The organism is Neobacillus bataviensis, assembly GCF_019969725.1.
Genome location: NZ_JAHXYW010000021.1, coordinates 1 through 57,671, shown reverse-complemented (window position 1 = coordinate 57,671; position 57,671 = coordinate 1). Strand labels below are relative to the sequence as shown.

The window sequence follows — 57,671 nt, the reverse complement described above, 5'->3', positions numbered from 1 at the left end:
AGCAAATGGTGAAAGTCAGGTTCAAGCTTACTTGGATAAGAAAAAACCTTACAAAAATAATTTTTAAGAGAAATTGAGAACTTAACAGGGGTTAAACCTCCAATTGTTCTTGAAGCTACAGGGCATTATCATACTCCAGTTGTTCAGTATTTTGAGGACAGAGATTATTTATTAATTATTGTAAATCCTCTTGTCTCTTATCGTGCCAAGAGCTCGAGTTTACGGAAAGTAAAGACAGATAAAATCGATGCTTACCATCTATGTGAATTGTACTATAAAGAGGATTTAGAGCCGTATAAAAAACATGGTCAATCCCTGGTATCGGAGAAAAAATCGCAGCAATGATTATTTCTGAAATCGGTGAGATTGATCAGTTTAATCACCCTAAAAAACTTGTAGCATTTGCCGGAATTGACCCGAGTATCTTTGAGTCTGGAAGGTTCAAGGGAACCGTAAACAGAATAACAAAAAGAGGGTCAAGTAGGCTAAGGCGTGCCTTATATTTGGCTGTAAAATGCGCTATTGGTGATTGTCGTAAAAAGAAGACAACCAATGAAATCATCCCGCGTAACAAGAGGTTAAGAGAGTTCTATGATAAGAAACGTGAAGAAGGAAAGCCTTTTAAAGTAGCTGTAATAGCCTGTGCGAACAAGCTTTTACAATGGATCTATGCAATATTAAAAAGCAACTCAACTTGCTTGAGGCATTTCATAAAAAGGCTGACACCTGAGTTTTCGATCTGCCGCTGTGATGGTTCCCATAATAAAGCGCCTTCAGTAATAGCTTTCATTTTTACCCCTCCTAAATTAGCAATCTCTTTTTCTCTTTTTCCTAAAGATAACAGCCACTTTTCAAAAATTGCACTTAATTTTTGAAACATATTTTTTAAAACAGGAAATTTTTATGACAATCTGTAGCTCTAGACTAGCCTAGTCTAGAGCTCATTTTTTTCTTTTCCTAGTATCAAATTCCTATATTTTCTTTACACTTTTATTTTAATAATAGAATGATATAGTGTAAGTTGAATATTTACATAATGAAATTAATGGTTTCTTCCAACGCATCATCTGCATCCGGAGATTTTCCCATCTCGTAAACGATTTCCCCATCAATCATCGTCATTTCAACCCGTAATTGATCAATCCTGTCGATTGTTACATCCAATATTCGGTCGTTTAGAACAACCAAATCGGCTAATTTCCCTACCTCGATGCTTCCTTTTCGGTCTTCCTCGAAGCTTGCGTAGGCTCCGTTCCAGGTGTACAGCCTAATCGCTTCCATGACGGAGATTTTCTGTTCTTCCCCCAAGACCGCTCCGGACGGCGTCAGTCGGTTGACCGCCCCATGAATGCCGATTAGCGGATTGCAGTTCGAGACCGGGCTGTCCGAGGAGCCTGCTACGACAATGCCTGCTTTCAAACAGGCTCCAATTGGGTAAAAATAGTCACTACGAGCACCGAAGTGCTTAATGTATATATCTCCGAATTCGGCGAAAAAGTTTGGGTTAGGAACGGTCACTATGCCCAATTTAGCCATTCGATCGATGAGATCGGGCATCGCCAAACCGGCATGCTCGATTCGATGTCTGTGATTGTGTCGTGGATATTGTCTAAGCGCTTCTTCGAACGTATTCAACAACATCTCGATCGCCCTATCGCCTTGGGCGTGAGCCGTAATTTGATAACCATCTCGATGGGCTGCTATGAGCACGTCGTTCATATTCTCTTGTGTGTAGTACAGAATGCCGCTGTCTTCCGGATTCGTCTCATACGGCTGACGCGTCGCAAGCGTCGGCGCGGTGCTGGCTCCGTCTATAAAGATTTTCGCCGGACCGATCCGAAATCGATCGTCGCCGAACCCAGTCGACAGGCACGTCTCTCTCATTCGGATAAAGTTAGGCTCGTGAACGACCATTGCATACACCCGAACCTTTAAGCGATCAGAACGAACCGCTTGCTGCAGGATGCGAAAATTGACCGGCTCGTACCCACCCGCATCATGAATTGTCGTAATCCCTAACGATACGAAATCGCGCGAAGCGATTTCCGCCGCTCTGGCCAAGACCTCTTCCGTCGGATTCATGACACGTTTTACCGGATCCATGGCTGCTTCCACGAGTAGCCCGTTTAATCTCTCGGACTCGTCCCGACCGAACACTCCACCTTCCGGATCGATTGATTGGTCGTTTACACCTGCTAATTCCAACACTTTACTGTTTGCAATCATGATGTGGCCGCATTGACGCACAATTAGAATCGGGTGTTCCGTCGACACCTCATCCAGCTGATAGCGGGTCAGGTACCGGCCTTCCAACATGAACATTTCGTTGTAACCTACTGCTACGATCCACCCTCCTTCAGGGGTAGATTCTGCCCTTCGTTTCAATTCACCGATAATATCTGCATTGGATTGAATCGATGCGTCTTTGCAATTAATCGCTAGCCTTGTAAGTCCATAACCGAGCAGATGCAAATGAGAATCTATAAATCCGGGCAGCAGAGTCCTACCTTGCAAATCCATCACTTTGGTGCTCTCTCCGATCCAACGTTTGATTTCCTCGTTCGTCCCGACGGCTTCAATTCGGTTACGTTTAACGGCAACTGCTTCTGCGATCCGATTGTCTGAATCGACGGTAATGACTTGTCCATTTACAAATACAACATCAGCAAACATATGATCACCTCTTAAATTTCTGTAAACAAGATCTAATAACTTTGTTTTTGTGGAGTTCTAATTTATCAGCCAATTCGCCTACTAAACGTAATTGATTTCTACTAAGCTTCTACTTGATTCATAGAATCAGCATCAATAATAATGTTTGAGAGATAATTAAAAACCAATGTAATAAACATTTTTCCGATGTACAACATTGACTCTTCATCTACATCAAATTTCGGATGATGATGCGGGTATATCGCATTCATCGTCGGATTCGCACCTCCCACGTAGAAAAACGTTCCTGGCACCTTCTGCAGATAAAAGGAAAAATCTTCCATCCCCGTTAGCGTATATGGCGGGATTTGTATTACTTTTTCCTCTCCCAGAAGATTTTTTGCTAACTTGTCCGCTTTTATTGTTTCCTCCGGATGATTCCACAAAACGGGATATCCTTTCTCGTACTTAAATTTTACAGTGGCTCCTGCCCCTTCGCAGGTGGATGTTGCGATTTGCCCAATGGCCTCTTCTATCAAATCCTGTACGCTTTCCTCGAAGGTTCGTACCGTTCCAATAATTTTGGCCGTGTGGGGTATGATATTAGAAGCCTGTCCGCTTTGAAAAGAACCAACCGAGACAACAGATGTTTTAGATGGATCAACGCGGCGGCTGACGATTTGCTGCAAATTGAGTACCAGTTGACTGCCCACCACAATTGGATCTACCGTCAAATGAGGAGTCGCTCCATGCCCGCCTTTCCCATAAATCTCAATTTCAAATGTATCACCGGCCGCCATTATATATCCCTCTCCAACAGCAACCATACCAAGCGGGAGAATAGAAGATACATGGGCTCCATAAATGACATCGACTCCATCCAAACAGCCCTCTTCAATCATGGGCTTTGCCCCTCCTGGGATCACCTCTTCTGCAAACTGATGGATAAAGACAACATTTCCTTCGAGCCCATCCTTCACTTCGCTTAATACTTTGGCTACTCCAACCAAAGCAGCTGTATGAACGTCATGGCCGCAGGCATGCATCACCCCAGGAATACGGGACTTGTAATCCACGTCTTTCTCGTCTGATATAGGCAATGCATCGAAATCGGCCCGTAACGCTACTGTTTTGCCCGGTTTCCCTCCTCTCAAGAGTCCAACCACTCCTCTTCCGCCAACTTCTGTTCTTACTTCCAACCCCAAGTTTGTTAATATATCAGCGATCTTTTTTGGGGTATTTACCTCATGGAAGGATAGTTCGGGATACATATGAAGATCTCTGCGAAATCTAACCAACTCCGGATATACCTCTTGAAGTCTACTAAATAATTTTTTGAGCATCGTTACCACCCCGTTATTTGTTCTGCATTAATCCATCGGATTGCTGATATTCGTGATCAACATTTCCGTTCCACCTTACTAAATTTGTATTTCCATAGCCAAATACCACTATTTTGCTTTAGCATTCGACTGTATTTGATCGGCCACGTCCCTGTGAGAAACATGATTGTTGTTTCGAAGGGTTAGTCCGAACAGCGCGGAAGACAAACCAGCCGCAATTAAGAACCAGAAAGCGCCGTCATAAGAACCTTTTAATGCTGAGATGAGTACACCCATCATGATTGGTGCAATGAATCCACCAATCATCGATCCCATATTCATAATTCCAATCGCGGAACCAATCACATTCTTGTCAAACAACTTGTGAGGAAGTGCGTATACTGCACTAAACACAAAACCATAAAAGATTGATGCCAGTGCCAAATAGGTAAAGACCATTCCAACATTAGGTGCGAAGAGTGCTAAAAATAAAAATACTGTGTAAAAAAGACCATTCATTACAAAGTACATTTTCTCCCTACCGGAAAATCTGACCAGCAACCAACCACCCATTGCCGTTCCCAGAGTTGCGGCCATTGTGGGGAGGAGTCCCAACATCCCCGCAGAAACCAAATCTAAATGACGTACTGTTACCATATATTTCGGCAACCATGAGACCGTGCCCCACGAAGCAATGCTGATTGAAAACCACGTGAGGACCAATGCCCACGTCTGACGAGTTTTCAATAAAGAGAGCATGGAGGTCTTGTTTACTGATTGTAGTTCTTTGGCTTCTTCCGATTGAATCGGACTCCGAATGTATTTCCAAAAAAGCACTCCAATGACGACACCTGCTGCTCCAAGAGCAAAGAACACGTTTCTCCAGCCCAACAAGATCAGGAGCGTTGGCACAAGAAGACCCGTAATTAGACCGCCAAAGGTATTCGATGACATTAAGATGGACTGTGCTTTCCCTCGTTCTTTCTGAGGGAAAAACTCAGTGATAGCTTTTGCACTGGCAGCAGGATATCCCCCCTCCATAATCCCGAACAAAAAACGAATCACGATCAAAGCGGTAAACGACCAAGCAAAACCGGTAAAAATTGTAAAAAACGACCAGAGAAAAATAGAAAAAATAATCACCTTTCGGTAACCCAACTGATCTGTCAGCCAGCCGATCGGAATTTGTATGATTGCGTAGGCCAAGAAGAAGGCGCTGATTACTGTTCCCGTGGCAGTCGGACTAAGATGCAATTCTTGACCAATCGGCACCACAGCAAGATTCATAACTAACCTGTCCATATAAGAAACCATATAACCCACAAATAGAATAGCCAAGATGAACTTCTTGTTGTACCCCTGAACACCCATACGCTTCACAAATCATACCTCCCTTAAAAATGACTAGCAAAAAATCATTACGACTACGTACCAAAATTCTGTAAAAAGGCAACCTCCTCTTCCCACAATTCTTTAATTTAATTCATTACTAATTTACTAACTCAAGTAATTTATTTTTTTGTTTTCTGATGGATATCATCACCTTCTTTACCTTTTGTACAAATTGTTATAGCAAGTTTTATGCCAAAAAAAAGATCTCTTTACAATGAAAAATGAACATAAATCGGGTAATTTTGTGTGAAATTTCTAAATATTTAAAGTATAATTTTTATGAATCGATTCAAATGAATCGAAATTGAATCAACTCTACTTACAATAATGATTGATCTTTGAATCATTTCCGATTCAAAATAAACGGTGGATCCATCCGTCATTAAAGGAGAAGCAAGTGATGAATCAGAATATGTTAACTATCGAACCAAAATATTTATTCACAATCATGAACTACATGAATAAACCTATTTATATAACCGATAAGAACGGAATGATTCTTTTTGTTAGCGATATAAGCTGTAAATTGGTTGGGAAAAAGAAAGAGGAGCTAATCGGAAAAAACGTTTCTCAATTGGAAAAAGAGGGAATCTTCAAGCCGTCTGTTGCAAAAATAGTTTTAGATAAGAAACAAAATGTCAGCGTCATCCAACAAGTTGGAGAAGGTACAGGAGTGACTACAGGACATCTCATATTAGACGAGAATGATGAACCAAAATATGCAGTCACATTAGGTTATGATATTCCAGATTTCGTCGGTCACAGTTCTCAAATTAGAAATGAAGAATTGGAATCTGCTTTTTGGTTTTATTTGCACGAATTACAAAAACTCAAAGCGAAACTTGTGAGGACCAAAGAAGTCCCTTCTTTTATCGGACAAAGTCGGGTCTATGAAATGCTCAAGGAAACTATTGAAAAAGTTGCCGGTGTGGAAACGACGGTTCTTATTACAGGTGAGACAGGCGTTGGAAAAACGCTTATAGCTGAACGTATTCATCATCTAAGTGGACGGAAGGACCGTCCGTTTATCCATCTTAATTGCGCAGCGATTCCGGAATTGCTCCTGGAATCCGAACTGTTCGGCTATCAAAAAGGGGCGTTTACCGGAGCAAATGCAAACGGAAAAAACGGACTTATCAAACTTGCGGAGAAAGGCACCCTTTTCTTAGACGAGATTGGCGAAATCCCCCTTTATTTACAACCCAAACTCCTTCAATTTCTACAAAATAAAACGTACATGCCGATTGGAGCTTCTCAAACGGTAAAAGCCGATGTGCGTATCATCGCAGCTACCAACTGTAATTTGGAGGATATGGTCAAAGAAGGGAAGTTCCGGGCTGATTTATATTATCGCCTACATATTTTACCGATCCGTATCCCCCCCCTTCGCGAGCGGAAGGAAGACATCTTTTGTCTCCTTCACTATGATTTGGAGAAGTTTAATTTCTTGCATAACCATAAACGAACGTTTTCTACAAAAGTGGTTGAAGTGTTGCAAAATTATTACTGGCCTGGAAATATACGGGAATTGGAAAATATAATTGAGCAGCTTGTTATTATGGCAAAAGAAAATGAAATTTCGATTCAGGATTTGCCAAAACGCTTGCTCGATTCAACCTTCGAACAAGAGGTTCCTATCTCTTTAAATGTAGGAAATTCTTTACATGAAGTTTTGGAAAGCGTCGAAAAAAGAATGATCACACAAGCATTCCATCATCATAAATCAACCCGCGATGCGGCAAAAGCACTGGGTGTTACTCAGTCATTATTCATGCGCAGGTTGGCGAAATATGCGATTACAAAAGAAGAAAAATAAGCGGGAACGGGGTATCGCCAACATTTTAACGAAAATATACGCTAAGGGTGTTGCATTTGAAAAAAGCCGATTTTCCCTACGCTAAGGAAAAATTGGCTTTTTATTTTAAATTTTAGGTAAAATCTCAACTGTTCTCTCTAATCATATCGGTTGTTATTCCCCTATTCTATCACTTTTACCTTGGAATTTTTTACTCTCAATGTATCACTCTTCACCCTCAGTTTTGGCTGTTTTCTTACTACCTTTACGTCGCAATTTCGTATAGTACTCAACATGCAATTTACGCTCTGCAATCTGCACGAAATCGTCCTTCGTCATCTGGTCATCAGGAATAAATTCGAATAAATCGGTAAGACAACAATTAAACTCCTTACAAATTGTATCAATCGTATCAAGGTTGATATTAACGACTTCATTACGATATAACCGGGTAAAGCTGCTACGAGCAATTTTTGTTGCATGATGTGCCTTTGGTATCGTTATGTCATTAGCATCAAAATACTGCTTTATTTTATTTCGTATCATAGGTGATCTCCTTCTCGTGATTGTCAATGTCCACATCTAGTTAAACATATTATTCATAATCAATTTTTTCCATTATAAATTTTGTAGCATCCACTAAACTGATACCATTTCTAAACGCATCTTCCCATATATAACAGATAGCATCGGCTTCATTGTAACTTGCTACTGGAATCGTAACATACGGTTTACCTGCAATCCTTCATCGTTTGTAAATTCACACATTCATCATCAACTTGGATAACGACATAAATCGTTTTAACCAATTGTGGAGTATTTTCAGCCATCAAAGCGTACCGCCCATTTGTTTCAACTGTAGTCAGTGGAACAACAACTGTGCCATAGTCTCCGATTTTAATATGTTGCCTCGCTTTCTCCCCATTCAGAAGTTCGTCAGCTTACCCTTTTCTTGTAGGTTTATTTGCATTCTCACCATATTCATTCAACTCAAGCATCATGGTTTACACCACCCCATCGGGTAGGCTTTCGGCAGCCAAACTGCTACGGTAATTTCTCACGCCTTTTCGCCGAGCTTATAACACTATCATTCTTACTAAATCAAGTGCTATTCGACTAAGAGAGAACCCTTCAGGGCGTTACTCCTTCATTTGATTCTTCGATATAATCCTTCAGTTCCGACAGGAACTGTCTAGCCTTTACCAGAAAAATGTGACCATCCTCCATTTAAGCCAGAAACATTTCGCACAACTAAACTGCTTCGTTAGTTGAAGAAGGCAAGGCAATTGCAACGACAATTTGACCATATATTCCTACTGTAATTACAATTTGACCATATATTCATTCAACTGTAATTACAATTTAAACATTAAAAGTGATAATTGTTATAACTGTAGACGAAATGAAAAAATCGACCATAATGGTCGACTCATTTGACTAGTCTCGGTTTTCATTCACTCAGCTGCTCCTGTCGTTTCTTTGCCCTGATAAGCGTGCTTTTACTTATGCCTGTTATATTTTCCACTTGCATATAAGAGTTGGTTTCGAGGAGTTTCAATGCATGCTCGATTTGGGCTTTTTTAAACTTCTTCGGGCGGCCTTCTCTAAAATCTTCGCGCAGCTTAGCTATTGCTTTACCTTCTTGGGTTCGCTCCACGATCATATCTCTTTCAAACTCTGCGAACCCACTCATGATGGTTAAAATGAGTTTTCCTGTTGGAGTATTCTCGACCAATCCCATATTCAAAACATGTACTTTGACACCCTGTTCAAACAGATTCCTTATGATTTGGATAGCATCCACTGCCGAACGGGCAAATCGATCCAGCTTCGTTACCACAAGTGTATCACCTTCTTTTAAAATAGAAAGCAATTCTTGAAACTGCGGCCGTTCTCTCTTGGTCCCTGTGAATTTTTCAGAAAAGATTTTGTCGCACCGTTCCTGTTCCAATGATTGAATCTGTGCTTCCAGGTCTTGCCCTATTGTGGATACCCTGGCATACCCATACTTCATAAAATCCACCTCTTTCCTGCCTTGATTTTTGAATATAAGTTATGACACCTGTTGATACCCTAATTTTATTACTTCCAATTTTCAGTGTCAATACTTTTAAGTTTTGACACTTTATACATAAAAAAGACCGTCTAGTTGACAGTCACTTTCTTAAACTTTAGCACCCGTTACTTTAAGTGCAATACATCACAATCTTTATTTTAACATAAATACCCAATACGCCTTGATAGTCCATTAGAATCGAAGCAGGAAATATCCTTCAAGTATCTCATAAAAATAAGAGTCATTTTATAAGCCACTCTCATAAAATTAGGATAATCCTTAATTATATGCTACACTTGGTTTACCATTTGATTTACTGTTTTTATGTTCCCTACTCATTTACGAGTGGGGGTTCTTTGTTTCACAGAAAAAAGAAAAGCAGACTCCCATAAAAGAGCCTGCCTTCCCTGTTTTGTAAAATTAAGAAGCTTTACGTACGTTTGAAGCTTGAGGACCACGTTGACCTTGCTCCACATCAAAAGTCACTGCTTGACCTTCTTCTAAAGTTTTGTAACCTTCGCCTTGAATCGCTGAGAAATGAACGAATACATCGTCTCCACCTTCACGTTCAATGAATCCGAAGCCTTTTTCGCCATTAAACCATTTTACATTACCTTTTTCCATTTGTATTGCCTCCTAGTGTGTAAACACACACAATGTAATACTACCCTTGCTCTCAGTGATCATCAAGATCAAAAGTTACAAATCCTTTACACCGAACAAAAATAATTCTTTTTAATCATAACATTTTTTGTAAGAAATGTCAAGATTCAGAAAAATTCATTGAGCTCACTATTTCTTTATGATAATCCTTGCCGAATATTTTGTATTAGGATTCACTCCATATTCTGTGTGCATGATTACAGCAAGAGGAACAGCATTGTAAAAACTGTATGAATTTATCCATTGTTCCACCTTCATAAATGTAAACTTTACTTATTATTCTATTTAAGTTGAACGAATCCCTTCTTCAAGTAACCTGCCAGTTAGTTGAACAAGCACCATTTCAAGTATTGCACATTATCCTCGAAAGACGACATGCTGATGTCCTATTTTATTGTCCTTATTAATGAGGACAGTAACTTAAAATTGTAAACGAAAAATTTGATATTAAATTTAACCTAAAAACAATAAAGACACACTCATTTAAATTCTTAAAGTAATAAAATATAAAAAAACAGACGAAAGTTGGGAACAAAATGTACCAAATTAATACTGGTATCAATGGAGTGGGCTATTATGGTTTTACTCCTTTAACTTGGGGAGGTTGGGCACAGCCAATTCATGGTATATACCCTCACCAATATTATTCATTTGGTGGTAGTCAATTTAACATAAGTCCAATTTCAACAACTCCACATATGTCTGGTCCCCTATCTTCAGGTCCGGCTGTTCCATTCCGAAATATTCATTATTTTTTCAAAATTTAAACTATTACTAATCTTTATATAAGATTAATCAACACTAAAATGGTAAAAAACCTACTTATTGGAAGCGTTCATAGGACGCTTCTTTTTCATCCTTTTTACCTAAAATCTATTCACTCCACAACCACCTCTTATCGTCGTCTTTTATCTCAAATGCGACATTAATAATCATATTACTATTTCAACTGACCTGCTTCGTTAGCACAATAAGAAAAAGGGATCGCCGCAGCCATCCCTCATTTAACTCTTGCACCCATTACTTCAATTCTAACTTTCTTCTAATTTATTAAGGAAACGAATTAGCTCCTAAAGCTCCACCAAAACCATCCCCTTAATTAGGTACAATACAGTTTATTTATTAATCCTTATCGAATTAACCTGCCAAGCTACTTTTAAATAGTCCATAATCGCATGGGAGTCATAACCCCATTTATTCACCTACTAAGCCATCACCATCTCGATCATCCATATATTTATAGAGCCATGAATCGCGCGTAATTGGCATTTTAAAGCCAGCAGCTTTGGCTTCAGCAATCGTAACACTTCCGTTATGATTGGTATCCACTTTACTAACATCTTCATTACTATTTTCCGTTTCGTTTGCAGGTACATTGTCTGTTTTCGGTGGCGTACTGCTCGTACCTGTCGTTTTCCCTAAATTTTTGTTCACTTCATCTGGATTTACATTGTCAAATTCATCTGTAATGGATCTGCCCTGAATTTTGTATGTGAAATTATAATGGTTAGGAATTTGCGTCTGAGTATTTGGATATTGAATCACTGCTACGAAATCAGTACAACCTCCTGCATCTCGAATCACTTTTTCCATATAAGCTTGATCGCCGTGTCTATTAAGAATGCTGTCCTGAGGTGTAATGTTATATGCGTTTGATACTCCCCCAAGCGAGTCAGCAATCACATGCCCTTTATCCAAGGTTGGACTCTCTGTACCAGGAACATTTGCTTCATCAGAATAGTATCTCCCAGACGATAAAACATGTTCAGTATTCGGATTTTGGAGTATTATATTTTTTGCCTCAACACGAATTAGCTGTCCGTATTCATTTGTAAAAGCCCAATATTCCCTATCGCCAAACCCGACATCAACTCTGACATTCGGCTTTCTATAACCTGACATATCTCCGCCATCTAGTACAATTAGTGTATATTTACTGTAGTCAAAGTCACCATTAACACTTGTTATCGTTGGTGTAATAGTGGCAGGAACGCTTGGACTGACTACGCTTTCACTAGTCGTTTTTTCCGCTTCATCGTCAGGTGTACTTTTTTTGCTTTCACCAGTGGCTGCTTTCTTTTTGCTTACTTCTTGAGTTTTATTTTTTTTGGCATTTTCCTCTTTGGTAGTTGTTTCATTTGATGAACAAGCTGCAAGGAAAACTAATAAAAACGCCATAAATAAGTAGGTTAATTTCTTCATAAATTGTCCCCTTTTTGTAAACATTTGTAGAAATACCAATACTATTATACTGCTAAAATACTTCAAAAAACGAATAAATTTATATTCCCCATATGATAATCCTTACTGTTATTAACCTAATTATGGTAAAACTCCTTATTTCATTAACTGCCACTTTAGCTTAATAGGCGCTGCCGTTTCAATTTCGTGAATCAGGTCAATAATTCCTGAAAAAAAAGATTTTTTAGGGAGAGATGAACTTGTTATTGTCTCAAGCATGGGAAAAGTATGAATCTGATAAACGTATTGAAGGCTTTTCGCCGCAAACATTAAAAGCATATAAACTACAGTCCGCCTTACTCATACGCTTTTTTAAAGATGTTCAACTTGATACAATCACTACTGAACAATTAAAAGCTTATTTAGCAAAATCAAGCAAAAGCCTTAAGCCTGCAAGTTTAGCTCATCGAATCCGTTTTATGAAATCATTGTTTCGATGGTCTCATGAAGAAGGGCATATTCCCAAAAACCCAGCAGCTAAAATAAAAGAACCTAAAACCGGGAAAAGAATCCCCAAATTTCTGACCGCAATGGAAATTGAGCATTTACGGGAGGCATGCAACACTCCAATGGAAAAGGCTCTGTTTGAATTCATGTTCTCCACTGGATGCCGAATAGGAGAAATTGTTTCCTTAGATATAGGCAGAATTAATTGGTCGAACCGATCTGCCATTATAAGAGGTAAAGGCAATAAGGAACGGGAAGTCTATTTCAATATCCGCTGCGAAATATGGTTAAAACGATACCTAGATAATCGTAAAGACAGGGACACCGCTATTTTTGTCACGGAACGTGATCCTCACCGAATGAGCATTGCCCAGATGCGATACATTATTAAGCGGATTTCAAACTGCGCCAGCATTAATAAAGACATTCATCCGCACCAACTAAGGCACAGCTATGCAACCCAATTATTGAATAATGGAGCACCTCTAGATATTATCCAAAGCCTATTAGGGCATGAAAAAAGTGAAACCACTCGGATATATGCCCAGCTAAGCGGAAGCATCAGACAGGAATTTTACAGGAAGTATTTTTAACATAAAACAAGCAACGCATCTTTACTGCGTTGCTGCTTTCACTCTTGCACCCTTTAGTTTAAGTACATTTATTCACAATCACTGGACAACCATTAGGTGCTGAACTCCTGCATCTGTTATATAATTAGCAGTTTTTTATGTAGTTGAACTTCAAATAGGTATAAAGGCTAAAGGTAAATAGAGGGATTTACTTCCATCAATCATCTTTTATAATACATAGAAAGAGTTTGGGGAACTTGCTTAATATAGTATTCATCTTCGTTATGCCCTAATCATTATTATTCGCACTAGTCATAAAATGATCGTGTAAACAATATTGCACAAAAAGTGTGGTTCCTCTAAATACAATAAAGAATATGCTTCAATAATTCGGAATGAGTGATATTGGGACAGTTTAAACCACTCTTAAAATGAAAGGGAAATTAGTTTGAAGGAATTTACAATTTGCTATACCTTGGATAATGATATAATCATAGAAAAAATAATAAAAGAATCAGATGTTAAAAAAGAAGATGTTGAAAAAGAAATATATGGGAAGATGGATTGTTACAAATACTTAATTGTGAGAAATGACCAAGATTATTTTATCATTAATTCATTATCGGTTCGTTATGTACAGATAATGAAGGAAAAGATATTAGTCAAATAAAATTTTAATAAATCGTGTACTATTGATTAAATAAGCCAAAAGAATGAATACAATATCATTAGAAACAAACCTGGTCCATTTACCTAAGCCATCCTTACTGATAGGATGGTTTTGTACTTATTTCTCAATACATAAGCTAATGCACTGACAATACACATTAATAAACTAGAATCCCTTAAATGTGTTGCTCCATATAAAGTGCCTTCATATTAATGAAAAGACCGCCAGATTGCGGAAGATTGAAAAACAAGAGTAAGCTTCAAAAATAGTTCCTCAATTATTTTGCAAAAGCTACTCATAGTAAAGTGAAAAATGCTGTAAAGCAATTTAAAATTTTTAGGATAATAAAATTATGTTCAGGACATTTTATTGTTGTGGAGGTGATTTATTATGGCTAACAATCAACAACCAAACAAAACTCAAGCTGGATCTAACGCCCAACAGGTTAGACAACAAAATGCTCAAGCTGGTGCTGGTCAATTCGGAACAGAATTTGCTAGCGAAACAAATGCACAAGAGGTAAGACAACAAAACCAACAATCCCAGCAAAATAACAACCAAAACTCTTAATTTGTGACTTTATAAAACACCTCTTATCGCTCGGTAGGGGGTGTCTTTTTTATGAACTTTTTTGAGGTAAAGCAATTTGAATTACAATAATTAAAGCCTCGCTTTGACTTTACAACCACTTATTAATTTGAGTGGTCTTTTTTTAAATCGAGTTAGTAACCTATACTTATTACCAACAAAATGAATACAATATCATTAGAAATACTAGTCCATTTTCCTAAGCCATCCTTACCGATAGGATGGTTTTGTTTATATTTCTCAATACATAAGCTAATGGACTGCCACTTCGTTTAAATTTGTTTGAACAATCTAAATACAATCATCGGATTCCATAATGCTTTTTCAAGACCTGCAACATTAATAAAAGTCCCAAGAAAAAGGCACAAATAATTCTGCCTTACAACGGTAAGGCTCCCCCTAAATACAATATATAATTTAAACGAAAATTAATTTTCCTTCTTGCACTAACCTGCCCCGTTAGTGCAATAAGAAAAAAGGATCGCTGCAGCCATCCCAATCTTTAACTCTATCGGCTTTTGAATTTAACATTTATATAAGTTTGCTTACGCCTTATTTTGTTACTTTGAGTTTATTTTTCATAGTACAAATAACAGCTAATTTCTAAGCCCAATGGGCTCCCCAGTGTTTCATCTCTTTTAGAATTTTATTAAATGCTTTTCCTTTCTCCGTAAGGGAATACTCAACCGTTACAGGTACAGTTGCAAAAGCTTTCCGAGTAATAACGTCGTTTTCTTCTAAATGACGTAATGTATCAGTCAAAGCTTTTGGACTAATGGAAGGTATTACTTTTTTTAACTCTCCAAATCTTTTTGTCCCACCAAACAATTCTCTTAAAACTAGAAATGACCATTTTCCCCCAATTACATCTAATGCCTTTTCGATAGAACAATCAATATGTACCTCTTTAACCTCTACCATACAAAAAACCTCCTAATAATACAAAAAGTATAGTAGATATAAAATATATACTATATAACATTTTATTTATTATATCAAAAATATTTCAGTACTTGTACTAAATATTCGATAAATTTATACTCTTAAACAAGTAACCTTCTAATGTTATCAATAGAGAGATAGGAGAATGACTATTGGAAAATAAAGTAATAATTATTACAGGTGGAAGTGATGGCCTCGGGAAAGGTACAGCTAAAGTTTTTGTTGAAGCAGGCTGGAATGTCGTTATAGCAGCTCGAGGAAAAGAAAAATTGGAACGTACTGCACAAGAGTTAAAAACATCAAAAGGGAAAGTGCTCCCTATACCTACTGACGTTTCTAATGCTCAACAAGTTCAATCGATGGTTGATCAAACATTAAATGAGTTTGGACGAATTGATGTACTGATAAATAACGCCGCAATTGATTATTCTGCTTCAATTGAAGAGTTAACGGTTGAGCAGTGGGATCAAATCATTGGTGTGAACCTAAGTGGAGTTTTTTATACGTCTAAAGCTGTTTTCCCTTCTATGAAGAGGCAAAATTCAGGGTATATGATTAACATTTCTTCCGTAGCAGGTAAAAAAGGGTGGCCTAATGCCACCGCCTATTGTGCTTCCAAGTTTGCGTTGACCGGATTTACGCAGGCATTAAACGGGGAAGGCAAGCCATATAATATTCGTTGCTCTGTTGTGTACCCTGGAGGTATGGATACCAATTGGCATGCCGAAAGAAATGCCGAACTTTTAGACCCAAAAGACGTGGGAAGATTTTTGTTTCATATGGTGACACAAGATCCTCGGTTTGTAGTGAATGAAGCAGTCATTTCACCAGTGATTGAGAGAGGATACCCATAATGATTTTTTCAAAGCAAAAAAGATCCCCCCTTTTTTGTGAAAATTTTATGCAAATATCAAAATTCATCTAAAATGTGATTTAAGAAAGGAAGAGGAAAATGGAATATCGTACACTTGGTAAATCAGGACTAAAGGTATCAGAAATCGGTTTTGGAGCATGGGCTATTGGCGGTGATGCATGGGGACCTGTAGAAGATCAGCAGTCTATTCAAGCGATGAATTATGCCTTTGAATTGGGTGTTAATTTCTTTGACACAGCCGATGTCTATGGTAATGGTCATAGTGAAAAATTAGTAAAGGAACTTATAAAGGATAAAAGAGACCAAATTATTCTTTCTACAAAAGGGGGTCTTATGGGGCATACAAGAAAACCGGAACCCATATATGATCGTCATGAAAAAGTAGTGAAGGCTTTTGAAGATAGTTTACAGCGACTTGGAACTGACTATATTGATATGTATTTCTGTCACATCTGGTGGCATGTCGAACAGGAAACGGAGGCATTTCTTAAAGCCTTTGATCAATTGAAACAGGCAGGTAAGATAAAAGCTGTAGGGATTTCGACAGATAATTTTGACTACCTTAAAACATTTAACCGCCATCATTCCATTGATGTCTTACAAGTGGAATATAGCATCTTAAATCGTGCTGCAGAGAAAGAGATTCTACCATATTGTCAAGAAGAGAATATTGGCGTTGTTGTACGTGGCCCACTGCAAAAGGGTTTATTAACTGGGAAATTCACAAAAGAAACCGTCTTTACAGGGAATGATGTTCGTCAGTATTGGGATCGAAAGTGGTTTGAGGAGCAAGTCGAAAAGGTCGAAAAGCTAAAGAAATTGGAAAGAGAAGACAGAACACTTGGCCAACTGGCCCTTCAATTTGTTCTTTCCCATCCGGCAGTGTCGACTGCTATTCCTGGGGCGAAAACAACGGATCAAGTGAACCAAAATGTTGGCGCTTCCGTTAGGCCTTTATTAACTAGAGAAGAATTGGCACTTATTAATGAAATATCACCGGCTTAAATAAATGGATAAAAAAATAAAAAAGGAAAAAACCATATGCGAATTCCGTTCCATTCATAAAGAATGTGATGACCAGGTCAACTGGAACGAAATCCAGGACACGCAGCCTCCATACTCGATAGGAAATCCTGGACCGGAAGAATGGGTAGCGTTGGAGAAAATCAAAAACTATCAGCCTGGTTTTTTTGCTAGGATGCTTAAACAGGAAGAAAAGAAAATGGTGTTTATGAGAAAAGAAGTGCTTGAAGCAAGGAAGCGCGATGAAGAATCCTATGCCTCTTGGGAACACATGGTGACGACGGCAAGAAGGATTGTAGATGGAGACATTGATGCCTACTTTGAAGTCATTGCAGATTTTGCTCCGCTTGATGATTTAAGCGAATTTGGAAGCGGGTTTGAGTTTTTCGCGGAGAATGCAGCTTCCATGGAAGTCGAGTTCGATGTCCGATCGAAGAGCGTGGTGCCTGCGGAAATAAAAAGCCTTACATCGACCGGAAAGCTATCCGTAAAAAAAATGCCGGTGTCCCAGTTTTACGACATTCAGCAGGACTATGTTGCGAGTTGTGTGATTCGCATTGCCCGTGATTTGTTTGCCCTTCTTCCGGTCGAATCGGTCCTGATTCATGCAATGGACCAACGGCTCAACACAGTGACAGGGTACGAGGAAGAGATGGTTATATTATCTGTTCGAATATACCGAAACACCTTGAACCTCCTCAATTTCAACGAAATTGATCCGTCTGACGCCTTGGCTAATTTTGAGTACCGCATGAATTTCCGGAAGACTAAAGGATTCGCCCCTGTTGATAAAATAGTGATGATATAAGATTGAAGCCAATAGAAACAATAAAATGCAGGAAATTACTTCCTGCATTTTTGTCCATTAAAAAGGAAATCTTAATATAATTCTTTATTGTTCGCATGCATAATTGTCATGGTCACGGTCCATTTTTGCCTGATATGCAGGGTGGGAAGAAGGAACTCCGTCAGGAAAAACTTTTCTAAGTTCCGTACAGTTTGCAAATGAAGTTTGCGTGGTTTGAACGGGCTTTGCTGCAGTCTCCTGCTGCTGTTTCTTTTGTGCCTCAGCTTGTGCTTGGGCTTTTGCTACCGCCTCTGCTTCTGCCTTAGCCTTAGCAGCAGCTTCTGCCTGTGCTTTAGCTTCAGCCTCTTGCTTCGCTTTTGCCTCAGCCTGTTCCTTTGCTTTAGCTTCTGCTTCTTGTTTAGCTTTTAATTCTGCCTCAGCTTTCTCTTTTGCCTTTTGTTCTGCTTCTTGTTTTGCTTTTAATTCAGCTTCTTCTTTCTTTTTATCCTCAACAACAGCTTTTTGTTCTTTGCCTGATTTGTCTTTTTTATCTTCAACTTTAGTGGTCTCAGCTGATTCTTTTGCGTCTGGACTAATGGTTCCACCTATGATCATTAATACAAAACAACCAGCGGCAAATAACATCCACTTCTTACCTTTTCCCGTTTTCCTAAAAGCACTTACAATAGCCATAATACTAAATACAATAAGACCTAAAAAACCCATAACTCCAAGAAATGCATCCATGCTTTTTTCCCCCTTATTTTTTTAGCTAGTACACAGTCAAATAATACGATTGGAAAAATGGAAAAGTTTCAAAAAATTACAAATAAATAACCCTTCGTCAAGTAACTTGCCCCTTAGTTAAGCAACAAAAAAAAGAGCTGCCGCCGCAACTCCAATCTTTAACTCAAGCACCCGTTACTTGAAGTAGAAATTAAACCCATTCATTCTCTAAAACACTAAATAATAAAGAATCACGCCATCCATCTTTCATCAACAAATCTTCACGAATTCTTCCTTCTTTTTTCATCCTTGCTTTTTCCAAAACTCTAATTGAACCTATATTTCTTGGATCACAGGTTGCATAAATACGATGAAGTTTTAATTGGTGAAATCCAAAACCGATTAAAAGTGTTGCAACATCTGTTGCAATCCCATTTCCCCAATAGTCTGGATTAACTATATAACCTATCTCCCCTTTTTTATTATGAGTATCCCTAATGTTTAATTCTCCAGCTCCAATTAATCTATCTTCTTTATTATTAATAATAGCTAATGCATATCTTGTTCTTGGTTCCTTTGCTGAATCAACTAAAACTTGTTTAACAAATGATTGAGATTCTTTCAACGAATTCGGTCTTCAAGGCTGGTACCGACATACTCTTTCTTGTGATGCATATTTATGTACTTCCTGCCAATCACTTACCTGAAATTCTCGTAAATAAATACTCTCTGTTTTTAGTTCTATGCTTGCCAACCCCATCAAAATCGCCTCCCAGAATTGGATTATCACTTTTCAACTTGTTCAATTAACCTGACCTATGACTTAATAAATAAGAAGGGTGACGCAGCAACCCTTCTTCAACGAAAGCACCCGTTAGTTTAAGTGTACCACTTCACAAAGTTACATCGATTTTAACATATATACATTGAAACTTTTCTTACTCACATTTCATTTATATCATATAGAGCACCTCCCAGAACAAAAGGTACTCTATACACACGAATCATTGAACTCCTTGTTATTTTTTTCCGCTAAACTCTAAAATATTTAAACCCTCGGATGCCTCTGGTGCTTCAAAAAATTTAGTAACATGAATAAACACCGCTTCCGTGTCAAAAGCTGCTCTTTCGAGTTGTTCGTTACGCCTTTGTGCAATTTGACGTAAGCATTGCTCGTTATTTAGATTAAGGAAAATTAGTTGATGGCTTGCATTGACCTCTGACGCCATATCCAAAAACCACTTTCGCAGTTTTTGAGTGTTAGCTGGAAAATCCATCACTACATCTGTACCGACACTTAATATGTTTTGGACATGCTTTTTCACCAACGGCTTGAGCTGCGCTGAGAATTTTAGATAGTCCTCAAATGATGCAATCTGATTGGGATAAAGAGATGAAAGCCATTCATCCTCAGACAACAGTACCGCATGTTTATCTATCGCCAATTGTTTTGATTTAGTTGACTTTCCAGCTCCCATTTTTCCACAGAAAAAGTATAGCGTCCCCAATTGTTTCATATTTTTTAACCCCCCGCGCTTATTTTAGTTTAAACTTTTTACTTCGTTAGTTCCCATAGACATTCACCTCTTATTAATATTTAGACGTTAAGATTTTTATCCAATTTACTTATTCTACCAATTTCATTTATTTTCCTTCTTTAACAAACCTGCTCCGTTAGAGCAAAAAGAAAAAAGGATCGCCACAGCAACCCTTTCAAAACTCAAGTATCCTTTAGTTGAACAAGGAAAATGACATACAGTTCCAATGCTTTGCATCCCTTTTGCTTGTACCTTTCCAGCCCTTTTTCTGTAACTCTTTAGCGATTAACATATTAAAAAAACCGTGTCCAACCAAAGCCACTGATTTATATTCATTAGCATAATCAATTAGCTGTTGCGATGCCTTATTTGCCCTAAATTTTGCTTGATTCAAAGACTCGCACTCGTTTGAATAGCCACTGAACCATAGTATTCTTAATACAATTGCCCAGATACTTGGCTTTAATTTCACATTACATAATTGAGATGCATTAGAAGGTAACTGCGTTTCTCTGAATAAAGGGTCAGTAATGATTTCCGTTAATGGATTTAATAATCTTGCAGACTCAACAGCCCTTTTTAAATCACTTGTAATAACAACATTTGCAGTTGCAATTTTTTCAAGGGTTGTCGAGGGATATGTTAACTCTTCAAACACTCCGTTGTAATCATACTTTTCAACCCAATTCTTAAATTCCAAACAAGTTATTTTATCATTTTCAGTTAGTAGTGATTTTCCATGTCTAATCAATGATATTTCCATAATTCTTCTCCTAGCATTTGCACGTTACTTACTACCATTAACTGTTATTCTATAAAAGAATTAAGAAATCCTTTTTTCCACTAACCCGCCCCTTTAGTTGAATAATAAAAAAAGAGCAGCCGTAGCCACTCAGTTTTTTGCTCTTGCCCCCTTTAACTTAATTAAAATCTTACACAGAGTCGTTCAAAAGGGGCGTTAAATTACTTGCTTGGTCATGGAGACTGTGCTTTTAATAGGTTTCTAGAGTATGCTTGTATTAACTCATAAAACGACATTTTATCGTACTTTTTTCTAAGCCTTTCTTTTTCATTTTGGGAAACTTGTTTAAAGTATTGGAAATTGCTAAATGTATAATCTTCTAAGGTAGGTACTTCGATTCCTTTTGGTCTATACACCTGTATAAAAATTTCTTGAGATTTGACAAATGTTTTTAATAGTTCACGCCAAATTTCCACATCTATGTTTAGTTCAATAGCTTGAATTGCGAACTCTGAAAATAAAAATTCATCTGAGGAGTCTGGCTGCCCTTGTCCAGGATATTTTGTTCCTCTAATTTCACCATTGGAAAATAATTCATAGCATTCATGAAATCGATGGAAATTGGACTGATCATGAAAACCATTAAAAAATTCTTTATAAAGTTGTAATAGCTTATTTGAGAGATATTGAATATCATCTATAGCAGCGTTAGGCAATTCAGTATGTTTAGTAATTCTTCCACCTTCTTTGGAAGCTAACCCCCGTTTCAAAAGACGTGCCAAAAGTATAGTGTAAACATCATTAATAACTTGTATTCGCCTAGTCTTCTCCTCTTTTGATAATTGAATATTGTTATTAATTAGCATTGGATGAAATTGGTTTTCATATTCTTCGAAAAATTCCTGATAATGAACAATGGAGAAATCAAGTTTTTTTATCGATTTCTGTAGTAAAAAACCTCCGATGTCATTCTCATTAGCAAAGGTTAAATAAAATTTTAGATATTGGGCATTTTCAAAGCCAATTTGTACCCAATTATTTATACACTCATTGGGAGTAAATTGTAGAATATTATTTTTGAGTCCATAATGAGGTGAAGATTGATTTGGTAATGTTGGTACACAAAATAATGTATTATACGCATTTCGGGAAAGGTATCCTCCTAAATAATTGTTATCCCAATATGTCAGGAAAAATTTAAAATAAAAATCGTTAGATAATCCTACTTCAATCCATTTATTCATGTATTTTCGGGGAATATGTTGAGGAAAGCCTTGATCGTATATGTTTAATTCATTAATCAAGATGTATCCTGCTCCTTAAATTAAATGTAACTCTTTTATATATTTTGAGTATTTGCATGTCAAACGCAGACCATTAGCTAAAGGCTGGATACGAGCATCAATTTTGCCTATTTTTAATTCCTAACTAAGTTTTATGTCTTGTAAGTAGAATTAATACCCAATTTTCCCATTAATGTAACGTCGTGTTCAAACCAGCATTTTTCAGGTTGAAAACTAAACTTCTACCAAAAGGCGATATGATAATGAATCAATACAACTTTTCCCTTGGTCCACAAAGAATTTACCCTAGTCAAGCAAGTTACTCTGTTGCATCCGTTGTTGACCCTAACAAGTGTTTAAGGCGTTCCACAAGTTCTTCCCCCTGCAAGCGGTTTCCATGGTTACCCACCTGGTGGTTATCTAGCTTCTACTGATGAAACAATAAAACGATACCTATTTCCAACTTCATAACCTTACCGTTAGGTGAACGGTAAATTGAATGAGTTCAGATCATTATGGCTTCGTGAAGACATGTCCCATGAAGCGAGCTGGTCAACCATTTGAAGTGGTACATGCTTATGTATTCTTAGCCTCCGATGATGCATCCTACATTTCAGGACAAATTTTACAAGTGAATGGTGGAGAAATTGTAAAGGATTAAATATTTTCAATACAGCTAGTTTTATTTCATTTTGCTGATAGGGACTTTAAAAAGCAATAACAGTCCTACAATGATCAGTACTGACAGACCATAGGCTAATAATGGCTTTTTATAATGGAGCCGAATAAAAGGCAATTGAACAAGATAAAAAATCACAGACCACCCGAAATTCCAACCATGATGGTAACTCATTAAACCCATTATGTAGTTTATGAACTCGACAACAGACAAAAGGGTCACCCAGAAGATGATCCAGACAACCTGTTTTACCTTTCCAGTTGGATACCGTCCGATATATATAAACACAACGGATGGATAAGAGATAAATGTTACAAGCAGATTGTTAAAAGTATGATTTGGAATAATATCGGTAGGGTCATATGCCCACAACGGATAATTATATGTAAGAAAGTTATATAACAGGTCCAGCATGATTAAAAAGAGAAAGGTGGACTGATAATTCTTCCAGTTCCGCCAATCTCCCCAACGCCATGCCGCAAGAATCCATAACATCATGCGTACAATAATGTACATTTAAACCATCCTATTACAATAAATTTTTGCCATTATATTATGACTAATTGTATTTAAAATATGCGTTTCTTCCTATTGCTAATTTTCAGCCACAGGTACGTTAAATCTTCAACAAACTGTCCCGATTGTAAAAAAAAGCTAATGACGATTTTTCCACTAAACTGCCTGTTTGTGAAACAAGAAAAAGAGCCGCAGCTACGACTCTTTGATTCGCTCAAGCACCACTTTTATTCGTTTCCCAAAGCGTTTTAATTATCCCATATTGAATTAAACTGCATCCGTTAGCACAACAAGTAAAAAAGGCCGCCGCACCGATCCATCTTGAACTCAGGCATCCGTTTGTTGAAGAACAACGGCTTTAATAATGAAGAAAAACTACTATTTCAAGCCATTAATTTTAATTTTATCCCAATAATTTTCCGCTTCAGGGATACAATTCAAGACATCATTAGCAATAACATCTTTTTTATTAAGTAAGCGTGTATTCTTTCATTAAAATGAACATATTTCTCTGCCTTTGATGCTTCTTTATCGGTTACTCCAATTGCAAAGTCTATTCCACACAAGGCTATCACATCCCTTAAAACCTAATAACTGTAATTATTATAAATTTTATCAATCCTTATTCAACAAACCCCTTGAGTGGAACAATAAAAAGGCTGTATCAGCAACCCTTTCTTAAGCGCCCTTTACTTTAAGTACAATACTTCACAATCTTTTTTTACACCTCAATAAACTCAATCCCTTTAATTTGTTGTCCATGCAAAAAGACGCCTTATTAAAGAAAAGCGCCCGATTGTTGAAATTCATTGCTGTATCAATTGATCACGATCAACTGCTTGTGGAGGTTCCTCCATCCAGCCGTGTTTAATCATAATATTGGCTCCATCTTCGACATACAGTGCGACTTCTGGAATTATTGATATATATTTAAGTCCTATATCTCTCCTTGGACTTGCTGCCAATGCCATTCCATAATATCCAATTCCTGTTGCAACCATAGATGTAACATGAAACATCATTAGTTTATCTGAAAAAATACTTGCGGTTGTATCTAAAACAGCCGAACCTGAACTTATAGGGGCAGGCAGATCCTCTTTGGTTAAAAAATTGCTAAATGTATCTACATATTTTTGGGCAAGTTCTTTCCCTCTTAAAAAATACTGTTTTACATCTTCGTTTTGAGCAGTCTGGCCAAAGCCCGTTACTATTTCTTTACCGATAGCATTTATTAGAGTGTTTAAGTATAAATGAGTGATTTCCTGTGAATTAATAGACCTCTTTTTCCCAAAAAAACCAGTTAAATAATGTTGTTTTTCTATAAAATCGACCTTATCAGGAATAGGTATATAAGGAGGTTTTACATAAATCCCTTGATTTAGCATTAAATCACGTGTTCTGTCCCGCAATTCAACCCCTTTATTCAATATACGTTTATAAAAAGTAACAACATCTGGACGTGTCGCAACTGTTAGTCCTGCACTGCTGGCTGTCATTGCAGATACAGCCATTTGACTTAAATACTTTAAGAAAAAAGTATCTGTAAAAAGTCTTGGAGCTTTTGTATTGACATCTTGTTCCGTAAATCCAATGGGTATCGGGAAATTCTCTTTTTGAAACAGTTCCTGCATGATGGAAACATTCTCTTTTGCTGTATCGAGTGTCCATTCAATAATAGGACGTATTTCTTCATCTTCTACTTTTTCTAAGAAATAGCTATTCACACAAACAGTTATTGTATCGCCCATGTATTGAGTCCATAAACCAGACATTTCCGCAGCAGTTAAATTGATATTTGTTTTATCTTCCACTAAACAACCTCCTATTCAATACGTCATAGAATAATATCCCCAGAATAGGAAAAAGTATAAATGAACTACCTATACAATACGTCGAATGAAAAAGAGTCTTAGCTAATTACTAGCTAAGACTCTTTATGTTTATCTTTAATCTTTCACTTATCTATTTTTACATCGCTTTCACTATCCTGCACTTTTGTTTAAGTACATTCTTCACAATCTTCTATGAATTATTCAAGAATATGGCCCGATTGTTGAACACAAGTTAAACATCGATCTTCAACTAAACTGCATCCGTTACTTCAATAAGAAAGCCACCAAAATGTAGCTGGGTCTTCAACTCTTGCACCCGTTAGCTGAAGAAAAGTCCTTCTTTATAAAAGGAATCGAATGAATTTTACTTAACTTTTTCTTTATCATAGATATCTTCCTGCCATAACTGATAAAGATAAAGAATGACAGCTAGTATTGTCATTGTCAAAAGGTTTTTGAGTGGAGTGAAACTACCAGATTCTCTTATCTCTAGCTTGTTTAACATTTTAGTAAGACCCATCCCGTAAAAGAGATCGATTATTAAATTTACAATAATATATATCCAAAATTTTCGAAATGTAAAATAAAATATCCATATTGTACCGACCAAGAATATGCCATATACAGTAAATAGTGGTGCTATTTTGTCCCAGCTAAAAAGAGTCTCTTTAAATTTCCACCAGTTATATGTCCAAGCCATTTGTGCCAATATTGTGTTGAGCACTGTGGCAAATAGAGCAACAGGAAAATATCTGCGAATTGCTGAACGGTCTAAAAAGATCAAAGAAATCCAAGGAATAATAAATATAGACCAAATAACCACCTTAACCATTTTATAAGTCCTTTCAGTATTAACTTTATACATATAACTTGTCCTGTATTGCTAATTAAAATGTATCTTCTTCAACTATCCTGCCCCGTTAGTCGAATAAGAAAAAGGGTTGCCTCAGCAACCCCATCTTTAACATAAGCACCCGATAGTTTATGTGTAATTCTTTACAATCTCTTCTACACCTTAATATAACTCCAATCCCTAATAAGTGTTGTTCCAGAATCCAGTACAATACAAAAAGACGCCTTCTTATTCAAGAAAAGCGCCCTTTAACGGAACAAAGAAAAAAATTATATTAACTGGTATTATGGAATATAAAAGTTTTAATAGGATATGGAAACGATTCGAGAAATGAGGGCCAATATGGAAAATATTCATAGTGATCCCTAGTCTATCATGTAGTGTTCCTGTTGTAGTTTCTAACAATTTCCATTTCTTTATTTAGTGTATGGATAGTGTATCACTCAACAAGCTGATCCTCAATAAAACGCAACCTCTTAATTACCCTTCCTTCCTTACTTTTATCATAAACATTGTATTCTTTTTGTGGTTCAGCATCTGACCAAATGATCGATGCAATGAGATCATGTTTATGATGTTCCATCCGATCCGTATTCATGTAACTTTCATCAGGCTGCCAGTCTCTTGGCAAATCGTCACTTTCTCTATAGAAGGACATATAAAAAATCCTATTTTTTCCTTCTATTACTTCCATTTCACCTTCAACTGGATGATTCTTAGTGTATTTTTCAACTAATTCTTTCAAATCTTTTAAAGCTTTTGGTGGATTCAGGATCATGTAATGCTTTCTAAGAGTTACCACTGCTTCATCCTTTTTACCAACGATTTGTTCTGTATTGGCAATTTCGAAAATCTTTGTTTCCCCGCTTGATTCCTCATTCTTTGTACATCCAATTAAGTATAATGGAATGAAGAATATACCAATAATCAAAACTAGAATTTTTATATTAACTTTAATTGCTCAATTCCCCCTCGAATGGGATATCCATTTCCATTAAAGTAACAAAGGGTTTATATTCCCCATCATAATCTTCATAATGCTGTAAGACAAACCAAGAACGAAATCCTGCTAAGTTGACATACATTTTCTCTACATCTGGCTGATCCAGCCCAAAATGATCATATAAACGAACATGCATGACACCTTCAAAGTGATTGTTCTCTACTGAAAAATCTTTTACGGATATCGTATTCCCCCACGTATCATTTACCGTAATGGTAAGTCCGCCTATTCTATCACTCCAGCTGCTAAACGTCGGGTAAGAAGCATTATCCTGTATATTTCGATAAAACGTATTAGTTGCTTTTGTACTTTTATCAAACCGAAGTGCTCCCAAATTTCCTCCATTTTTCTTTAGCTCATCAACTAAAGCATTTTTGACAAATTCAACATAGTCTTTTGTTGTCTCATGCTCACTCGCTTTTTTAGTTAAAGTCTGATTACTATACGCTGTACCAGTTCCCTCCTCAAAATGATCAATCATATCTAAAACAACATCTTCCATTTCTCCCGTAGAAAATAAGCTTGTGGACATTGTCTCGAACTCATCAAAGAGAATACCAGGGAAATATGATTCTAGTAATTGAAAATTGAACATCCAGCTAATGTCAGTCATTTCATCTCCTGTATAATCATTTGTTGTCATATCATTCGCTACATTTCCATTTTCATCATACCCTTCTGGTCGGTCTGATTGAAAAATGACTAAATTGGATAAATTAGCGTACAACGGTTTTGAATCCTCATTATCAAAAATTCCATCTCCATCACTATCTTTTTGGTCTGGTAAACTGGTTGGAAAGAAACCTTCAAAATGAATCGTAATTCCAAAAATCTCAAACGTGAATGTTCTGAATGGACCCATTTCTTGCCCATCGGTTAATCCATCTTCGTCACTATCTTTCATGTCAGGATTAGTGTAGATTATACCGTATGGTGTTTTCATTCCTTCCGTTTCATAGGTATCGGATAAGCCATCCCCATCTGAATCTATCTCTTCGCCACCTGAACCATCGCTTTTTACCTCAAGCTTTTTTGAAGAGTCAGTTTCCTTACTCCAAATCTCCAGCCATTTTTTCTTATCAACAATCATAAATTCACTAAGCTGAGTAGTTTCCACACTTATTGTATTCTTACTTGTATCTAACACAGCGTTAAGGCTTTCAAACATTTCCTCATCTTCATTATACCAAATGATGCCTAAATCCTGTTCCGATGTGTCTCCAAGCTGTGCTTCATCATAAGTAAACTTAATGCTTGCTTTATCAAATTCTGATTGAGTATTGATCCCTACAGGAAAACCAATCAGACCGTATAAATTAGCTGTTTTAATATTGCCTTTGTTTACTGTAATTCTAGTCGTTTTATTTATATTATCCGTTGCACTAAAACTAACTTCTACACTAGTAATTTCTGATTGATCAGGCTGATTCAATGATTGACTAATAGATTGTTTATGGAGTTCTTGTGAATCCGTGACCTCGTCATTATCACTGTCTGCAGTATTCGGATTTGTCTTTAAAGCAAATTCATCTCCATCACTTAATCCATCGCTATCTGTATCATCCTTATTAGGTAATGAATCAAACTGTTGTACTTCAAATCCGTCAGTTAAGCTATCTTGGTCGGAATCTTTCTTCATCAAATTTGTTTGATAAACCTGCTCGTCTTTATTTTTTAGGCCGTCTCCATCGCTATCTTCATCTGCGTCACTTATGCCATTATCATCTGTATCATATTTTGTTGGGGAAATAGTTGATTTAAACTCATATTCAATATGGTCCTTTAATCCATCCCCATCTGTATCCATTTTAAATGGATTCATTCCCTCTTGGAATTCTATTCCATCTGTTATCGTGTCACCATCCGTGTCAGAGGTAGATTCAAAGAGTTCTGTGTTAAATGTATAGCCTGCTTTTTCAAGTCCAAATAACACTTGTTTATATGCATTTTGATAGGACTTTGATGCAGGGATACCAAGATCTTTTACTAGAAACTCATTACCTTTTTCAGACATTTTTACAGCGTTATCCAAATGAGCTTTTATTTTATTTCCATTTTGATCCGATTGATCAGAGATATCTTTTAAGATCCCGATAGCATTGTTATTGACAATTTTATCCGATAAATAAAAATTAAAGAGTATATCTGCAAGTAATACTTCAGTTGGTTTATTAAAATCGTTATTTGATGCATAGCCCCATAGATATATTGTTAACTTATGTTTGATATTCAAGAGCAGATCACTTTTTAGAACCACCTCTTTTAAATACTCCTCTTGAACTCCTTGTTCATATTGGTCAATCAATTGTTCAAACATTTCAACTTCATTCATATCTGTTTGCTTAAAGTCTCCGGTCTTATCAAATTCCACAATCAGATTATCTAGTGTATTAGAATCTAACTTAGCATTAGAATCTTTTATGACTGTTACGAAACGCTTTAATTCATTTATTGCAGTCTTCTCATAGATTAATCCATCTCTGGTATCCTCATAGAATTCATATTCACTTAACCACTGTTTTACATTTTCCTCACTAGAAATCTTTTGTTGTCCTTGCTTAGCATCGTAAATACCCTTAGCCACCACTGTTTGCCCAATTCCGCCGAAAATAATTGCAAAGCTTAATAAAATACTCATCGTACTTTTTATTTTATTTTTCAAAATGAAAATCTCCTCTATAAAAATATTAATTTAACCTATAAAAATATAACGATATTAAAGAGAAGCTGCATGCATTTACTATGTGGATACTTATAAAACTTATGTGGTTTAATGATCGAAGCATACGATATAGTGGTTCCCATCCAAATAAATATTGTCAAAATCCTTGAGATAATGTCATTAAATCGACTCCTTTACAAGTGTTATTTTTCTAATAGCAACTAGTTGGTAGCTATCAAAAGCATTTAATGGAATATATCCGAAACAAAATGAATACTGAATTTTCTAAAAAAATATTAAATCAGAAAGACACCTAATATTTAAGTGTCTTGTCTTTTTAAATTTACCGAACATAAATAAATCTTTGACACAATATTTTCGGCCGTAAACCAATGAATGAATCCCGTTTCGCTCCCAAACCGTTAATATTTAACGTGTTAGGGGGATGATGCTTTTTGATCCTTAGACTGTGGCGAAAATACAAAAAGCATTGAAGATCATTAAACAGAAACAGCTCTTATAGTTCCTTGAGGGATAAATTCATTTTTTTCTTTTTCTCCCTAAAAAATAATCTTATCAACAAGTTTTAGTTTACAGATTAAAAATATGGATTTTAAGGTAAATATTTCCTATTTTTTATCAGACTTATGAATTAATGATCTTTCTTTAGAGATTTAATATATAGCCAATTTTCTTTAAAACTTTTGTTCAAGAAAATGGCCCGATTGTTGAACACAAGTTAAACACTACTCTTCAACAAAACTGCCCCGTTCTTTAATAAAGAAAAAAGATCGCCGCAGCGATCATTCTTAAGCTTAAGCACCCTTTACTTTAAATACAGGACTTCACAATCTTTTTTTACACCTCATTAAACTCAATCCCTAAATGTGTTGTACATGCAAAAAGACGCCTTCTTATTTAAGAAAAGCGCCCGACTGTTGAACAATGAAATATGCGAAAGATCGCTCTGCAAATACGTTCTATTTATTTGACTAACGCACCCGTTTAGCCATCCATAAAGCAGGAAAATCACCCGCTTCACGCTTCACCGTAGAGAAAGAAAAGGGCTTCACACCGTCAATACTGCTTCTACGGCTGGGCGAGGAAGGTCGCTGAATTATGGTGCTTTAGGACCAATCAACGCCACCCCATGAGGATTGCAACTTACGCAACAGAACAATTTGGCCGAGATGATACGTATCGTGCATCATGATATTGCTGAGTAAACGCTCAATAGAGTACCTGTTAGCTGCATACGGAGCTTTTAACTTTTCATCGTCAAGGTCCGCAATGACCGTTTTTAATTTATTCATGACTTCATTAAGGCGCTGCACTGTCTTGGCCCACCCAATTTCGTCTTCTGGATCCCCCGGATTTCCAAAGGTTTCTTCATTGTCTTCTGCCTTATGCGGATTCTCTGTGCCCTTAATTCGATGGATTACGTCTTCATTCCAAAATATCAAGTGGTTGACAATCTGCCAAATCGAATTGCTGATTCCCGAACTTGTCCATGCTGCCTCAGCTGCGCTCACTCCATGAAGCGCCTGATTTATGGATGCAAACCACTCATTCTCATAGCAATGCATGTCGAGTTGTTCTAAAAACATTTTGGCTATAACTTGCATAAAATCAATCTCCTCACTGTATAGAGTAATCCTTCAAAGTTAAAAGTGATGGCATAAAATTACCTTTATTTTCGACTGTCGGGCATATAACGAAAAAAACTACTCTCAATGAAATACTCCAATCATTTATTTTGAGAATACAAAAAAAACAAGATCACTATGATTTATTCGACTCATCCAGTTTTTATTCATTCATCATGACAAATAAGATACCCCTTGAGGTTATTAGACAAAAGCCTTTCTTCGACCATTCCCTATTTAACTAAACTGCTCGTTAGCTGAACAAGAAAAAGACCGCCGCAGCGATCCTTCTTGAATTCTTGCACCCGTTAGTTTAAGTGTAATACTTCACATATTATATTTATTCAGACATGCTGCTCAGTTTGTTTAAGAAGGTATTAACAAAAAAAGGGTGGTAATCCTTCTAGGATTAAACGTACCCGATGGTTAAAGAAGAAAACAGTCTAACTATTTTGTCAAACCAGAAATTAGTCATTTACGATTTTAATATCTTTTATTGGATAATAAACAACATTTGTTGTCCCTATTACCTTTTTCAATGGTATCGCTCCAATAGCACGGCTGTCTTTGCTTTGCCTTCTGTTATCTTCCATTACAAATAAATTATCTTTAGGGACAGTATCACTACCTACTGCGGTTTCCTTTAAAGTGAAGGAGTCTGTTAATGTTCCTCCATCTTTTAATGATTTTTTGTATTTTTCCAAGTAAGGTTCGTTGTAAGCTTTCCCATTTATATATAAAACATCATTTTTATATTCAATTCTGTCACCTGGGAGTCCAATTACGCGTTTTATGTAATCCTTACCTTCTGGGGCGTGAAACACAACAATTTCAAATCTTTTCGGTTCTCCGATTTTTGTTACAATCATACGGTCCTGGTCCTGAAGAGTAGGCTTCATTGAAGCACCGTCAACAACAATCGGCGTAAAGAAAAAAGAGCGAATAATGACTGCTATTGCAAGTGCACCTATTAAGGCTTTAATCCATTCATACATTTCATTTTTCTTCTTTACCATTTCTCAATCTCCCTAAATATTCATCTGAATTCATATCCTCATTTTACCATATTTGTTTGGATATATGTTATTTTTCTTAAGCTATCCTGCCCAGTTAGTCGAAGAAGAAAAGGAGCTGCAGCAGCAACCCCAATCTATAACTATTGCACCCGTTAGTTAAACAACAACCTCAAGAGAATCTCGTGAAAATGCACCTAAGAATAACGTTATTCCATTACTATCATTTATCTCTACTTCGAAGTGATTATCATCGTAAACTTCTAAAATTGTCCCAATTTGCCCTTTATAAATACCTTCAATTATGAAGCTTGATAATGCCGATTTAATCGCTTTATGTTTTTAATGGTAAAAAATAACAAACCTAAAAAAGGTTACAAAAAAGGAACATTAAGACAAGTATATAATGGTATAAGGAAAAACCTTTTGAATCATAAAGTCAGAAGGCATATTAAAGGCCTCAACCAATCTGGCTGGGGGCCTTTAATCTAACAGGTTTAAATTATCTCGTAAGTATTGACTTCTTTCTTTTATAAACGTAATAATTACTTCCTTTTCTCCATCAAACGTTTCCAATTGACTAGGGTCACTAAATAGATGATGCGGGCGAATGAATTCCATGAGAGATGAAATGATTGGTTCGAGGTAAGCAGGGGTGAAAAGGGTATTAAGCAGCTCTTCCATCAGTTCCCTGTACTGCCATCTGAATGCAGGAATTTCTAAAAGCCTTTTAGTTAAATGATTTTTTCCCTTAATACGGAGTGAATCAGGTTCAATGGTCTCCCCATCCCACTTCCGGCCAAATGTCCCATCATAGTCCCAAGGAATAATTTCAAATAAGCCCGTTTCGGAATTGCGATAAAGCGCATAGTTTTTTAGAAAACCGTCATGGTTTTGGGTGCAGACCGCCACAGCCAGCCAGCGAAGGTACTTGTCCACAGCAAGGTATTTTGGAATCTCTTGCTCAAATTCTTCAAGTGAAGTCATGTTAATTTTTTGGATGAGTTCAATTAAAAATTTGTCATCCTCAGCCGTTCCGATTTTACGCTGGTACCCCACCAACAAAGATTCTTTTGGAGCCTTCGTTTTGTGACCATCTAGTGAAAAGTTGGCATCTGTTTTTACGGCATAGTAAATTGGTCCGTATGGGAGACGCCTATTTTCTAAAAATAAGTCATCTACCGACTCCAGCTGTAAATAGACTCCCTTATAGCTACCATTTAGAAACAATTGAATGTGCTGAGAGGCTGGAGACAGAACTCCAAAGGATTGAAACAAATCAAGAGATAGTTTATTGCGAATGGAAGATGGATCTTTATATTCAGCATTGAGATGAAACTCTCGGGCGCCATTAAAGGTTTGAAGTCTTTTCAACTTAATAAAGTAGGATCTCCTACGCAGTTTTCTAGTATAGTTACCCCGGAATTTTGTGGAGATATCAAAATTCATATCATCAATGAATAATTTAGCAGGAACTGGATCATCGAAGGGTCTTAACTTGTAATTCAGCTTTCTAAGATCCCAGCGACGAATGAACAAAGAGTATACTGGTAAATTCGATTTATTGTTCATCAAATCGATACTTCCTTTCTTCAGCCTTTTACTTTTCAAAATAATTGCTCGTCGTTAAATCATAGATGCTTCATTCGGTGTGATAGTATTTAAAAATGCTAAGGAAAACCAAGGGTTCACACCCTTGGCTTTCCCTGTTGTTAAACTAGCCGCAAAGTAGGAATAGAGCTACTCCTCCTGCAACACCAGCTCTTGGAAAAATAGTTACAAAATCCAAACCTGCATTATTTAAGCATGAAAATACAGCTTCGAAAGTTGGTGTAGTACCTACGTCAATACCGCATCCTGCAAGAATAGTAAGTAGGTTACCTGAAACCGCGCTAACAGTCCCATCAGCAGCAAGGCTTACAGTTGCTATACTACAAGTTGAGCTAGGGTTGCTATGGCTGCTATGGCTGCTATGGCTGTCGGAACTACTAGAATTGCTTGACATTCATAATCACCTCCTTCGTTTCTTTGTATATTTTATAAAAAAACAGACCTTTTAGAGGCGGCGCTTGTACTATTAAAATGGTAAATTTTTCCTTTTCTTGGCCAATTATAGCAGTTAGTTTTTTTGAATAATTAGTTAAACATGATGCAAACAGTGGAAGGGAGGACAAATTGTTTCGACATACATTTATTTGTGACCACAGTTTGACCACGAAACATATATAACCCATAATGAAAAAAGGACTGCCGAAACAGTCCTTTTGTTGTGAGTCAATTATTTTTAAAATTCGGATGGAGCAAATACAATTGGTTATTTTTCTCCTAACTGTTTCTTCACCTCTTGGAATAATTGCAACCCTTTTTAAATGTGATTTTCCACTAGCTTTCTATTAAAGGGAATTCTTCTATATCAAGATTTCCACCACTATGGTACACCAAATCGGATCCGCCACAAACTTGCAAGATTTGCCGCTCGGACTTCTTTATTGTTTATCATATTGGACAAAATATAGTCCAAAATATAGCGCACAATCGTAACGATTAGGAATTCGTTCTTTTACTAACCTGCTCCGTTAGTTGAACAAGAAAAGCTGCCATAAAGACAGCTCTGATCTTAAACTCTTCCGTTAGTAAATATTAAGTACTTAGATTTTCAAGTCGTATAACTTATCTTGATGAATACCTATAGTTATAAATCTGACTTCATCCTTCATTTGCAATGCCTCTAGCCCACAATAATAACTTCCAATCTTCTTAAAACCCTTAAGAACTTTCTTTCTAAAATCCTTATAGAGTTCTAGTGAGATATTCTCTTTTGAACTCGTTGATATATGACCACAAATAAGAAAGCTTTCTTTATGCATACCACCAGGCCAAAAGACGATTGATGAGCCGTTGATTAGTTGGTCAACTGCAAACTTTAATCCTCCTCTTTGTTGAGGTACTTCTTCAATTTTCAATTCAATATTTTGGTCTAGTACAAGATACCGTTCAGATATATGGTCCCCAGAATGATTAATACCAAAGTCAATAATTTCACTATAAGATGTATAAACTGGAACTTCCATTTGATCAAACAATCCAACTCTTACATATTTCAATTTACGATAGAGTTCTAACTCTTTGAGCCCTGTTTCTAAATCAGCTTTAGTAGCAAAGAAATGTACCTCTTTTGACATACTACCTCCATCTTTTTGACGTTCTAGGTTGATCTGTCTTTTGTAGTCTTTGAATGTAATAAATTCAACAAGAAATTTCAATTTCCCTTCTTCCACTAACCTGCTTCTTTAGCGTAATAAGAAAAGCTGCCTAATTGATAGCTCAATCTACAACTCACCCGTTAATTGAAGAGTTAATGATAGATAATTAAAAGAATCCCTAAAAATATAAATCCAAAAAGAATGATTAAACCACTTGTGTCTAGTAGGACACCTATAACCGCCCATAAGAAATAGAAAATTTTAATTTTTGTACTTTCATTTTTATAATTTTTATAAGATTCTTTAATTAACCACCCTAAAATGCTACATCCCACAACAACCAATATAATACCAATAGTCATTATTTTCATAAACGTCCTCGGTTATAAAATAATTTTCTTCATATACCTGTTAATTTGTCACTTTTCTTGTTCAACTAAACTGCCCAATTAGCTCAACAAGAAAAAAGACCGCCGCAGCGATCTTGTATCTTTAACTCTTGCACCCTTTACTTTAAGTACATTTCTTCACAATCTACTTCATTTCCAATAAAAAATGCTTCGTCACTTATTGTAGTCATGCTACACACCACACTCTTTAGATGAAAAATCAATTATTGTAGCTTTATAAAAAAGATTTGTCATTTATAATAATAATTGATTAAGATTGGGATAGGTTGTCAACCATTTATTTTTTTGGAATAAAGGAGGATTATTTTTGGAATTTAGCACTGAAAGATTAACAATTAGACCGTTTAAGAGTAATGACTTACATGATGTATTTAACATTTATAACAACGATGATACATGTAAATATCTTTTGCATGATAAGTGGACACATGAAAATATGCAGGAATTATTTAATAAAAAGCTAGAAAATGGTGAACTTACAAAAGAAACAACTTTAAGTTTGGCAGTAGTAAACAATACTAAAGTAATTGGTGATTTATCTGTATGGTATACAGATATGAAAGATACTGTTGAAATTGGTTATAGCTTTTCTAACGAGGCTTCAGGAAGGGGTTATGCAACAGAAGCCGCGAGTAGTTTAGTCAAGGAGTTATTTGATAAATTTAATGTGCATCGTATACAAGCCAACCTTGATGCAAGAAATAAAGCATCACAAAAGTTGTGTGAGCGTATAGGTATGAGAAAAGAAGCTCATTTTATTCAGGATTATTGGAATAAGAATGAATGGACAGATAGCATTGTATATGGGATGTTACTTTCAGATTTAAATTTACGGGAACTAACAGAAGGCTTGCACTGAGATTTTATAAGAATTTTTTTATAAAATCTAAGATACTTTGAAATATTACTCACGGATTTTGAGCAATCTTTTTTTATAATCCGTGAGTTCTTCTATCAAAGTATAACGTTTTAAGTATCTAACTAGCTTAAATATATCAGAATGGATTTTCAACTAATCTGCCCCGTTAGCGGAACAAGAAAAAGAGGCGCCACCGCAGCCCCTTGTTGAACTTTTGCACCCATTAGTTTAATAACTTACCCTCAGCTTTTATAGAGTTTGCAATTTTTACAATTTCTGATTTAGCTAATTTATTTTCACCTTTATATTCAACTGTTAATTCTAACTCTTCTTTTTCTTCTTCCCAATCCAAGTATTGTTTTCCGTTTTTTTCTTGATAAAAATATTTTGTTCCTTTAATTTTGTTTTTTTTATCCCATTTGGGATCATCATACCAACTTACATAATCTGTAGCAGTTATAACGAGCTCTTCTTTTTTTGATATGTAATGTAATTTTAGTTTATCGCACCTCTTACCGCAGGAAGAAGTAGTCATATAACTCTTACTATATTCAAAAGGGATATAACTTGGTTCAGCTTCTATTCCTACCCAAGCGGCTGCCCAACTTATCGGCATTTTTAAAGTAGGTGAATAAAAAATAACATATACTAACACAACTACCCCAATAATTAGAAGGTATTTCAATATTTTTTTCTTAGTAATTCGTTTACTTTCCAAAGTTACTCCTCCACACGAACTATATGAGATTATCATATCAAATTATTCAATGAAAGAGTAAAATTCTTATTCAACTATCCTGCTTCGTTAGTGCAATATGAATGCCGCCAGAAATGACGGCTGGATTTTCAACTCTTGCACCCGTTGAAGAAGAACATGTGTATTTCACTATCCATTTGTGAAAAGTATTATTCCTCTTCAGCTCCAAAGTCAATCATCACTCCAATAACCTCTTTAGAAATGTTATATTTTACTTTCACCTCGTACTCACCGTCACCATAACCAGACATTGAAACCGCACCACCTGGAACGACTCCCCCTTGTGCATCTGAAGCAACAATATCACAACATGCAACATAATATTTTAATCCATCTTCATCTATCTCTATGTCATAAACATTTTTCACTTCATATTGGATAGCTTCATCTCTACCGAATACTGCAAGATTAAAGATTCCAGCTTGTGCAGAATCAACTGCAATTGTTTTATCGCAATCATGCCATTTTCCACTTGGTTTCTTCTCTCCATGAAATACAATTAAACTTTCCACCACTTCTTCATCAGTGTAAGTGATGGTTGCCTTCCAATTCCCATTTTTCACATTTGAAAGTATAATTTGCAGATCTTCTTCATCCACCTGATAACATGGATCAGTAACAATTAACTTTCCACTATCAACTGTAAAAGTACCAACTGTTAAAGGCTTATTAGTATTCACTTTCGGCACATACCAATCAATAAACTGGCTTAAAGTTGATGCCTTACAATCGCTTATTCCAGTTTTTTTATTCCAAAGAAAGATTAGTTCCTGCATAAATCTTTTTCTTTTACGATAGCAAAGTTTATCACCATTGATATTTTCACCAATGCAAATCATATCACTCGGTACATTTTTCGGTCTGTTCTCACGATTTTGTTTAACAATATCAATTGTTAATGCTGATCGTTCTTTCGATTGAATAGGGAACAAAGTCCAATCACCAAATTTAGCTCCATTCGTTTCAAAAAAGAGTTCTTTGTACTCCTCTGGAAAAGTAGCACCAAGTGCTTTTTCTGCTTTTTTCAATTCAAGTAACGATACACCAGACACTTTGGAACTCGGATTAATCATGTTTATTACTCTCTTCATTTCTTCCTCCATGAGACTTTCGGATAATTAACTATGATATTTTCGATATATATAATTTAAAAACCTTTATTTATTCAATAACTTTATGACATTTCTAATTCAACTAACCTGCTTCTTTAGTTGAATAAGAAAAAGGCTGCCAAATGGCAGCCAATATCTTAAACAATCTCACCCATATGTGGTTTTATCCTATTATTATACTTGTACTTAAAGATGATTTTATGTACTATGCAATTTGTTCTACTTTACACTTTTGGCAAAGTGGATATTCAGATAAAAAAGAAGTCATTCTTTGCTTCATTTCTCTAAATGAAATACCGTAATAATATAAAGCTGTATTTTCTGGACCTTCCCAATAGCTATAAAAACGACCAGAACCATCGAGCACTTCATCAATTTTTTCAATCACATAATTTATATCACAGTTTTGATACACTTCTTCTGACAATTCTGTACCATTTAAATAAAGTGCTAGACCTTCAAGCGTTCCAACAGATTGTTCGAAACCATCGGCTCTCAGAAAGGAACCCTTTGGTACGCCAATTCTATCAATAATTTGTAGTAGTTTATCAACGTTTTCCATTTTGTTATGTTTAAGGAGTATTTCTATATCACAAAACTCTATTTCGCCTGTTGCCTGTTGCATCGTTCCGCCGCCGTTAGTGGTTCCGCATTTACTAGCCTCTAAAGCTTCGTTAATAGGCTCCTCGAAAAACTCGCCACGGTCAATAGGTAGTAACCGTGCATTAAGTTGCAATGTTAAATGATAATTATTATTTTCCTTTTTTTTTAAAATATCAAACAGTCCCATTTTTACCTCCCCAAATTTTTTCTAAATTAAAAGCAGCACTTATAAACATTAATAATATAAGCAACGGAAATCAACTTCTATTTTAGCATTTCCTTAATCAACTATCCTGCTTCGTTAGTACAACAAGAAAAAGGACCGCCGCAGCGATCCCTGTTCTTTAACTCTTGCACCCTTTAGTTTAAGTGTAATCTTTCACAATCTTATTTAAAAGGGGTACTTCTAAATAATGGTGCTATCCTAAAGTGCCCTTAATTAAGTATAATTACATTAACACTTTAAGATAGGATTGATTTGACAATGGGTCTTTTAAATAAATTCTTCGAAAAAAAGCAGAAAAGGATAAAACCCCTTTTTTATTTACAGCTTGTTTTAATTTTTGGATATTTTTCGCTGTTTTTCATAGACATCAATCGTTCATATGGTGATGTATTTCTATCTTTACTCTTACTGCTAATTGGAATTGAGAATTATTTATTAAAGGAAAAAAAAGCTAATTTTATTTTATATTTTATAGCATCTTTTATGTTCGCTTTAATTTTCATTTTAGATTTTTTTAATCTATAAGGAAACTGTTATTTGACTATCCTGCCCCGCTAGTACAACAAGAAAAGACCGCGGCAGCGATCACTTTCCTTAACACTTGTCCCCATTAGTAGAAGAAGAAGTGTTATTATAAAGATTCAGCAAAACCATCTAATAATTTCTTCACTTTTATTCTCTGCTTCATCCTCATCCAAATCTTTATCCTCAACCCATTGTTGATAATGGGTAATCTCGTGTGCCATACTGCCTAAAATAGCCCAAAGGGCATCAATTTCTCCACGTTCTAATACTAATTCTTTATAGTCACCAGTAGCTATTCTTATATAGGGTTCAACGTTTTTATCAAATGGTGCAAAGAACGTTGCACTTACCAACTCTTTAGTTTATCTATTTTTAATTTGATAGTTCTTTTTTAGATAAACAACAACCCTAATTGGAAATTCCATATTTAAGCGTAACCAAGCTGCAAAGTTTAAACAAGAACTTCTTACTTTTGGATTTACACCTATTTCACATCTTAATCGTAATCCTGTACGTGGATAATGGGAATTTGCTGTAGTCATAACGATTCACCTTTAAATTGTTTTAACTACTACTTTCGTTACCTATAAAACAATTTCCTTCTTGAACTAAACTTCCCTCGTTAGTAGAATAAACAAAAGCAGTCATAGGGAGCAGAATTTTTAGCTACAGATTTAATAAACATCATTAGAAAAGTAATCTAACAATTATTTGTCAATCTATTTATTTACTTATTTCTTGCTTTAATATTTACTTTGTTTAAGTTACATTATAAAAAAAAGGAAAGGACTAACGTTCAAATGAAAGATCAGATTGATGAATTAACATTACTGCTTTTATATTTAACATCCTTTAAAGAGGATATTGGTTTAGGTGAAGTTCAAAGAAGTTGGAAAGGTTACCCTTTCGAGTCACTTAATGAATTATCAGAGAATGATTTTATTCGTGACAGCAAACGATCAAAATCAGTATATCTAACTGAAAAAGGAATCGAAATCGCCAAAGAGTTGATGAAAAAATATAATATAAAACAACAGTAAGGGCCTTCACATAGTTGAAGTTCCCTTTATCCTTATAAAAACACCTGAATTGTATTTTTAACTATTGCACCCGTAAGTACCCAGAGAGAATACAGTCACCAAAACATAAAAACAAATTCAAAATACAACATAATTACGTTTTTTTATGAATGTTATATAAACCCAATATAAGAAAACTGAAAGAAAAAGGAGTGAAAACACAAATTCACCTATACCAGAGGCAATTTTTATCATTTTTATATCTCCTCAACCCTCAAAAATTTCAAACTCTTAATTATGATTTTATGTACAATATCGGTTATTAGAAGAGTAAAGATAATATCTTATTGCACCTTCCTTACAAATTTGCCTACGGCAAATTTGAAGTCGTCATAGTGAAAGGATTCGGATAACCTGACGACGTACCCCTCTTGTTCGCCGCCTAATGCTGATTGTTTAACGTAGGATTCTTTCACTTTCTTTTCATCGAAAATGCCCCTATACAACACCGGTACCGTTTCAATTCCGAGTTTCGTAGCCCATTTGACCGTTTCATCCCAGCTGAGGCAGACATTTTCCTTATTCCAGATATTGAATAGATAAAAGTAGCTCGAAAGTTCCTGATAATGGATGCTGTGGGTGGCGTAGACATTCTCGCCGCAAAACCGCCACTTCTCAGGTAACCGATAGGCGAACGTAGAATGAAACATCTTAACCCAGTGGCGCGATTCGTGATCTGCGGAATCGATGCTTCTGGCATGAATATGGTTACGGTACATCGTGAGATTCTCCCCGTCTAACTTTTCTGTTACCACTATTTCCTTCCCGATGAAGTGTTCAATTTTCTTCATTCTTTTGTCATCCGAAGTAAAACCTTCACTCCAGGGCAAATGATAGCTTTTGGGATATTTCATAAAATCATTTCCCATATCGGTCCGCCTCCCTGAAAAAATACAGATTTGTCAATTCATTATCCCCGATCAGGTGATAAATTTCACTAGCACCTCTATCTCCGCCGAATGAAATCAGCATATGAAGCTGAACAAGGTTTGCGACCTTTAGGACGAATTCTTTCTCAAACCCAAGTTCTATGAGGAAATGGCAGGCAAGCTGAGCGCTCACATTTTCATGCCCATAATAGCTATAGCTCCCTCTCATGGGTTTATACATCTTGCAAAATGGCTTTCCAGCGTCATGAAAAAGGGCAGTCATCACGAGCGCCAACTTGTCTTTCCCTACATATGTTTCGTTGATGTATTCGTAAACAAGATACGTATGCTCGCACAATAAGAACTGATGGTGGGGATTTTCCTGGTTGAACCGGTACATGCCGCTAAAAGGCGGCATGTGTTTAAGCCTTTCGAATAATTCTTCGTAGGATAGCTTATTTTCAACTAAGTCAATGAAGTCTTCCTTTGTGATATCGTATAAACTCGGCGTATGGATGATCTGGATCTCGTCAAATCCTTCGCCAACCATGGGAAATTCTAGATTCTTCCGGTATTTTTCCATGATGCGGTACTCCACATTCCGCTTTCGTTCTACGTTTCGTTTGAGGCAAATTTCAAACGGCGTGTCCAAATAGTAGCATTCTTTCCTAACGTTTTTTAATTTCGATAGGTTGAACTTCCTTCTCTCCCGTTCGATGTTGGTCGAATCGACCACAACGGATTTGCCTGCAGCGACAAGTTCATTCAACCTCTCGAAAAGCACCCGGTAGACAATCCGCGATTTTTGGACTCCTGCGTCGCCGAATAGTTGCTGCCGGATGTCATCGGTAGATAAAAGCACGAGTTTTTCTTTTTTGGCAAGCTCTTGTGCTAAATGGCTTTTTCCGCTTCCAGGAATTCCGACGGTATAGATTACTTTTTGCATAATTTCCACCTCCCTTTCTGCTTTGCTAGAATTCAAACAATTAACGCAGAAATAAAATAGTACGTAAGCATAATATATGGTGAGGGAACGGAGATTTTGCCAAAATCCTAATACTTATCCTTTTTATTTAACTTTCATCAACGATCCAATTCTTGATGTTTCGGGATGAACTGACGCAACAACTATTCACATTATTAGCATTTAAAAGCAAGCAACCAGTGGTAGCACGGAAACTAAACTCCAGTTAGTTCGGAAATTTAAAAAAGACCGCCGCAGCGATCATTTCTATAACTCTTGGACCCGATAGTTGAACAAGAGTAATGATGAATATATTTTTAACGTTAGTTCTTGCCTTTCCAATCGTCATAAAATTCCATTAAGATTTGATGTATTTCTTTTAAAGTAACTAGAATTAAGAAAAGCATCATAAACGTTACAATTTCTCCTGAAAAAACAGAGATTAAAGCAATTACACTCATCCAAAAGTAAAAGGTTGTTTTATTCATAAAATCCCCTTTCTACTCGGCTAAAGTAACCAATTAGTTACTTATCATTTTATTAATTCTCTATAATTAATATGAATAACTTTGCTACTAACCTGCCTCTATAGTTTAAGTGCAATCCTTCACAAACTCCATGCTGCTGTTAACATGAATATTCAATCATGCTTGAGATTTTTCTTTCATTAAATGGCCCTTAACATAAAAAAGAGCACAATTCATGCAGCAGAATTGGCCCGATTGTGGATAGTCTAATTTGCGTTTTAAAAAAACTTTATTATAAATAAAATCTATATTATCATTCAAACGATACTCTATTTCATCTGATATCTGTATGGAAAACACGCCATATAAATATCACTAACGCTTTGAAATTCCAAAGCGTTAGTGAAAAAGTGATTTTATTCTCGACTGAAATCAGCCTCTTGTAATGGAACCATCTTTGATTTCTTTACAATTTTATAGCTAAAATATCCAAGTAAGAATAAAGGTAATCCAATATATGAAACCAGAATTCCATACCAGTCAATCTTATCCCCGATAAATGCCCCGTAATTTGTTCCGAGCATTGCCACTAAACATAATATTGTCGCTAGTATTGGTCCTAACGGGAACCATTTCGCAAAATAAGGAAGATCTTTAAAGTCTCTGCCTTGCGCAATAAAAGCTTTTCGGAATCGATAATGAGTAACAGAAATACTTAACCAAGAGAGATAACCTGCTAGACCGGCAGCATTTAATAACCATGAATAAACTGCTCCATCCCCGAAAAAAGAGGTTAGGAAGCAAAGCATTCCCACAAAAGTAGTCATATATAACGCGTTTACCGGAACGCCGCCTTTATTTACTTTTTTCAAGAATGCTGGTGCTTTACCTTCTTCTGCCAATACCCATAGGACCCGTGAACCAACATATAAACATGAGTTTCCTGCAGATAAAACGGATGTAAGGATGACAGCATTCATGGCAGCTGCGGCAAATGCCAGCCCAGCATGTTTAAAAACAAGAGTAAATGGACTTACCCCTATATTTTCAAGATCGGAACTTAATAAATTGGGATCATTATAGCTAACTAAGCATCCGATGACGAAAATGGCTAAAACATAGAATAAAAGAATTCGCCAGAAGATTTGCTTAATCGCTTTAGGGATATTTTTTTCAGGATTTTCACTTTCACCTGCAGCTACTCCAACCATTTCAGTTCCTTGAAAGGCAAATCCTACTACCATAAAGACACTAAATATGGATAAAAGACCTCCCTTAAATGGCGCCTCTCCTTTGGTAAGATTTCCAAATCCACCGGTATGTCCATTCATAATTCCAAAGATCATCAATAATCCAACAACAATAAAAATCATAATGGTTACAACCTTGATAATGGAAAACCAAAATTCGGATTCACCATAACCTTTTACAGATAAAACATTTAGACCAAAAATAAGGACGAGAAAAATTGCACTCCAGATAATGCCTGGAACATTAGGCAGCCAATATTTCATAATCAATGAAGAAGCCGATAATTCAAGAGCAAGAATAATAGCATTGTTATACCAATAATTCCAGCCAACAGCAAACCCTAAGGCAGGGTCAACAAATCTTGCTGTATAGGTACTAAAAGAACCCGAAATTGGTATAAATGCAGCCATCTCCGATAAGCTTGTCATGAGGAAATAAACCATGATCCCGGCAATAAGATAGGCCGCAATCGCCCCCCCTGGACCAGCATCATGAATGGTAGTACCACTAGCTAAAAAGAGACCCGTTCCAATCGTTCCACCGATGGCAATCATTGATAAGTGCCTAGTTTTTAATTTTCTTTCTAAGTGTTCATGTTGTTCTCCTGGATTTGTTTGCTGAGTTTGTATTTTTTGTACCGTTTGCATAAAACACCTCTTTTTTTAGTCTCTTATAATTAATTCTTATACAATCTTAAAAATACAATAAGACTGTATAAAAAAGCGCTTTCATAGATTCATTTATTGAAATAATAAAATCTTCAAAAATAGTACATTAATTGAAGTAATTCCAAGACATCAGTTACTGTGATATTGATTGATTTTTTTCAGCAGCTGCAATACTTAGAATTAGGCTTCATGTTACGAAACAACCATGATTGCTCTAATAATCGTAACCGTTTTTTCCATTTTACGACGAAACTTAATACTCATTTCCTCAGATAAATTCTCCCTCATAATAATCAATGTATCGCCTTTTTCGAAAAATAAAGGGTCTTCTTCACCTATTTCAACTCCTACCATTCCATCAACACAATAAAAAACCTCTGCCGTTCCTGTCATTTCTAACATTAAATCTTGAATATCCTTATTAACCTGAATGCAGGTAAGCCCTCCATCCCACCCCCCTGATAACATTAAATTAAAATCCCTAACGCTCCCTTTGCTTCGTGTTGTCCATCCACCATCAAAGCGATCTTGCTCAAAAGGCTTCAAAACCACCGAATGTTTTCCTTCATGCACAAGATACATTTCACCTTCAAGTGTCATTATTACTCTTTGGATACCTGGCAGATGCGTAAATAGGGAATCTTCTACTTCGATATCAGCAGTACTAATGCGCCATTGGAAATTCCGTTTACTATATTCCGCATCTTCAGGATAAATGGCCAGTTGCGTTGTTTTTCCACCGGACCATAAATTCGTAGTTTGTTCATTTTTTTTTACAAATTTTATTGAATAAGTCATATTCCCACTCCACATTTCTATCAAAAAATTTTACTCTTTGCTCATTCATGCAGATCCTGGCGATATTCTTCTATACTTTTGCTCATACATCACACCTTTTACAAGGGGAGTTGTTAAGCTCCCCTTTAAGGTAAGAGCTGAGAAGCATTTCTGATAAAAAGTGCTTTACTCATTCGTTTCGGTCTGGTCTTAGTCTTGCTTTAACATTGGCATTTTGATGTCTTTTTCTCTCGCTGTTTTAATCGCTAGTTCATAACCAGCGTCAGCATGGCGGACAACACCCATACCAGGGTCAGTCGTTAATACGCGCTCTAAACGTGCTTCTGCTTCTTTCGTGCCATCGGCAACGATAACCATACCAGAGTGCTGAGAATATCCCATACCTACGCCGCCGCCATGGTGTAAAGAAATCCAGCTTGCGCCTCCAACTGCGTTAATCATCGCATTTAGGATTGGCCAGTCAGATACTGCATCACTGCCGTCTTTCATGCTTTCTGTTTCACGGTTTGGAGAAGCAACAGAACCAGCATCCAAGTGATCACGACCGATAACGATTGGCGCGGAAACTTCACCTGAAGCAACCATGTCGTTAATAATTTTACCAAAACGGGCTCTTTCACCGTATCCAAGCCAGCAAATACGTGCAGGAAGACCTTGAAACGCAATTCTTTCTTGTGCCATACGTACCCATTTGCAAAGATGCTCATCATCTTTATATACACGAAGTAATGCTTCGTCAATTTTACGGATATCTTCTGGATCGCCAGATAAAGCTGCCCATCGGAAAGGTCCTTTTCCCTCACAGAACAGTGGTCGGATGTAGGCTGGAACGAATCCAGGGAAATCAAATGCATTTTCTACGCCTTCGTCTTTTGCTACCTGACGGATATTGTTACCGTAGTCAAATGTAACAGCGCCTTTTTGCTGCATTGTAAGCATTGCTTTTACGTGTGTTGCCATGCTTTGTTTAGATAGCTTTACATATAGTGTAGGATCTTCTTCTCTTAAACTAGCTGCTTCTTCTAGTGAATAACCAACTGGAACATATCCATTAAGCGGATCGTGAGCTGAAGTTTGGTCTGTTAGTACATCTGGGTTGAAGCCTTTTTCAATCATTAATGGTAAGATTTCTGCTGCATTGCCAAGAAGTCCGATGGAAAGTGCTTTTCCTACTTTTTTCGCTTCAAACGCTATTTTAAGCGCCTCATCAAGGTCTTTTGTTTTTACATCCAAGTATCTTGTTTCGATACGTCGGTCAATTCTCCATTCATCTACATCGATCGCGATACAAACTCCATCGTTCATGGTTACTGCAAGTGGCTGAGCACCGCCCATTCCGCCAAGACCTGCTGTTAATGTAATGGTATGTTTTAAAGATCCGCCAAACTCTTGACGTGCAAGTTCTGCAAATGTTTCATACGTACCTTGAACAATACCTTGGCTTCCAATATAGATCCAGCTGCCTGCTGTCATTTGACCGTACATCATCAAGCCTTTTTTATCTAGCTCATGGAAATGCTCCCAGTTTGCCCATGCAGGTACAAGGTTTGAGTTCGCAAGCAATACGCGTGGTGCATCTTTGTGTGATTTCCATACAACTACTGGCTTACCTGATTGAACTAGAAGTGTTTCATCATCTTCTAGTTCTAAAAGCGTTTTCACAATTGCATCAAAAGATTCCCAGTTACGAGCAGCTTTCCCAATCCCGCCGTAGACAACAAGATCTTCTGGTCTTTCTGCTACTTCTTGGTCTAGGTTGTTATAAAGCATGCGAAGAGCAGCTTCTTGAATCCAGCCTTTTGCATGTAGTTCCGTACCTATATAATTTTTAATGATTCTTTTTCCAGATGTTTTCGTTTCCATAACATTAACTCCTTTTGTTTAACTATGGCTTAATTATAAAAATAAAATCATTTGAAAAATACGAACAGAAAATTCGAAAACTTATAAATTATTTAAAAATTGCGGGTGTTTATATAAAAGTTTTTATCAAAAATAGCAATATTTTTAGATTTGTTTATTATTTTTATAATCCAATAAATAAAGGTCGATTCATTGTAAAGATCTTAAATAGCGACTAATTCCCTATTTTGATCAGTAATGTAAACAATCTCAGAAATAATCCTATAGCCTTCCATGTTTTCGTCAGCAGCTCTTGCATCTTCTTCTGAGTCAAATTCATACATAGTAATATTTGAATTTGAATAGGAAGTGATGACCCACATAAAATCTCCTCCAATTAAGATTCTTATATATTGCTAGGTATTTGTTATATTTTATCAACCGGGTATTCGGTTATTAAATAATAGATAATAGATTTAAACCCAGCCGCGAAAATGGGATGCTTCTGCCATTTTTCTTATTCCAACCATATATGCAGCCAAGCGCATATCTACTTGGTATCGTTGGGCCGTGGAGAAAACCCTTTCAAAGGAATCGACAATTTTATCACGTAACCTTTGAGCTACTTCTTCTTCAGACCAATAAAAACCTTGGTTGTTTTGTACCCATTCAAAATAGGAAACAGTTACACCGCCAGAGCTTGCAAGGACGTCCGGTACAAGTAATACGTTACGATTTGTTAATATATGTGTTGCTTCAAGTGTTGTTGGTCCATTTGCGGCCTCAACAATAATATCAGCCTTAATCTTATTTGCATTCTCTCGTGTAATTTGATTAGAAATCGCCGCAGGAACAAGAATTTCACATTCTTTTTCAAGTAACTCCTGATTCGTAATAACGTTTGTAAATAAATTTGTTACGGTACCAAAACTATCGCGGCGATCAAGTAGATAATCAATATCAAGCCCTTCCGGATCATAAAGTGCACCATATGCATCCGAAATGCCAATCACTTTTGCTCCTGCATCTTTCATAAATTTTGCAAGATAACTTCCTGCATTCCCAAACCCTTGGATAATAATGCGTGACCCCTTAATTGGAATCCCTCTTCGTTTTGCTGCCTCCTCGATGCAAATCGTCACTCCGGCAGCCGTTGCCGTTTCACGTCCTTGAGAACCTCCAAGTACAATCGGTTTTCCTGTAATAAATCCTGGCGAATCAAATTCTTGAATTCGGCTATACTCATCCATCATCCATGCCATAATTTGCGGGTTTGTATAGACATCTGGTGCAGGAATATCTTTCGTTGGCCCGACAATTTGGCTGATAGCACGCACATATCCTCGACTTAAACGTTCTAATTCAAGAAATGACATGCTGCGAGGGTCACATATAATTCCCCCTTTTCCACCGCCGTATGGAAGATCAACAATACCGCATTTTAAACTCATCCACATGGACAACGCTTTTACTTCCTCTTCACTTACCTCCGGATGAAAACGTATTCCCCCTTTTGTAGGACCAACAGCGTCGTTATGTTGAGAACGGTATCCAATAAAAATTTTAGTGGAACCGTCATCCATTCGGACGGGGATACGTACCGTGAGGATTCTAAGCGGTTCTTTTAATAACTCATACATTTCCTCGCTATAGCCTAATTTTCTAACCGCCATTTTTATAATAGATTGAGTGGAACTTAATAAATCCAATGAGTCATTGTGCGAGCCATCTTGTTTTTGAACTCGTGCGCTATTTATATCAACTGCCACTTTCATTCGATGCACCTCTAATATAAGTTGTTTGAATTAAATGTACCAATGTATTATTTAACGCAAAAAAAGGCTATATTTAATGAATTTTTCTAATATCGGATAAACGGATGGAAAGATTTTTTTGCTGTCTGTCTTTTAATAAAAGTGCTTGTTTCTGTATATCAATTAGACATACACGGCCATTGCATGTTAGTAATGAACTATTCTCATAGTAAGTAATTGTAATATATTCTTTTTTTGTCAACTCTTTTAAAAACATCTGTTATCCCTTTCTCCGAAGCTTGGAATTTCCGAAATAAAAATAATTTGACCCTTTAGATCGTATAAGTTCAGTAAGATTCAGTAAGAAAATCGTCACCGGAGCAAACAATGCTCCGGAATGACGTTAAAGATTTGAACAAGAGGCGAGCATAGTAACCACTATAACTATTCCTCCCATTTCCGAAATAGGGATGATTTTGAAAGATGTTGGGTTAAAAACAACTCCATCACCTTGATTACTGTTTGGAAATTTCCTCTTTTCTAACATGTAAGTTTTCTTCTACAAATGATTTCCAGTCGATTTGATATAACCAGCTTGCTGCTGCCTCAATATCCTTTGAGAACACACGATCTTGCGTAATGCTTGGGATAAGCTTTCTCGCTTCCGTATAAAAAGCATTTGTAAATGAAGCCATCTTATCTTTTCCACGATATTCCACTGCTTGCAAGGCGCAAATAAGTTCAATTGCCAATACACAGCGGACGTTTTGAATGATTTGATGAGCATGGCGGGATCCAATTGTCCCCATGCTTACATGATCTTCCTGGTTCGCTGAAGATGGGATGGAATCCACACTTGCCGGGTGCGCCAATGTTTTGTTTTCTGATACAAGTGCAGCTGCCACATATTGCATAATCATCGCTCCCGACTGCAAACCCGGCTCTGGGCTTAAAAACGGCGGTAAATCATTTAGCTGCGGATTGACGAGACGCTCAATTCGGCGTTCTGAAATATTCGCAAACTCCGCCATGGCAATTTTAAGGAAGTCCATTGCAAATGCGATCGGCTGGCCGTGAAAGTTCCCTCCCGAAATAACCTTTTCACCATCATCGAAAATAAGCGGATTATCGGTTGCTGCGTTCATTTCAATTTCAAGTTTCTCTTTTACATAATCAAGTGCCTGCCATGATGCGCCGTGTACTTGTGGGATGCAGCGAAGAGAGTATGCATCCTGTACCCGAAGTTCTCCTTGCGTAGTGACAAGCTGGCTGTCACTAATCATTCGCCGAATACGTTCCGCGACTTCAGACTGTTGACGATACCCACGTGAAAGATGAACATCAGCATCAAAAGCATCCTTAATGCCACGTGATCCTTCTAATGTCAATGATGCGATCGCTTCCGTTTGAAGTGCAAGCTGCTCGGCTTCAATGTAATTGACTAGCCCCATTGCCGTCATAGCTTGGGTACCGTTAATTAACGCTAAGCCTTCCTTTGCTTGCAATGTCAGTGGAACGATACCTTCTTTCGACAAAGCTGTGACGGCCTTCATTTGTTCCCCTTTATAAAACACTTCACCCTCACCCATTAGCACTAGAGCCAAATGGGACAGTGGTGCTAAATCCCCACTCGCTCCAAGTGAACCTTGCTGCGGAATGACCGGATGTATATGTGCATTTAAAAGCTCAAGCAAGCGTTCAATGACAACGGGACGCACTCCAGAAAAACCTTTTAATAATGCGTTAGCACGGAGCAGAAGCATGGCTCGTGAAACTACTTCAGGGAACGGTTCTCCTACCCCGCATGCATGAGAGTGAATCAAATTCCACTGCAACTGCTCGGCATCTTCAGCATCAATCAATACATCACTAAACTTTCCAAACCCAGTTGTAATACCGTAGATGACTTTCTTTTGCTTTACGATCTTTTCAACAGCTTCCCTGCTTTTTTCCACATTGCTCCAACTTTCCGCTGAAGCCTTAACAAACGCATCATTATATAAAACCTCTTTTGCTTCTTCAATCTTTAAAGTCTGACCTGTTAATACAACCATTTCTTACACCCCTTATCATTTTTTAAAAACCAAAAAGGGGGCCGTATTGACAGACGTATCCCGTCGTCAATACAGCCCCCTGTTTAACTAATAACTATAGGCTTGTTATTATTTAAATGTGGTTAATACCTAATCCAACCGCTTCATGCTCAAACCCGCGAACCGGTGCTCCAATTGTTCCATACACTGCAACGGCAATCCATTCGCCTTCTGCCTTGTTTTCAAACGGATGGCCTCGAAGAATCGCAAACCGAAGCCCTGCTGTTCTAAGCATTCCGCCAAGCTCAACTTGACCACGTGTTACACCGTGCATCGCTTCAATAATCGCATGATACAATGCATGCATTTCACGATAAAGTTCAGGGTTGACTATTTCTTGTCTTTTCGCTGATGTTTCAATGGCTGCTACGATTTTCTGCAGCTCCATTGATCCAACCTTTCCTTTTCCATAGCGCCAATTCATTTGCGTAAACTTACTTACTAAAGCTTCTTCCTCTTCTTCTGCAAACGCGTACATGATTGCCTGCTGACCAATTTTTCTGTCGAATCCCTTCGCCATGCAGTTACCTCTTTTTAATTTTCTAAATTGACTAATAATTGACTAATAACTGATTTCTATTTTAAACATATTCCTATCTTTAGGTCAATAAATATTTGTGGAGTTTTCCTAATTTCTTCTTCGCCAGATTGTGGTAGATTTTTGATCGGAGAAATTGTTGTTGGTCTACTTGTTGAATTTCTCTAAACTACTAATTAATTCAATGAGAATATTACTCCTTCGAATTAAAGTAATGCACATCAAAATGGGATATGATATTCTTGTAATTATTACCATGTTTTATTTATTTTTATCAATTCTCAGATGAAATTAGAGGAATAAAATGACAAAAGCAAATTGGAACGTTAACCCCGCCAATAGTAATGTTAATTTTTCAGTAAACAAAATGATCGTTTCTACGGTTTACGGAGCATTTCGTAAATTTAATGCTTCAATTGAGGCTGACCTAGTTGATTTAACAACAGCAAATATTCATTTCAATATAGATGTGTCTAGTATTAAAACTCATAATGCTATTCTAGATGCTCACCTTAGGACGAATTTATTTGATTATGAGCAATTTCCTACAATCACATTTAAATCAAAAAATATTGTGAAAAAGGATACAGATAAGTATGATATTTATGGTTTATTAACTGTTCGAGGACTTTCACGTTTTGAAACTTTCAATATTTCTATTAATAAATCAGGAAAGAATTCTTGTGAAAATGAAAAGGTGATATTTAGTAGTAAGGGACAAATTTATAGAAACGATTACGGTTTATCTTTAAATTCAACTATAAATCCATTTGGTTTTCTAATAGGAGATAAAATTACTATTTTCATCCAAATTGAAGCATTAAAAGAATAATAAATTTAACCCCATTATAAAATACAAAAAGGCGAGACAAAAGTCTTCGCCTATTTTTTATCCGAAGAATAGCTGACAAAACCAGGAAAGAAACGCAAGCTGTGTGCAATTAAAAATTGCGCTGTATAATAGGTTGTCATAATCAGGATATCAGAATGGGGAATCTCTGAAACAAACATATTCCATGACAGAATTGAGTCTGAGAGGACAAATAAAATACTTCCTATTATTGCCCATATATTATGGGACAAAAATCCAGTCCAACTCATCAGGGATATAATGACAATATACATAAGTACGGGAACTACTAAGGTATCGTTATGATTCCGAAGCAATGCAGCGATTACGTGATATCCGATAACAAAGCCGTATAATCCAATAGGTAGAATCATAAGAAGTGAAAGCTTTGTAAAACGCCAATAACGGGAAAACCCTGCTGTATAAAACAGATGACCCATTAGGAAGGCTGTTAAGCCGATAACGAACCATCTAATTAGCCCATCACCTAGCATACAGATAAATAATCCGCACCATATAATCCAATGAGGGCGTGATTTTTTATCAGGTATTTGTTTATAAGCATAGAAAAGAATTAGCCACATTGGAATTAATTTAAATAGCATTTTGATTGCTTCTGGCTTGCTGGGAATGGCAAATATGTATATAAGGCTCATAAGTAAAATGAAAATGGGTAATCGAAAAGTTTTCAATATACACCTCATTGTAACAGATTTATTTCTCCTAGTTTTATAGCCATCATCTTCACCTCATAGGAGTTAAAAAATCTACTATTTTCTTTATAACTAAACATTTTCTATCCGAAACTACCTGCCCTTAGTGCAATAAGAAAAGCTGCCAAAATGACAGTTTGGTCTGTAACTCTTGCACCGGTTAGTTGAACAAGAAACAATTATCAGTTCATTTTCAAATGCTTTTCTTTTTTAACTCTTCTTTAATATCTTTTAAAAGTAGTACTATCTGACTTAATCTTATTAGGAACCATATAGACATAAAAGCTAAAAAAATTACTGCTAATTTATCTATGTTTGCTAAAGCACTGCTCACATACATCAATAGCCATTCCACCCTATAACCCCACTCCTGTTATTTTTTGTATAATTTGTAAATTCAACGCCAGTCTTCAACTATCCTTCCAAGTTAGTTGAATAAATAAATCGGAGCATTGAGACAGGAACATTAATTAAGTTCATAACCATTTCTGGATTTACAGGATGGTACTGTGGAGGAAAGATATGGTAAAATTAAAAAATAACTTTCCACAGAAAGTTGAATAAATTTATGGGGGAGCATCAATGAAAAAGACTTTAATTGTAGCAGGACTTGGATTAGCATTAGTAATCGGAGGAGCATACGCAATTTTCTCTTACAATAGCGATAGAACTGAAGCGGCAACAACTGTTCCTACTAAACCTAAAATTAGTAAGACTGAAGTAAATAAAAAGGAAACAGATACACCGACTGCTACGCAGCTAGTTCCTGAAGTTAGCAAAGCTGAATTAGATAAAGCAGCAAAAAACTTTTATGAAATTGAGAGTAATGTGAAGGATAATGACATCTTCTACTACGGAATGATAACGATGGCTCTTCAGAAGCTTGAGTTTAAAGACGAAGAAAATTACCGTATTCCACTGTCAGTGGATGTTAAAAGAATCCAATTTGACCGAGCTAACCTTCAATATTTGAAAAACAAGGCAGTTGAACTAAAAACATCCGAACCTTATCCAAGGATCTTAGATAAATGGTTGAAAGGTGACATCACTAATTTCGAAGATGATTATCTGACAATTAGGGATTTAAAAGGTGACCCTAATGAGCCAAGTGAAAGTCCAGTAATGAAAGTAAGAACTGCTGAAGAGGAACGGAAATACATCGAGCACTTCTTTGGTGACGAGGGTTTAAAAATTAATAAAAGAGATTGGCAATAAGCCTTACAGATTGGCTCTGGGTCCTCCCAGGGCTTATTTTTTTGACTTTATACTTAAAATCATTATTTTTATTAACTAAAAAACAAAAAAAGAACCTTAACGGTCCCGAACATTTTCTTAAACAAACGCACCCGTTACTTTAAGTGTAATCCTTCACAAAGTTGAGATGTAACTGTTTAAGAGGTGTTTCAATCGGGATTTTAGAATTAAAATAGCCTCAAAACAATCCTCCTCAGCAATCAAAAAGAATTTCAATTTGCATTGATTTGAACTTCCTGATTTGCATATACATTAACAAGACCATTTGACATATGACAAAATACCGTATTGGGAGGATTTTATGACCCTTGAAGCATTGAAAAAAAACAAAGGCAAAGTAGCTATTGGAATATCGATAGGCTTAATCGTTGAGTTTGTGGTAATGGAATTATTATTAGTGACAACGAATTATTCCATTTTGTTTGGAGTGATACTCGCAGGAATGATTTTAACTATTGGACTCAGTGTCTATTTTTTTATCAAAGGAAAAGATTATACAGGGATTGGACTGATTATTTTCTTAGTTATTGATATCTTATTCTTCCTTTTCTTTTATTACTAAGTTAATCTCTGGATTTGATTTACATAAAAATTTATTGCCTTTTAGGTAAAAAGTAAAATAGGTAGACTACCATTTAGGTTGGTCAAAATTAGAAACGGGAGCTATTTAGCTACCGTTATTTTTTTAGTTTGGATACTTTTTATCGCAAATACTTATTCAACAAATCTGCTTTCGTTAGTGCAATAAAAAAGGGATCGCCGCAGACATCCCAGTTCTTAAACTCTAGCACCCGTTAGCTTAACGTGTTTGCCAACTTAATCACTATTACTCCATGTTAATACTCCTTCATCTTCATCGAATCCATTCAGAATTGTTTTATCTAATGTTTTATTATCAATTATTACATTAAGCCAAGCCTCCATTGAATCATCTAGTCTTTTCCTGTCTATTGACAGAAACTTCCCCGCTCCGTAGTAAGACATAAGTAATTCGTCTAAGAAATTTGCATCTTCAATTGTTAATTTTGTTTTGTTTAAACAATATTTAGAAAGGTTTTGCAATAATTCCTTTGTGTCATCTTCAAGTATTGTAAGTACACCTTCAACTGAAGGTTGTAAACAAGAATAACCCCCAGCTTGGTTAGAGTAAACAATTCCAGACTTTGTCTTGATAATAAGTGCAAGTTGTTCCAGGCTATATAGACAGACTTCACGTTTTTTAGGCATGAAAGTAACCTCCTTTTCCAACATCTAATTAAAATATTCGGAACCTGGGTTATTAATTCCTGTCAATGTATTTCTCTTTTAGCCTTATTAAACTAAACTGCAACGTTAGCTGAACAAGCAAAAAAGACCGCCGCAGCGATCCCATTCTTTAACTCTTGCACCCGTTAGTTTGAATAAGAACTTATCTTAAACATGAAACAGCAATGTTCCATCTGATTTTACTGTAACCAGAGGATATTGAGGTAAAAAATAATCTTCTGTAAGAATACTTTCTTTAACAAGAGTATTCGATAGATTTATCATTTATTCAAAAACCACTTTTGCTTCAGATTAATTGTTTTTTTTACTGCCTCTGCTAATTGACCTTGTTCTATATTTTTACCTAATAGAATAATATGCTTCTCTAAATAGCCTCGACATAACGGTCTAATAGAGTATCCTTCTATGTTATTCCACTGAAATAGAATTCGTTTCAATTTTTTTCTTACCAATTTTTTTGTTGCTTTATTATACCCACTGATTCCGAGTTCTCTTTCGATAATGGATTGTTTACTTTCCACATCGGGTTCTTTAGAGTGGCATAACTCCATTGACCTGAATAATGTTTCTTCCAACTCATTCTCATCGTATGGATAATTAACTTTGGAAACTGCATCAATTTCTATATGTACTCTTTTCAATTTTGATTTTGAGGACTCTCCACAGGGTATGATGATTAAATTATTAAGTGTATTACAATAAATATGTACAAACTTAGTCTTTTCATCATCTTCAAATGTTTTCAATCAAATCATTCCACCTTATTATAATTCTTACGTTTATGTTATAAGTTTGATATGAAATAACAATCTCCTGCAAAAAAGACCCTCGTTTAATTTATTTTTAAAATTTCTTATTCAACTAAACTGCTCCGTTACTTGAATAAGAAAAAAGCCACCAAAATGGCAGCTGGATCCTCAACTCTTGCACCCATTAGTTGAATAAGAATTCACTCTTCCAGCTTGGAAAATCATTATTGTAATTACGCAGGCACTCTTTCATTATTTTAGTATCACGAGGCAGATTTTTTTCTAATTCAGACCATCCCATAAA

The 57,671-nt window shown here is 36.4% G+C and carries 56 protein-coding genes and 3 pseudogenes (1 of these 59 running past the window's edge); 14 read left to right on the top strand and 45 right to left on the bottom strand.

Going from position 1 to position 57,671, the window contains the following annotated elements:
* Positions 1-695, top strand: a pseudogene (locus LC455_RS28845) (IS110 family transposase); its annotated part reaches 26 nt to the left of the window's first position; the annotation flags it as partial.
* A 334-nt stretch (positions 696-1,029) separates the two neighbouring features.
* On the opposite strand, the gene LC455_RS28840 reads toward LC455_RS28845, so the two are convergent.
* From LC455_RS28840 to LC455_RS28830, 3 genes are all read right to left on the bottom strand, one after another.
* Positions 1,030-2,673, bottom strand: a complete 1,644-nt coding sequence (locus LC455_RS28840; protein ID WP_223596253.1) for an amidohydrolase — start codon at positions 2,671-2,673, stop codon at positions 1,030-1,032.
* Between the two features lie 101 nt (positions 2,674-2,774).
* Entirely contained in the window at positions 2,775-3,995 is a 1,221-nt protein-coding gene (locus LC455_RS28835) for a M20 metallopeptidase family protein (protein WP_223596251.1), read from the bottom strand.
* Positions 3,996-4,103: 108 nt separating this feature from the next.
* Complete coding sequence (locus LC455_RS28830; RefSeq protein WP_223596259.1) at positions 4,104-5,345, bottom strand: MFS transporter; 1,242 nt, start codon at positions 5,343-5,345, stop codon at positions 4,104-4,106.
* A 421-nt stretch (positions 5,346-5,766) separates the two neighbouring features.
* On the opposite strand from LC455_RS28830, the gene LC455_RS28825 reads away from it, so the two are divergent.
* Positions 5,767-7,182, top strand: coding sequence for a sigma-54 interaction domain-containing protein (locus LC455_RS28825; RefSeq protein WP_223596248.1), 1,416 nt, complete (start codon positions 5,767-5,769; stop codon positions 7,180-7,182).
* A gap of 204 nt (positions 7,183-7,386) precedes the next feature.
* On the opposite strand, the gene LC455_RS28820 is transcribed toward LC455_RS28825, so the two are convergent.
* The 4 genes from LC455_RS28820 to LC455_RS28805 form a co-directional block, all read right to left on the bottom strand.
* A complete protein-coding gene (locus tag LC455_RS28820) occupies positions 7,387-7,707 on the bottom strand; it encodes a helix-turn-helix domain-containing protein (RefSeq protein WP_223596246.1) in 321 nt (106 codons plus the stop codon).
* Between the two features lie 904 nt (positions 7,708-8,611).
* The gene (locus tag LC455_RS28815; protein ID WP_223596244.1) at positions 8,612-9,175 is read right to left on the bottom strand and encodes a recombinase family protein; all 564 of its coding nucleotides are present in this window, start codon (positions 9,173-9,175) and stop codon (positions 8,612-8,614) included.
* A 462-nt stretch (positions 9,176-9,637) separates the two neighbouring features.
* Positions 9,638-9,841: a cold-shock protein gene (locus LC455_RS28810; protein WP_098536551.1), complete on the bottom strand. Its 204-nt coding sequence runs from the start codon at positions 9,839-9,841 to the stop codon at positions 9,638-9,640.
* Between the two features lie 1,233 nt (positions 9,842-11,074).
* Positions 11,075-12,082 (bottom strand): DNA/RNA non-specific endonuclease, encoded by a 1,008-nt coding sequence (locus LC455_RS28805; protein ID WP_223596242.1) that lies wholly within the window; start codon positions 12,080-12,082, stop codon positions 11,075-11,077.
* Positions 12,083-12,321: 239 nt separating this feature from the next.
* On the opposite strand from LC455_RS28805, the gene LC455_RS28800 reads away from it, so the two are divergent.
* The 3 genes from LC455_RS28800 to LC455_RS28790 all read left to right on the top strand — a co-directional run bounded on the left by LC455_RS28800 (position 12,322) and on the right by LC455_RS28790 (position 14,380).
* Complete coding sequence (locus LC455_RS28800; protein ID WP_223596240.1) at positions 12,322-13,161, top strand: tyrosine-type recombinase/integrase; 840 nt, start codon at positions 12,322-12,324, stop codon at positions 13,159-13,161.
* Between the two features lie 427 nt (positions 13,162-13,588).
* Entirely contained in the window at positions 13,589-13,810 is a 222-nt protein-coding gene (locus LC455_RS28795) for a hypothetical protein (RefSeq protein WP_223596238.1), read from the top strand.
* Positions 13,811-14,200: 390 nt separating this feature from the next.
* On the top strand, positions 14,201-14,380 hold the full coding sequence (locus LC455_RS28790) for a gamma-type small acid-soluble spore protein (protein ID WP_223596236.1): 180 nt from the start codon (positions 14,201-14,203) through the stop codon (positions 14,378-14,380).
* 621 nt (positions 14,381-15,001) lie between these two features.
* Here LC455_RS28790 and LC455_RS28785 read toward each other — a convergent pair.
* Complete coding sequence (locus tag LC455_RS28785; protein WP_223596234.1) at positions 15,002-15,319, bottom strand: winged helix-turn-helix transcriptional regulator; 318 nt, start codon at positions 15,317-15,319, stop codon at positions 15,002-15,004.
* Between the two features lie 173 nt (positions 15,320-15,492).
* Between LC455_RS28785 and LC455_RS28780 the strand changes: the two genes are divergently transcribed.
* The 3 genes from LC455_RS28780 (at position 15,493) to LC455_RS28770 (ending at position 18,045) form a co-directional block, all read left to right on the top strand.
* The gene (locus LC455_RS28780) at positions 15,493-16,194 is read left to right on the top strand and encodes an SDR family oxidoreductase (RefSeq protein WP_223596232.1); all 702 of its coding nucleotides are present in this window, start codon (positions 15,493-15,495) and stop codon (positions 16,192-16,194) included.
* A 98-nt stretch (positions 16,195-16,292) separates the two neighbouring features.
* Entirely contained in the window at positions 16,293-17,219 is a 927-nt protein-coding gene (locus tag LC455_RS28775; protein ID WP_223596230.1) for an aldo/keto reductase, read from the top strand.
* 4 nt (positions 17,220-17,223) lie between these two features.
* On the top strand, positions 17,224-18,045 hold the full coding sequence (locus LC455_RS28770; RefSeq protein WP_223596228.1) for a DUF4236 domain-containing protein: 822 nt from the start codon (positions 17,224-17,226) through the stop codon (positions 18,043-18,045).
* Positions 18,046-18,129: 84 nt separating this feature from the next.
* Here LC455_RS28770 and LC455_RS31830 read toward each other — a convergent pair whose 3' ends face one another.
* The 6 genes from LC455_RS31830 to LC455_RS28745 form a co-directional block, all read right to left on the bottom strand.
* Positions 18,130-18,771, bottom strand: a complete 642-nt coding sequence (locus tag LC455_RS31830; RefSeq protein WP_317851494.1) for an excalibur calcium-binding domain-containing protein — start codon at positions 18,769-18,771, stop codon at positions 18,130-18,132.
* 190 nt (positions 18,772-18,961) lie between these two features.
* Positions 18,962-19,375: a GNAT family N-acetyltransferase gene (locus tag LC455_RS28760; RefSeq protein ID WP_317851493.1), complete on the bottom strand. Its 414-nt coding sequence runs from the start codon at positions 19,373-19,375 to the stop codon at positions 18,962-18,964.
* A 12-nt stretch (positions 19,376-19,387) separates the two neighbouring features.
* Positions 19,388-19,510, bottom strand: a complete 123-nt coding sequence (locus LC455_RS31825; RefSeq protein ID WP_317851492.1) for a hypothetical protein — start codon at positions 19,508-19,510, stop codon at positions 19,388-19,390.
* A gap of 259 nt (positions 19,511-19,769) precedes the next feature.
* Positions 19,770-20,267, bottom strand: coding sequence for an AAA family ATPase (locus tag LC455_RS28755; protein ID WP_223596227.1), 498 nt, complete (start codon positions 20,265-20,267; stop codon positions 19,770-19,772).
* A 214-nt stretch (positions 20,268-20,481) separates the two neighbouring features.
* Positions 20,482-21,051 carry a histidine phosphatase family protein gene (locus tag LC455_RS28750; protein WP_223596224.1) on the bottom strand — a complete coding sequence of 190 codons (570 nt, stop codon included), beginning with the start codon at positions 21,049-21,051 and terminating at the stop codon, positions 20,482-20,484.
* 212 nt (positions 21,052-21,263) lie between these two features.
* The gene (locus LC455_RS28745; RefSeq protein ID WP_223596222.1) at positions 21,264-22,334 is read right to left on the bottom strand and encodes a hypothetical protein; all 1,071 of its coding nucleotides are present in this window, start codon (positions 22,332-22,334) and stop codon (positions 21,264-21,266) included.
* 514 nt (positions 22,335-22,848) lie between these two features.
* Here LC455_RS28745 and LC455_RS28740 point away from each other — a divergent pair.
* A pseudogene (locus tag LC455_RS28740) lies at positions 22,849-22,974 on the top strand (SDR family oxidoreductase); the annotation flags it as partial.
* A 21-nt stretch (positions 22,975-22,995) separates the two neighbouring features.
* Here LC455_RS28740 and LC455_RS28735 read toward each other — a convergent pair.
* The 11 genes from LC455_RS28735 to LC455_RS28685 all read right to left on the bottom strand — a co-directional run bounded on the left by LC455_RS28735 (position 22,996) and on the right by LC455_RS28685 (position 35,795).
* The gene (locus LC455_RS28735; RefSeq protein ID WP_223596220.1) at positions 22,996-23,508 is read right to left on the bottom strand and encodes a CBO0543 family protein; all 513 of its coding nucleotides are present in this window, start codon (positions 23,506-23,508) and stop codon (positions 22,996-22,998) included.
* Between the two features lie 806 nt (positions 23,509-24,314).
* The gene (locus LC455_RS28730; protein WP_223596218.1) at positions 24,315-25,319 is read right to left on the bottom strand and encodes a DUF3231 family protein; all 1,005 of its coding nucleotides are present in this window, start codon (positions 25,317-25,319) and stop codon (positions 24,315-24,317) included.
* A gap of 385 nt (positions 25,320-25,704) precedes the next feature.
* Positions 25,705-26,205, bottom strand: a complete 501-nt coding sequence (locus tag LC455_RS28725) for a hypothetical protein (RefSeq protein WP_223596216.1) — start codon at positions 26,203-26,205, stop codon at positions 25,705-25,707.
* Positions 26,206-26,632: 427 nt separating this feature from the next.
* Entirely contained in the window at positions 26,633-27,124 is a 492-nt protein-coding gene (locus LC455_RS28720) for a hypothetical protein (RefSeq protein ID WP_223596214.1), read from the bottom strand.
* A gap of 22 nt (positions 27,125-27,146) precedes the next feature.
* Positions 27,147-29,858, bottom strand: a complete 2,712-nt coding sequence (locus LC455_RS28715; RefSeq protein WP_223596212.1) for a DUF3289 family protein — start codon at positions 29,856-29,858, stop codon at positions 27,147-27,149.
* A gap of 1,127 nt (positions 29,859-30,985) precedes the next feature.
* Positions 30,986-31,483 carry a DinB family protein gene (locus LC455_RS28710; RefSeq protein ID WP_223596210.1) on the bottom strand — a complete coding sequence of 166 codons (498 nt, stop codon included), beginning with the start codon at positions 31,481-31,483 and terminating at the stop codon, positions 30,986-30,988.
* A 488-nt stretch (positions 31,484-31,971) separates the two neighbouring features.
* A complete protein-coding gene (gene lepB / locus LC455_RS28705; protein ID WP_223596208.1) occupies positions 31,972-32,520 on the bottom strand; it encodes a signal peptidase I in 549 nt (182 codons plus the stop codon).
* 156 nt (positions 32,521-32,676) lie between these two features.
* The gene (locus LC455_RS31995; protein ID WP_369075774.1) at positions 32,677-32,820 is read right to left on the bottom strand and encodes a DUF4926 domain-containing protein; all 144 of its coding nucleotides are present in this window, start codon (positions 32,818-32,820) and stop codon (positions 32,677-32,679) included.
* 180 nt (positions 32,821-33,000) lie between these two features.
* Positions 33,001-34,089, bottom strand: coding sequence for a CotH kinase family protein (locus LC455_RS28695; RefSeq protein ID WP_223596257.1), 1,089 nt, complete (start codon positions 34,087-34,089; stop codon positions 33,001-33,003).
* A gap of 145 nt (positions 34,090-34,234) precedes the next feature.
* The gene (locus tag LC455_RS28690; RefSeq protein WP_223596206.1) at positions 34,235-34,522 is read right to left on the bottom strand and encodes a hypothetical protein; all 288 of its coding nucleotides are present in this window, start codon (positions 34,520-34,522) and stop codon (positions 34,235-34,237) included.
* Between the two features lie 643 nt (positions 34,523-35,165).
* Positions 35,166-35,795, bottom strand: a complete 630-nt coding sequence (locus LC455_RS28685) for a hypothetical protein (protein WP_223596204.1) — start codon at positions 35,793-35,795, stop codon at positions 35,166-35,168.
* Positions 35,796-36,437: 642 nt separating this feature from the next.
* On the opposite strand from LC455_RS28685, the gene LC455_RS28680 reads away from it, so the two are divergent.
* On the top strand, positions 36,438-36,989 hold the full coding sequence (locus LC455_RS28680; protein ID WP_223596202.1) for a GNAT family N-acetyltransferase: 552 nt from the start codon (positions 36,438-36,440) through the stop codon (positions 36,987-36,989).
* A 223-nt stretch (positions 36,990-37,212) separates the two neighbouring features.
* Here the strand turns inward: LC455_RS28680 and LC455_RS28675 are convergent, their stop codons facing one another.
* From LC455_RS28675 to LC455_RS28655, 5 genes are all read right to left on the bottom strand, one after another.
* Complete coding sequence (locus LC455_RS28675; protein ID WP_223596200.1) at positions 37,213-37,707, bottom strand: hypothetical protein; 495 nt, start codon at positions 37,705-37,707, stop codon at positions 37,213-37,215.
* A gap of 188 nt (positions 37,708-37,895) precedes the next feature.
* The gene (locus LC455_RS28670) at positions 37,896-38,837 is read right to left on the bottom strand and encodes an SMI1/KNR4 family protein (protein ID WP_223596198.1); all 942 of its coding nucleotides are present in this window, start codon (positions 38,835-38,837) and stop codon (positions 37,896-37,898) included.
* Between the two features lie 226 nt (positions 38,838-39,063).
* Positions 39,064-39,648, bottom strand: a complete 585-nt coding sequence (locus LC455_RS28665; RefSeq protein ID WP_223596197.1) for a hypothetical protein — start codon at positions 39,646-39,648, stop codon at positions 39,064-39,066.
* Between the two features lie 680 nt (positions 39,649-40,328).
* Positions 40,329-40,565 carry a hypothetical protein gene (locus LC455_RS28660; RefSeq protein ID WP_223596196.1) on the bottom strand — a complete coding sequence of 79 codons (237 nt, stop codon included), beginning with the start codon at positions 40,563-40,565 and terminating at the stop codon, positions 40,329-40,331.
* 9 nt (positions 40,566-40,574) lie between these two features.
* Entirely contained in the window at positions 40,575-40,754 is a 180-nt protein-coding gene (locus LC455_RS28655) for a hypothetical protein (protein WP_223596195.1), read from the bottom strand.
* A gap of 258 nt (positions 40,755-41,012) precedes the next feature.
* On the opposite strand from LC455_RS28655, the gene LC455_RS28650 reads away from it, so the two are divergent.
* The gene (locus tag LC455_RS28650; RefSeq protein WP_223596194.1) at positions 41,013-41,252 is read left to right on the top strand and encodes a DUF6429 family protein; all 240 of its coding nucleotides are present in this window, start codon (positions 41,013-41,015) and stop codon (positions 41,250-41,252) included.
* A gap of 323 nt (positions 41,253-41,575) precedes the next feature.
* On the opposite strand, the gene LC455_RS28645 is transcribed toward LC455_RS28650, so the two are convergent.
* From LC455_RS28645 to hutP, 11 genes are all read right to left on the bottom strand, one after another.
* Entirely contained in the window at positions 41,576-42,160 is a 585-nt protein-coding gene (locus LC455_RS28645) for an RNA ligase family protein (RefSeq protein ID WP_223596193.1), read from the bottom strand.
* Positions 42,150-43,106 (bottom strand): AAA family ATPase, encoded by a 957-nt coding sequence (locus LC455_RS28640; RefSeq protein WP_223596192.1) that lies wholly within the window; start codon positions 43,104-43,106, stop codon positions 42,150-42,152. Before LC455_RS28640 ends, LC455_RS28645 begins: the two co-directional genes overlap by 11 nt.
* A gap of 341 nt (positions 43,107-43,447) precedes the next feature.
* On the bottom strand, positions 43,448-43,612 hold the full coding sequence (locus LC455_RS28635; protein WP_223596191.1) for a hypothetical protein: 165 nt from the start codon (positions 43,610-43,612) through the stop codon (positions 43,448-43,450).
* Positions 43,613-44,007: 395 nt separating this feature from the next.
* Positions 44,008-45,489 carry an amino acid permease gene (locus LC455_RS28630; protein ID WP_223596190.1) on the bottom strand — a complete coding sequence of 494 codons (1,482 nt, stop codon included), beginning with the start codon at positions 45,487-45,489 and terminating at the stop codon, positions 44,008-44,010.
* Positions 45,490-45,702: 213 nt separating this feature from the next.
* Positions 45,703-46,308, bottom strand: coding sequence for a HutD/Ves family protein (locus LC455_RS28625; RefSeq protein WP_223596188.1), 606 nt, complete (start codon positions 46,306-46,308; stop codon positions 45,703-45,705).
* Between the two features lie 189 nt (positions 46,309-46,497).
* Positions 46,498-48,171 carry a urocanate hydratase gene (gene hutU, locus LC455_RS28620; RefSeq protein ID WP_223596186.1) on the bottom strand — a complete coding sequence of 558 codons (1,674 nt, stop codon included), beginning with the start codon at positions 48,169-48,171 and terminating at the stop codon, positions 46,498-46,500.
* 203 nt (positions 48,172-48,374) lie between these two features.
* Positions 48,375-48,533 carry a hypothetical protein gene (locus LC455_RS28615; RefSeq protein ID WP_223596183.1) on the bottom strand — a complete coding sequence of 53 codons (159 nt, stop codon included), beginning with the start codon at positions 48,531-48,533 and terminating at the stop codon, positions 48,375-48,377.
* Between the two features lie 93 nt (positions 48,534-48,626).
* Positions 48,627-49,925 (bottom strand): Glu/Leu/Phe/Val family dehydrogenase, encoded by a 1,299-nt coding sequence (locus tag LC455_RS28610; protein WP_317851491.1) that lies wholly within the window; start codon positions 49,923-49,925, stop codon positions 48,627-48,629.
* A gap of 73 nt (positions 49,926-49,998) precedes the next feature.
* Positions 49,999-50,181: a YolD-like family protein gene (locus tag LC455_RS28605; RefSeq protein WP_026568610.1), complete on the bottom strand. Its 183-nt coding sequence runs from the start codon at positions 50,179-50,181 to the stop codon at positions 49,999-50,001.
* A gap of 238 nt (positions 50,182-50,419) precedes the next feature.
* Positions 50,420-51,958: a histidine ammonia-lyase gene (gene hutH / locus LC455_RS28600; protein WP_223596181.1), complete on the bottom strand. Its 1,539-nt coding sequence runs from the start codon at positions 51,956-51,958 to the stop codon at positions 50,420-50,422.
* A 112-nt stretch (positions 51,959-52,070) separates the two neighbouring features.
* Positions 52,071-52,517, bottom strand: coding sequence for a hut operon transcriptional regulator HutP (gene hutP, locus LC455_RS28595; protein ID WP_223596179.1), 447 nt, complete (start codon positions 52,515-52,517; stop codon positions 52,071-52,073).
* Between the two features lie 322 nt (positions 52,518-52,839).
* On the opposite strand from hutP, the gene LC455_RS28590 reads away from it, so the two are divergent.
* A complete protein-coding gene (locus LC455_RS28590; RefSeq protein WP_223596177.1) occupies positions 52,840-53,367 on the top strand; it encodes a YceI family protein in 528 nt (175 codons plus the stop codon).
* A gap of 50 nt (positions 53,368-53,417) precedes the next feature.
* Here the strand turns inward: LC455_RS28590 and LC455_RS28585 are convergent, their stop codons facing one another.
* Positions 53,418-53,990, bottom strand: coding sequence for a lysoplasmalogenase (locus LC455_RS28585; RefSeq protein WP_263297943.1), 573 nt, complete (start codon positions 53,988-53,990; stop codon positions 53,418-53,420).
* 690 nt (positions 53,991-54,680) lie between these two features.
* Between LC455_RS28585 and LC455_RS28580 the strand changes: the two genes are divergently transcribed.
* Both LC455_RS28580 and LC455_RS28575 read left to right on the top strand, forming a co-directional pair.
* Entirely contained in the window at positions 54,681-55,313 is a 633-nt protein-coding gene (locus LC455_RS28580; protein ID WP_223596173.1) for a DUF6241 domain-containing protein, read from the top strand.
* Between the two features lie 340 nt (positions 55,314-55,653).
* Complete coding sequence (locus LC455_RS28575) at positions 55,654-55,914, top strand: hypothetical protein (RefSeq protein ID WP_223596171.1); 261 nt, start codon at positions 55,654-55,656, stop codon at positions 55,912-55,914.
* Positions 55,915-56,168: 254 nt separating this feature from the next.
* Here LC455_RS28575 and LC455_RS28570 read toward each other — a convergent pair whose 3' ends face one another.
* The 3 genes and pseudogenes from LC455_RS28570 to LC455_RS31820 all read right to left on the bottom strand — a co-directional run.
* The gene (locus tag LC455_RS28570) at positions 56,169-56,579 is read right to left on the bottom strand and encodes a DUF6210 family protein (protein ID WP_223596169.1); all 411 of its coding nucleotides are present in this window, start codon (positions 56,577-56,579) and stop codon (positions 56,169-56,171) included.
* 299 nt (positions 56,580-56,878) lie between these two features.
* Positions 56,879-57,364: a hypothetical protein gene (locus LC455_RS28565; protein WP_223596167.1), complete on the bottom strand. Its 486-nt coding sequence runs from the start codon at positions 57,362-57,364 to the stop codon at positions 56,879-56,881.
* 187 nt (positions 57,365-57,551) lie between these two features.
* Positions 57,552-57,671 (bottom strand): annotated as a pseudogene (locus LC455_RS31820) (barstar family protein); the annotation flags it as partial.

Excerpts from the sequence above, each read along its gene's own strand:
- LC455_RS28840 (WP_223596253.1), bottom strand. The coding sequence starts at position 2,673 with ATGTTTGCTGATGTTGTATTTGTAAATGGACAAGTCATTACCGTCGAT.
- LC455_RS28835 (WP_223596251.1), bottom strand. The coding sequence starts at position 3,995 with ATGCTCAAAAAATTATTTAGTAGACTTCAAGAGGTATATCCGGAGTTG.
- LC455_RS28830 (WP_223596259.1), bottom strand. The coding sequence starts at position 5,345 with ATGGGTGTTCAGGGGTACAACAAGAAGTTCATCTTGGCTATTCTATTT.
- LC455_RS28825 (WP_223596248.1), top strand. The coding sequence starts at position 5,767 with ATGAATCAGAATATGTTAACTATCGAACCAAAATATTTATTCACAATC.
- LC455_RS28820 (WP_223596246.1), bottom strand. The coding sequence starts at position 7,707 with ATGATACGAAATAAAATAAAGCAGTATTTTGATGCTAATGACATAACG.
- LC455_RS28815 (WP_223596244.1), bottom strand. The coding sequence starts at position 9,175 with ATGAAGTATGGGTATGCCAGGGTATCCACAATAGGGCAAGACCTGGAA.
- LC455_RS28810 (WP_098536551.1), bottom strand. The coding sequence starts at position 9,841 with ATGGAAAAAGGTAATGTAAAATGGTTTAATGGCGAAAAAGGCTTCGGA.
- LC455_RS28805 (WP_223596242.1), bottom strand. The coding sequence starts at position 12,082 with ATGAAGAAATTAACCTACTTATTTATGGCGTTTTTATTAGTTTTCCTT.
- LC455_RS28790 (WP_223596236.1), top strand. The coding sequence starts at position 14,201 with ATGGCTAACAATCAACAACCAAACAAAACTCAAGCTGGATCTAACGCC.
- LC455_RS28785 (WP_223596234.1), bottom strand. The coding sequence starts at position 15,319 with ATGGTAGAGGTTAAAGAGGTACATATTGATTGTTCTATCGAAAAGGCA.
- LC455_RS28775 (WP_223596230.1), top strand. The coding sequence starts at position 16,293 with ATGGAATATCGTACACTTGGTAAATCAGGACTAAAGGTATCAGAAATC.
- LC455_RS28770 (WP_223596228.1), top strand. The coding sequence starts at position 17,224 with ATGGATAAAAAAATAAAAAAGGAAAAAACCATATGCGAATTCCGTTCC.
- LC455_RS31830 (WP_317851494.1), bottom strand. The coding sequence starts at position 18,771 with ATGGATGCATTTCTTGGAGTTATGGGTTTTTTAGGTCTTATTGTATTT.
- LC455_RS31825 (WP_317851492.1), bottom strand. The coding sequence starts at position 19,510 with ATGGGGTTGGCAAGCATAGAACTAAAAACAGAGAGTATTTATTTACGA.
- LC455_RS28755 (WP_223596227.1), bottom strand. The coding sequence starts at position 20,267 with ATGAAACAATTGGGGACGCTATACTTTTTCTGTGGAAAAATGGGAGCT.
- LC455_RS28750 (WP_223596224.1), bottom strand. The coding sequence starts at position 21,051 with ATGGAAATATCATTGATTAGACATGGAAAATCACTACTAACTGAAAAT.
- LC455_RS28735 (WP_223596220.1), bottom strand. The coding sequence starts at position 23,508 with ATGTACATTATTGTACGCATGATGTTATGGATTCTTGCGGCATGGCGT.
- LC455_RS28725 (WP_223596216.1), bottom strand. The coding sequence starts at position 26,205 with ATGTATAAAGTTAATACTGAAAGGACTTATAAAATGGTTAAGGTGGTT.
- LC455_RS28710 (WP_223596210.1), bottom strand. The coding sequence starts at position 31,483 with ATGCAAGTTATAGCCAAAATGTTTTTAGAACAACTCGACATGCATTGC.
- lepB (WP_223596208.1), bottom strand. The coding sequence starts at position 32,520 with ATGGTAAAGAAGAAAAATGAAATGTATGAATGGATTAAAGCCTTAATA.
- LC455_RS28695 (WP_223596257.1), bottom strand. The coding sequence starts at position 34,089 with ATGAACAATAAATCGAATTTACCAGTATACTCTTTGTTCATTCGTCGC.
- LC455_RS28690 (WP_223596206.1), bottom strand. The coding sequence starts at position 34,522 with ATGTCAAGCAATTCTAGTAGTTCCGACAGCCATAGCAGCCATAGCAGC.
- LC455_RS28670 (WP_223596198.1), bottom strand. The coding sequence starts at position 38,837 with ATGAAGAGAGTAATAAACATGATTAATCCGAGTTCCAAAGTGTCTGGT.
- LC455_RS28665 (WP_223596197.1), bottom strand. The coding sequence starts at position 39,648 with ATGGGACTGTTTGATATTTTAAAAAAAAAGGAAAATAATAATTATCAT.
- LC455_RS28655 (WP_223596195.1), bottom strand. The coding sequence starts at position 40,754 with ATGACTACAGCAAATTCCCATTATCCACGTACAGGATTACGATTAAGA.
- LC455_RS28650 (WP_223596194.1), top strand. The coding sequence starts at position 41,013 with ATGAAAGATCAGATTGATGAATTAACATTACTGCTTTTATATTTAACA.
- LC455_RS28645 (WP_223596193.1), bottom strand. The coding sequence starts at position 42,160 with ATGGGAAATGATTTTATGAAATATCCCAAAAGCTATCATTTGCCCTGG.
- LC455_RS28640 (WP_223596192.1), bottom strand. The coding sequence starts at position 43,106 with ATGCAAAAAGTAATCTATACCGTCGGAATTCCTGGAAGCGGAAAAAGC.
- LC455_RS28635 (WP_223596191.1), bottom strand. The coding sequence starts at position 43,612 with ATGAATAAAACAACCTTTTACTTTTGGATGAGTGTAATTGCTTTAATC.
- LC455_RS28630 (WP_223596190.1), bottom strand. The coding sequence starts at position 45,489 with ATGCAAACGGTACAAAAAATACAAACTCAGCAAACAAATCCAGGAGAA.
- LC455_RS28625 (WP_223596188.1), bottom strand. The coding sequence starts at position 46,308 with ATGACTTATTCAATAAAATTTGTAAAAAAAAATGAACAAACTACGAAT.
- hutU (WP_223596186.1), bottom strand. The coding sequence starts at position 48,171 with ATGGAAACGAAAACATCTGGAAAAAGAATCATTAAAAATTATATAGGT.
- LC455_RS28615 (WP_223596183.1), bottom strand. The coding sequence starts at position 48,533 with ATGTGGGTCATCACTTCCTATTCAAATTCAAATATTACTATGTATGAA.
- LC455_RS28610 (WP_317851491.1), bottom strand. The coding sequence starts at position 49,925 with ATGAAAGTGGCAGTTGATATAAATAGCGCACGAGTTCAAAAACAAGAT.
- LC455_RS28605 (WP_026568610.1), bottom strand. The coding sequence starts at position 50,181 with ATGTTTTTAAAAGAGTTGACAAAAAAAGAATATATTACAATTACTTAC.
- hutH (WP_223596181.1), bottom strand. The coding sequence starts at position 51,958 with ATGGTTGTATTAACAGGTCAGACTTTAAAGATTGAAGAAGCAAAAGAG.
- hutP (WP_223596179.1), bottom strand. The coding sequence starts at position 52,517 with ATGGCGAAGGGATTCGACAGAAAAATTGGTCAGCAGGCAATCATGTAC.
- LC455_RS28590 (WP_223596177.1), top strand. The coding sequence starts at position 52,840 with ATGACAAAAGCAAATTGGAACGTTAACCCCGCCAATAGTAATGTTAAT.
- LC455_RS28585 (WP_263297943.1), bottom strand. The coding sequence starts at position 53,990 with ATGCTATTTAAATTAATTCCAATGTGGCTAATTCTTTTCTATGCTTAT.
- LC455_RS28580 (WP_223596173.1), top strand. The coding sequence starts at position 54,681 with ATGAAAAAGACTTTAATTGTAGCAGGACTTGGATTAGCATTAGTAATC.
- LC455_RS28575 (WP_223596171.1), top strand. The coding sequence starts at position 55,654 with ATGACCCTTGAAGCATTGAAAAAAAACAAAGGCAAAGTAGCTATTGGA.
- LC455_RS28570 (WP_223596169.1), bottom strand. The coding sequence starts at position 56,579 with ATGCCTAAAAAACGTGAAGTCTGTCTATATAGCCTGGAACAACTTGCA.